General features: G+C 73.6%; 47 protein-coding genes, 1 tRNA gene and 1 pseudogene (1 of these 49 running past the window's edge). 23 read left to right on the top strand and 26 right to left on the bottom strand.

Features of this window, described 5'->3' with window-relative positions; genetic code table 11:
• Positions 1–965, top strand: partial view of an MFS transporter gene (locus ACIP93_RS16075; RefSeq protein WP_401759198.1) — the 3' portion only. Its footprint begins 331 nt before the window's first position; 965 of the gene's 1,296 nt are visible here — the last part of the coding sequence; its start codon lies beyond the left edge, outside the window; it ends in the stop codon at positions 963–965.
• A gap of 120 nt (positions 966–1,085) precedes the next feature.
• Here the strand turns inward: ACIP93_RS16075 and ACIP93_RS16070 are convergent, their stop codons facing one another.
• The gene (locus ACIP93_RS16070; protein WP_401759195.1) at positions 1,086–2,426 is read right to left on the bottom strand and encodes a hypothetical protein; all 1,341 of its coding nucleotides are present in this window, start codon (positions 2,424–2,426) and stop codon (positions 1,086–1,088) included.
• Here ACIP93_RS16070 and ACIP93_RS16065 point away from each other — a divergent pair.
• A pseudogene (locus tag ACIP93_RS16065) lies at positions 2,420–3,499 on the top strand (M20 family metallopeptidase); the annotation flags it as partial. The gene ACIP93_RS16070 and the pseudogene ACIP93_RS16065 overlap by 7 nt on opposite strands.
• A 592-nt stretch (positions 3,500–4,091) precedes the next feature.
• Here ACIP93_RS16065 and ACIP93_RS16060 read toward each other — a convergent pair.
• From ACIP93_RS16060 to ACIP93_RS16050, 3 genes are read right to left on the bottom strand one after another with little or no spacing between them, the layout of a single operon-like run.
• Positions 4,092–4,883 carry an ABC transporter ATP-binding protein gene (locus ACIP93_RS16060; RefSeq protein ID WP_345218508.1) on the bottom strand — a complete coding sequence of 264 codons (792 nt, stop codon included), beginning with the start codon at positions 4,881–4,883 and terminating at the stop codon, positions 4,092–4,094.
• A gap of 5 nt (positions 4,884–4,888) precedes the next feature.
• On the bottom strand, positions 4,889–6,079 hold the full coding sequence (locus tag ACIP93_RS16055) for a FecCD family ABC transporter permease (protein WP_401759193.1): 1,191 nt from the start codon (positions 6,077–6,079) through the stop codon (positions 4,889–4,891).
• Positions 6,076–7,164 carry a FecCD family ABC transporter permease gene (locus tag ACIP93_RS16050; RefSeq protein WP_401759190.1) on the bottom strand — a complete coding sequence of 363 codons (1,089 nt, stop codon included), beginning with the start codon at positions 7,162–7,164 and terminating at the stop codon, positions 6,076–6,078. The genes ACIP93_RS16055 and ACIP93_RS16050 overlap by 4 nt, the downstream gene beginning before the upstream one ends.
• 152 nt (positions 7,165–7,316) lie before the next feature.
• Between ACIP93_RS16050 and ACIP93_RS16045 the strand changes: the two genes are divergently transcribed.
• The 6 genes from ACIP93_RS16045 (at position 7,317) to ACIP93_RS16020 (ending at position 15,358) form a co-directional block, all read left to right on the top strand.
• On the top strand, positions 7,317–8,321 hold the full coding sequence (locus tag ACIP93_RS16045) for an ABC transporter substrate-binding protein (protein WP_401759187.1): 1,005 nt from the start codon (positions 7,317–7,319) through the stop codon (positions 8,319–8,321).
• A gap of 278 nt (positions 8,322–8,599) precedes the next feature.
• On the top strand, positions 8,600–10,255 hold the full coding sequence (locus tag ACIP93_RS16040; protein WP_401759184.1) for a (2,3-dihydroxybenzoyl)adenylate synthase: 1,656 nt from the start codon (positions 8,600–8,602) through the stop codon (positions 10,253–10,255).
• Positions 10,256–10,340: 85 nt separating this feature from the next.
• Complete coding sequence (locus tag ACIP93_RS16035; protein ID WP_345218500.1) at positions 10,341–10,982, top strand: isochorismatase family protein; 642 nt, start codon at positions 10,341–10,343, stop codon at positions 10,980–10,982.
• A 4-nt stretch (positions 10,983–10,986) separates the two neighbouring features.
• The gene (locus tag ACIP93_RS16030; protein WP_401759181.1) at positions 10,987–11,235 is read left to right on the top strand and encodes a phosphopantetheine-binding protein; all 249 of its coding nucleotides are present in this window, start codon (positions 10,987–10,989) and stop codon (positions 11,233–11,235) included.
• Positions 11,232–15,170 (top strand): amino acid adenylation domain-containing protein, encoded by a 3,939-nt coding sequence (locus ACIP93_RS16025; protein ID WP_401759179.1) that lies wholly within the window; start codon positions 11,232–11,234, stop codon positions 15,168–15,170. Before ACIP93_RS16030 ends, ACIP93_RS16025 begins: the two co-directional genes overlap by 4 nt.
• Entirely contained in the window at positions 15,167–15,358 is a 192-nt protein-coding gene (locus ACIP93_RS16020) for an MbtH family NRPS accessory protein (protein WP_345218494.1), read from the top strand. Before ACIP93_RS16025 ends, ACIP93_RS16020 begins: the two co-directional genes overlap by 4 nt.
• A gap of 55 nt (positions 15,359–15,413) precedes the next feature.
• Here the strand turns inward: ACIP93_RS16020 and fes are convergent, their stop codons facing one another.
• From fes to ACIP93_RS16005, 3 genes are all read right to left on the bottom strand, one after another.
• The gene (gene fes, locus ACIP93_RS16015; protein WP_401759175.1) at positions 15,414–16,664 is read right to left on the bottom strand and encodes an enterochelin esterase; all 1,251 of its coding nucleotides are present in this window, start codon (positions 16,662–16,664) and stop codon (positions 15,414–15,416) included.
• A 176-nt stretch (positions 16,665–16,840) separates the two neighbouring features.
• Positions 16,841–16,928, bottom strand: a tRNA-Leu gene (locus ACIP93_RS16010).
• Between the two features lie 97 nt (positions 16,929–17,025).
• Positions 17,026–17,490, bottom strand: a complete 465-nt coding sequence (locus tag ACIP93_RS16005) for a hypothetical protein (protein WP_401759173.1) — start codon at positions 17,488–17,490, stop codon at positions 17,026–17,028.
• Positions 17,491–17,654: 164 nt separating this feature from the next.
• On the opposite strand from ACIP93_RS16005, the gene ACIP93_RS16000 reads away from it, so the two are divergent.
• Positions 17,655–18,983, top strand: a complete 1,329-nt coding sequence (locus ACIP93_RS16000) for a DUF2254 domain-containing protein (RefSeq protein WP_401759170.1) — start codon at positions 17,655–17,657, stop codon at positions 18,981–18,983.
• A 57-nt stretch (positions 18,984–19,040) separates the two neighbouring features.
• On the opposite strand, the gene ACIP93_RS15995 is transcribed toward ACIP93_RS16000, so the two are convergent.
• The 6 genes from ACIP93_RS15995 to ACIP93_RS15970 form a co-directional block, all read right to left on the bottom strand.
• The gene (locus ACIP93_RS15995; RefSeq protein ID WP_401759167.1) at positions 19,041–20,048 is read right to left on the bottom strand and encodes a sugar phosphate isomerase/epimerase family protein; all 1,008 of its coding nucleotides are present in this window, start codon (positions 20,046–20,048) and stop codon (positions 19,041–19,043) included.
• A gap of 81 nt (positions 20,049–20,129) precedes the next feature.
• Positions 20,130–21,302, bottom strand: coding sequence for a Gfo/Idh/MocA family protein (locus tag ACIP93_RS15990; protein WP_401759164.1), 1,173 nt, complete (start codon positions 21,300–21,302; stop codon positions 20,130–20,132).
• Between the two features lie 87 nt (positions 21,303–21,389).
• Entirely contained in the window at positions 21,390–22,487 is a 1,098-nt protein-coding gene (locus ACIP93_RS15985; RefSeq protein WP_401759161.1) for a substrate-binding domain-containing protein, read from the bottom strand.
• A 56-nt stretch (positions 22,488–22,543) separates the two neighbouring features.
• Positions 22,544–23,560 carry an ABC transporter permease gene (locus tag ACIP93_RS15980; RefSeq protein WP_401759158.1) on the bottom strand — a complete coding sequence of 339 codons (1,017 nt, stop codon included), beginning with the start codon at positions 23,558–23,560 and terminating at the stop codon, positions 22,544–22,546.
• Positions 23,557–25,104 (bottom strand): sugar ABC transporter ATP-binding protein, encoded by a 1,548-nt coding sequence (locus tag ACIP93_RS15975; RefSeq protein ID WP_401759155.1) that lies wholly within the window; start codon positions 25,102–25,104, stop codon positions 23,557–23,559. Before ACIP93_RS15975 ends, ACIP93_RS15980 begins: the two co-directional genes overlap by 4 nt.
• A gap of 328 nt (positions 25,105–25,432) precedes the next feature.
• Positions 25,433–26,620, bottom strand: coding sequence for an ROK family protein (locus tag ACIP93_RS15970; protein ID WP_401759153.1), 1,188 nt, complete (start codon positions 26,618–26,620; stop codon positions 25,433–25,435).
• A gap of 272 nt (positions 26,621–26,892) precedes the next feature.
• Between ACIP93_RS15970 and ACIP93_RS15965 the strand changes: the two genes are divergently transcribed.
• Positions 26,893–27,348 carry a hypothetical protein gene (locus tag ACIP93_RS15965; protein ID WP_401759150.1) on the top strand — a complete coding sequence of 152 codons (456 nt, stop codon included), beginning with the start codon at positions 26,893–26,895 and terminating at the stop codon, positions 27,346–27,348.
• Here the strand turns inward: ACIP93_RS15965 and ACIP93_RS15960 are convergent.
• Entirely contained in the window at positions 27,345–28,301 is a 957-nt protein-coding gene (locus ACIP93_RS15960; RefSeq protein ID WP_401759147.1) for a beta-ketoacyl-ACP synthase III, read from the bottom strand. The two genes, ACIP93_RS15965 and ACIP93_RS15960, sit on opposite strands and share 4 nt — an antisense overlap.
• A gap of 212 nt (positions 28,302–28,513) precedes the next feature.
• Here ACIP93_RS15960 and fdhD point away from each other — a divergent pair, with 212 nt between their 5' ends.
• Positions 28,514–29,350: a formate dehydrogenase accessory sulfurtransferase FdhD gene (gene fdhD, locus ACIP93_RS15955; protein WP_345218472.1), complete on the top strand. Its 837-nt coding sequence runs from the start codon at positions 28,514–28,516 to the stop codon at positions 29,348–29,350.
• Between the two features lie 74 nt (positions 29,351–29,424).
• On the opposite strand, the gene ACIP93_RS15950 is transcribed toward fdhD, so the two are convergent.
• Together ACIP93_RS15950 and ACIP93_RS15945 are read right to left on the bottom strand one after the other, a co-directional pair.
• The gene (locus tag ACIP93_RS15950) at positions 29,425–29,829 is read right to left on the bottom strand and encodes a (2Fe-2S) ferredoxin domain-containing protein (protein ID WP_401759145.1); all 405 of its coding nucleotides are present in this window, start codon (positions 29,827–29,829) and stop codon (positions 29,425–29,427) included.
• Positions 29,826–30,866 carry a bile acid:sodium symporter family protein gene (locus tag ACIP93_RS15945; RefSeq protein WP_345218469.1) on the bottom strand — a complete coding sequence of 347 codons (1,041 nt, stop codon included), beginning with the start codon at positions 30,864–30,866 and terminating at the stop codon, positions 29,826–29,828. Before ACIP93_RS15945 ends, ACIP93_RS15950 begins: the two co-directional genes overlap by 4 nt.
• Positions 30,867–30,965: 99 nt before the next feature.
• Here ACIP93_RS15945 and ACIP93_RS15940 point away from each other — a divergent pair, with 99 nt between their 5' ends.
• The 3 genes from ACIP93_RS15940 to ACIP93_RS15930 all read left to right on the top strand — a co-directional run bounded on the left by ACIP93_RS15940 (position 30,966) and on the right by ACIP93_RS15930 (position 36,413).
• On the top strand, positions 30,966–31,838 hold the full coding sequence (locus ACIP93_RS15940) for a LysR substrate-binding domain-containing protein (RefSeq protein ID WP_380837733.1): 873 nt from the start codon (positions 30,966–30,968) through the stop codon (positions 31,836–31,838).
• A 436-nt stretch (positions 31,839–32,274) separates the two neighbouring features.
• Positions 32,275–34,098 carry an AMP-dependent synthetase/ligase gene (locus tag ACIP93_RS15935; protein WP_401759141.1) on the top strand — a complete coding sequence of 608 codons (1,824 nt, stop codon included), beginning with the start codon at positions 32,275–32,277 and terminating at the stop codon, positions 34,096–34,098.
• Positions 34,099–34,811: 713 nt separating this feature from the next.
• A complete protein-coding gene (locus tag ACIP93_RS15930) occupies positions 34,812–36,413 on the top strand; it encodes an ABC-F family ATP-binding cassette domain-containing protein (protein WP_401759138.1) in 1,602 nt (533 codons plus the stop codon).
• A gap of 123 nt (positions 36,414–36,536) precedes the next feature.
• On the opposite strand, the gene ACIP93_RS15925 is transcribed toward ACIP93_RS15930, so the two are convergent.
• Complete coding sequence (locus ACIP93_RS15925; RefSeq protein WP_401759135.1) at positions 36,537–37,304, bottom strand: class I SAM-dependent methyltransferase; 768 nt, start codon at positions 37,302–37,304, stop codon at positions 36,537–36,539.
• A 144-nt stretch (positions 37,305–37,448) separates the two neighbouring features.
• Between ACIP93_RS15925 and ACIP93_RS15920 the strand changes: the two genes are divergently transcribed.
• From ACIP93_RS15920 to ACIP93_RS15905, 4 genes are all read left to right on the top strand, one after another.
• Positions 37,449–38,279 (top strand): aldo/keto reductase, encoded by an 831-nt coding sequence (locus tag ACIP93_RS15920; RefSeq protein ID WP_345218457.1) that lies wholly within the window; start codon positions 37,449–37,451, stop codon positions 38,277–38,279.
• Positions 38,280–38,520: 241 nt separating this feature from the next.
• A complete protein-coding gene (locus ACIP93_RS15915; protein ID WP_345218455.1) occupies positions 38,521–39,015 on the top strand; it encodes an RICIN domain-containing protein in 495 nt (164 codons plus the stop codon).
• A 118-nt stretch (positions 39,016–39,133) separates the two neighbouring features.
• Complete coding sequence (locus ACIP93_RS15910) at positions 39,134–40,000, top strand: trypsin-like serine peptidase (protein WP_401759131.1); 867 nt, start codon at positions 39,134–39,136, stop codon at positions 39,998–40,000.
• Between the two features lie 167 nt (positions 40,001–40,167).
• A complete protein-coding gene (locus ACIP93_RS15905; RefSeq protein ID WP_345218451.1) occupies positions 40,168–41,031 on the top strand; it encodes a serine protease in 864 nt (287 codons plus the stop codon).
• Between the two features lie 25 nt (positions 41,032–41,056).
• On the opposite strand, the gene ACIP93_RS15900 is transcribed toward ACIP93_RS15905, so the two are convergent.
• On the bottom strand, positions 41,057–41,995 hold the full coding sequence (locus ACIP93_RS15900) for a cupin domain-containing protein (RefSeq protein ID WP_401759129.1): 939 nt from the start codon (positions 41,993–41,995) through the stop codon (positions 41,057–41,059).
• A 100-nt stretch (positions 41,996–42,095) separates the two neighbouring features.
• Here ACIP93_RS15900 and ACIP93_RS15895 point away from each other — a divergent pair, with 100 nt between their 5' ends.
• Both ACIP93_RS15895 and ACIP93_RS15890 read left to right on the top strand, forming a co-directional pair.
• On the top strand, positions 42,096–42,932 hold the full coding sequence (locus tag ACIP93_RS15895; protein WP_401759126.1) for an NmrA family transcriptional regulator: 837 nt from the start codon (positions 42,096–42,098) through the stop codon (positions 42,930–42,932).
• A 176-nt stretch (positions 42,933–43,108) separates the two neighbouring features.
• Positions 43,109–44,077 carry a LysR family transcriptional regulator gene (locus tag ACIP93_RS15890; protein ID WP_345218445.1) on the top strand — a complete coding sequence of 323 codons (969 nt, stop codon included), beginning with the start codon at positions 43,109–43,111 and terminating at the stop codon, positions 44,075–44,077.
• Here the strand turns inward: ACIP93_RS15890 and ACIP93_RS15885 are convergent.
• Positions 44,074–44,379 carry a 4a-hydroxytetrahydrobiopterin dehydratase gene (locus ACIP93_RS15885; RefSeq protein ID WP_401759123.1) on the bottom strand — a complete coding sequence of 102 codons (306 nt, stop codon included), beginning with the start codon at positions 44,377–44,379 and terminating at the stop codon, positions 44,074–44,076. The genes ACIP93_RS15890 and ACIP93_RS15885 overlap by 4 nt on opposite strands.
• Positions 44,380–44,486: 107 nt before the next feature.
• Between ACIP93_RS15885 and ACIP93_RS15880 the strand changes: the two genes are divergently transcribed.
• Positions 44,487–45,293, top strand: coding sequence for a helix-turn-helix domain-containing protein (locus tag ACIP93_RS15880; protein WP_401759120.1), 807 nt, complete (start codon positions 44,487–44,489; stop codon positions 45,291–45,293).
• Positions 45,294–45,347: 54 nt separating this feature from the next.
• Here the strand turns inward: ACIP93_RS15880 and ACIP93_RS15875 are convergent, their stop codons facing one another.
• The 5 genes from ACIP93_RS15875 to ACIP93_RS15855 form a co-directional block, all read right to left on the bottom strand.
• A complete protein-coding gene (locus tag ACIP93_RS15875; RefSeq protein ID WP_401759117.1) occupies positions 45,348–47,138 on the bottom strand; it encodes a hypothetical protein in 1,791 nt (596 codons plus the stop codon).
• Between the two features lie 266 nt (positions 47,139–47,404).
• Positions 47,405–48,466 (bottom strand): MoxR family ATPase, encoded by a 1,062-nt coding sequence (locus ACIP93_RS15870; protein ID WP_345218439.1) that lies wholly within the window; start codon positions 48,464–48,466, stop codon positions 47,405–47,407.
• A 104-nt stretch (positions 48,467–48,570) separates the two neighbouring features.
• The gene (locus ACIP93_RS15865; RefSeq protein WP_345218437.1) at positions 48,571–49,944 is read right to left on the bottom strand and encodes an amino acid permease; all 1,374 of its coding nucleotides are present in this window, start codon (positions 49,942–49,944) and stop codon (positions 48,571–48,573) included.
• Positions 49,945–50,025: 81 nt separating this feature from the next.
• On the bottom strand, positions 50,026–52,173 hold the full coding sequence (locus ACIP93_RS15860; RefSeq protein WP_401759743.1) for a phage holin family protein: 2,148 nt from the start codon (positions 52,171–52,173) through the stop codon (positions 50,026–50,028).
• Between the two features lie 138 nt (positions 52,174–52,311).
• On the bottom strand, positions 52,312–52,692 hold the full coding sequence (locus tag ACIP93_RS15855; protein ID WP_401759741.1) for a hypothetical protein: 381 nt from the start codon (positions 52,690–52,692) through the stop codon (positions 52,312–52,314).
• 363 nt (positions 52,693–53,055) lie between these two features.
• Between ACIP93_RS15855 and ACIP93_RS15850 the strand changes: the two genes are divergently transcribed.
• Positions 53,056–53,829, top strand: a complete 774-nt coding sequence (locus ACIP93_RS15850; RefSeq protein ID WP_401759112.1) for an MBL fold metallo-hydrolase — start codon at positions 53,056–53,058, stop codon at positions 53,827–53,829.
• A gap of 101 nt (positions 53,830–53,930) precedes the next feature.
• Positions 53,931–54,485, top strand: coding sequence for a DedA family protein (locus ACIP93_RS15845; protein WP_401759738.1), 555 nt, complete (start codon positions 53,931–53,933; stop codon positions 54,483–54,485).
• 26 nt (positions 54,486–54,511) lie between these two features.
• Here the strand turns inward: ACIP93_RS15845 and ACIP93_RS15840 are convergent, their stop codons facing one another.
• Together ACIP93_RS15840 and ACIP93_RS15835 are read right to left on the bottom strand one after the other, a co-directional pair.
• Positions 54,512–55,573 (bottom strand): MBL fold metallo-hydrolase, encoded by a 1,062-nt coding sequence (locus ACIP93_RS15840; protein WP_401759109.1) that lies wholly within the window; start codon positions 55,571–55,573, stop codon positions 54,512–54,514.
• A gap of 52 nt (positions 55,574–55,625) precedes the next feature.
• Complete coding sequence (locus ACIP93_RS15835; RefSeq protein WP_401759106.1) at positions 55,626–56,903, bottom strand: aminotransferase class I/II-fold pyridoxal phosphate-dependent enzyme; 1,278 nt, start codon at positions 56,901–56,903, stop codon at positions 55,626–55,628.
• Positions 56,904–57,101 lie beyond the last annotated feature (198 nt).

The following is a 57,101-nucleotide window of genomic DNA, read 5'->3' as shown; positions in this document are numbered from 1 at the left end:
TGACGCCGACGTACGCGTCGGTGGGGGTGCTCGCGCCGGTGGTCCTGGTGGTGGCGCGGCTGCTCCAGGGCCTGTCCGTGGGCGGGGAGTTCGCCGCTTCGACGACGTTCCTGGTGGAGTCGGCGGGGCCCGGCAGGCGCGGGCTGTTCTCCAGTTTCCAGTATGTGTCCACGACCGCGGGGCAGCTCGCCGCGTCCGGGATCGCCGCGCTGCTGGTGTCGAACCTGAGCGACGGGCAGATGAACGGGTGGGGCTGGCGGGTGCCGTTCCTGCTCGGCGCGGTGCTGAGCCTGGTGGGGTTCTGGATTCGTCGCGGGGCGCACGAGACGCACGCACCGGTGGAGCGCACCGAGCGGCCGGGCCTGTTCGACGCGCTGCGCAAGTACCCGCGTCAGTCGCTGCTGATCTGCGGCATCACCGCGGGCGGCACCATCTCGTACTACACGTGGACGTCCTACCTGCCGACGTACGCGGAGCTCAACGGAGGTTTCGACAAGTCGGACGCGCTGCTCGCGGGGACGATCTCGCTGGCGTTCTTCGCCGTCCTCCAGCCGTTGGGCGGGCTGCTCTCGGACCGGATCGGGCGGCGTCCGCTGCTGGTGTTCTCGGGTCTTGGGTTCGCGCTGCTGATCGTGCCGCTGCTGCGGGTCGTCGACGGGGGCGTGTCGTTCGGCACGCTGGTGCTGGTGAGCTGCGCCGGGATGGTGCTGCTGACGGGGTTCACCTCGATCTCGGCGGCGGTCAACGCGGAGATCTTCCCGGCGAAGGTGCGCGCCTCGGGCATCGGGTTCCCGTACTCGCTGACGGTGGCGCTGTTCGGCGGGACCGCGCCGTACATGGGGACCATGTTCAAGGACATCGGCAGGCCGGGGCTGTTCCCGTGGTACGTCGCCGCGCTGTGCCTGGTCTCGTCGGTGGTGTTCTTCCGGCTGCCGGAGAACGCGCACAAGGACCTGCAGAAGTAGGCCGCCCGGGGCTTCCCGGCGCGACGGCGGCACGGTGACGGCGAGACGGCGGCACGGCGATGGCACGACGGCGCGGGAGACGCGCCCGGCGCACCAGCCGCGCCGGGCGGACGCGAGGCGTTACTCGTCGCCGCGCAGGAAGCCCAGCTCGCGCAGGGCCTGGTCGGCAGCCTTGACCAGGGCGGCGGCCCCGCAGTTGACCGCGTGCGCGCGGCCCTTCTCCAGTTCGGCGCGGGAGCGGGTGGCGATGCCCCACTCGACGCGGGCCGCCGCGTGCTCGTACTTGCACGGCGAGGAGCTGAGCAGGTCCACCGCACGCCGCAGCAGTTCCGCCTTCCGGTGCCCCCGGGCCAGCTCCGCCTGGCAGCGCATGGCTTCGCCGATCGCGGTGTTCGTGCCGAACCGCTCGGCCTTCTCCCGCGCGTACGCCGCCAGCTCGGCCGCCCGGTCCGGGTCGGTGGGCGCGACGGCACGGGCCAGGTCCAGGGCCCACGGGGCGAACACCGTGTTGTGCCTGCCGCGGGCCTGCAACGCCGCGCCGGCCGCCTCCAGTTCGGCGATGGCCTCCTTGGTGCGGCCCTGGGTCAGCAGCAGCCTGCCGCGCACGGACGCGGCGTCGGGGATCAGAATGGTCGTGGGGTACGGAGCCTCGAACTTGGACGCCTCGGCGACCTTCTGGGCCTCTCCGCACAGGCCGCGGGCCAGCAGCGTGTCGATGAGCATGCAGACCGCGTCCCAGTGCATGGGCAGGCCGTGCCCGATGCGCTCAGCGAGCCGCACGCCCTCCCTCAGGTCCTTCTCGGCGCGCACCAGGTTGCCGCGCCTGCGCTGGAGGTAACCGGTCAGGACGTACGCGAAGGCGAGGTGGCCGCCGCTCCAGCCCGCCTCGGTGAACGCCCGGCGGGCCTCTCCGAACAGGGCCTCGGCGCGGTCGAGCTGGTCGGCGAAGGCGTAACTGAGGCCCAGCAGTGCGGGCGCCTCGAAGCCCCAGGTGAGGTCCGTCCAGCTCAGGCCGTCGGGGAGGCTGCCGTTGACCAGGGCGCGGTCGCCGATCTCCACGACGGTCTGCCAGTCCTCGCCGATGGCGGTCGCGTCGAACGCGCGCAGCATCAGCAGGGCCTGCTCGGTGGTGTCCCTGCCCGTGACCCGGGCGGCCGCCTCCTTGAGCCGGAGGGATCTGGCGGGGCCGTCGCGCTCGGTGGCGTACACGCCCTCCCAGAGGAACTGCACGGTCTGCAGGCGCATCCGCAGCGGTCCCGGCGGTGCGGCGGCCGCCGCCTCGGCCACCATCTGGCCCGCCTCGGCGATCTGGTCGTTGTGCGTGAGCGCCTGGGACAGCAGGAACACCGCGTCGGCCTGCTGCTCGTCGGTCAGCCCCGGCTGGCCGAGGGCCGCCTTCAGGTGCTCGGCGGCGTCGCGGGGTGAGCTGAGGGCGATGACCTTGCCCAGTTCGTACTGCACTGAGCCGCCGCATCCACGCCCACCCGGAGACCGCCTTCGAGGAGCACCGGGCGGCCGAGTGGTGCACGGAACTCCTCCGCGCCCACGGCCTCACGGTGACAGCCCCCGCCTACGGTCTGCCGACCGCCTTCGCCGCGACGGTCGGTTCGGGCCCGGTGACGGTGGCGCTGGCCTGCGAGTACGACGCGCTGCCGGGCATGGGTCACGCCTGTGGCCACAACCTGATCGCGGCGGCCGGGGTGGGGGCCGCGCTGGCCCTCGCCCCGTTCGTGGACGAACTCGGGCTGACCGTACGCGTCCTGGGCACGCCCGCCGAGGAGAGCGGCGGCGGCAAGGTGCTCCTGCTGGACGCGGGGGCGTTCGACGGGGTCGACGCGGCGATGATGATCCACCCGTGTCCGTTCGACGTGGCGGACTTCCACTCGTACGCCATGGGCTCGCTGGAGGTGACGTACGCGGGCAAGTCGGCGCACGCCGCGATGAACCCCCAGGACGGCCGCAACGCGGCGGACGCCCTCACCGTCGCCCAGGTCGCCCTCGGCCTGCTCCGCCAGCACCTTCCGGCGGACTGGAAGGTCCACGGCATCACGACGTCGGCGGGCTCGGCCCTCAACGCAATTCCGGACCACGCGCACGCCGCGTACGCGCTCCGCACCCCCTCGGCTCCCGAGCTGCGCGCGCTCCGCGCCCGGGTCGAGGACTGCTTCCGTGCGGGGGCCCTGGCGGCGGGCTGCGAGCTGACCCTCGCCCAGCCCTCCCCCGACTACCTCGACTTCCGCTCCGACCCGGAACTGGTCGCCCTCTGGACGGCGAACGCCCGTGCCCTGGGCCGCCCGGAACCGGAGGTCCGCGGGCCCTTCGCCTCCACCGACATGGGCAACGTCTCCCACGCGGTGCCCTCGATCCACCCCGTCCTGGACATCGGCGCCTCGTCCTGCGGCCCCCACCAACCGGAATTCACCGCGGCCGCGGCGACCGCGGCCGCCGAACGCACCATGCTGGAGGGCGCCCTCTCCCTCGCCTGGACCGCCACGGACCTGTCCATCCGCAGGCGCCCTGCGCCACCCCGCTAGGGCCACGAGGAACTGCGCGCCCCTCAACGCTCCCGCACGGCTCCCACCGGGGGCAGCGCCCCTGCAGGGGCGCGGGGAACTGCGCGCCCAGCCACGACGCATCCGCACGGGAACCGGTGGTGGCCGCGCGGCGAGCGCTTTAGGGAAAGGGGCGGGTCCGGGGCCTCTCCTGCGTGAGCAGAACGGGGCTGAGGCATCCGGTGCCGGGGCTGAGCTCTCGGCCTTGGCGGGGTCGCGCGTCCGGCACAGGCGCTCGGACAGGGGCGGCACCCGGGTGGGCCGGGAGCGGGAGGGGCCGCCCCCTTGCCCGCCCGTTCCGCCCCCTTGGGGCGGCCCCGTCGCCCAAGGCGGCGAGGGAGGCAGGGCGGCTGCGACGCCCGAGGGGACGGGGGTGGCAGGGCGGCTGCGGAGCCCGAGGGGGGGAGGGCGGCTGCGAAAGCACAAGGGGATGGGGGCGGAAGGGGGCTGCGGCTGCGGAGCTTGAGACCCCGGGGAGAAGGATGGGCGCCGCCTGGGGAGGGAAGGGGAGGTGCGGCCCAAGGGGACCAGGGCGAGGGGCGGGCCCGTGGGCGGTGTGTCGCCGCGCGCCGGCTCAGCCGACCGCGCTCAGCGCCCCCGCCCTCGGCACCACCACCGGCGCCCCGTCCCCCGGCGCCTCCAGCACGTCCGCCTCCACCCCGTACAGCTCCTTCACCAGCTCCGCGGTGACCACCTCCCGGGCGGGCCCGTGCGCGACCACCCGGCCCCCGTTCATGGCCACCACCACGTCCGCGTACCGCGCCGCACTCGCCAGGTCGTGCAGCACCATCACCACGGTCCGCCCCGCCGCCGCGACCTCCCGCACCAGCGACAGCACTTCCACCGCGTGCCCGAGGTCCAGCGCGCTGGTCGGCTCGTCGAGCAGCACGATCGGGGTCTCCTGCGCCAGCACCATCGCCAGCCAGCACCGCTGCCGCTGCCCGCCGGAGAGCTGGTCGAGCCGCCGCTCGGCCAGCGACAGGGTGCCCGTCGCCTCCAGGGCCGCCCGCACGGCCGCCTCGTCCTCGCGGGACCACTGCCGGAAGAGGCCCTGGTGCGGGTGGCGCCCGTACCGTACGAGCCCTGCCACCGTGACCGCCTCCGGCGCCTGCGGCGACTGTGCGAGCAGCGCGATCCGGTGGGCCGCCTTGCGCTGGGTGAGTGCCCAGACGTCCTCCCCGCCGGCCCGTACCGTCCCGGACTCGGGTTTGTGCAGCCGGGCGACGGTGCGCAGCAGTGTCGACTTGCCGCATCCGTTGGGTCCCACGATCGCGACGACCCGGCCGCTGGGGACGGTGAGGTCGACGCCGTCGACGACGGGGTGGCCCGGGTATCCGGCGGTGAGCGCCTCTACGGTCAGTTCCACGGGGTTCAGGCCTTTCCGGTCTGCGAAGGACGGTCTGACTTCTTGCCGAACAGGACCCACAGCAGGAAGGGCCCGCCGAGGACGCTGGTGACGACTCCGACCGGAATCTCCACCGGCGCGACGACCCGCCCGAGCGCGTCCGCGCCCGCGACGAGTGCCGCGCCGACGAGTGCGGAGCCCAGGACCGGCACCCGGGTGGGGCCGCTGAGGCGCGCGGCGAGCACGGGGGCGGCGAGGGCCACGAAGGCGATGGGGCCGCCGATGCCGACGGCGATGCCGGAGAGCACCACGGCCAGGGCCAGGGTGACGGCCCGTACCCGTGAGACGTTCACGCCGAGCGTGGCCGCCATGTCGTCGTCGAACCGCAGCAGTTGCAGCCTGCTGCCCGCGACCAGCGCCAGCGGGACGAGAAGCAGCAGCAGGTAGACCAGGGACGTGCCGACCCCCCAGTCCCGGCCGTTCAACGAGCCGACCGTCCACAGGAAGACGCCGCCGGCGGTGTTGTCGTTCTCCCGCGACATGACGAGGTCGGTCACCGCGCCGATCACCGTCGAGACGCCGATGCCGACCACGAGGACGCGGTACCCGGCGTGCCCGGCCCCGCCCGCGCAGGCGACGACGACCATCGCGGCGGCGGCCGCGCCGAGCGGTCCCAGCCACCAGTCGCCGATCATGCCGGTGGAGGAGCCGACGACGGTGGCGACGACGGCCGCCGTGGCACCGTCGTTGACGCCGATGACATCGGGGGTGGCCAGGCGGTTTCCGGCCAGGGTCTGGGTGAGGCAGCCCGCGATGCCGAGGGCCGCGCCGACCATCAGGCCGACCGCGATGCGGGGCAGCCGGAAGTCCCGTACGAGCATGACGGTGGCGCTGTCGCCGGTGCCCAGGAGCCCGGAGAGGCTGTCGCCCAGGCTCATGCCGGTGGAGCTGGCGAACGCGGCGAGGGTGACGATGCCCCCGATGAGCACCGCGAGTCCGACGGCCGCGAGGGCGCTGCGGTGGGGGAAGAGCCAGGAGAACGCGCCGTACCGCAGCGGGGTGGAGTCGGGCGGGGTGAGGCTGGTGTCGTACGACACCGCGCGCACGCCCCCGTTCGGCCGGTCCGTGGAGGCACCCGGGCGCTCGCCCCTGTTCGGCTTCTCCGTGGAGGCACCCGCGCGCTCGCCCCCGTTCGGCTTCTCCGTGAAGGCGCTCATGCGCTCGCCCCCGCCGTCGACATGTGGCGCGACCGCGCGATCCAGATCAGCAACGGCCCGCCGATGAACGCCAGCAGGACGCTCACCGGGGTCTCCCAGGGCCGGATCACGACCCGGGCCAGCAGGTCGGCGACGATCATCACGCACGCCCCGACCAGACCCGACAGCAGCAACTGCCCGCCCATCCGGGGCCCGGTGACCAGCCGTGCCGCGTACGGCGCGAGCAGCCCGAGGAACGCGATCGGGCCGGCCAGCGCCACCGCCGACCCGGCGAGCAGCGTCACCGCGACGGCGACCGTCAGCCGGATCCGCCCCGGGTGGTGCCCGAGCGAGCGCGCGCTGTCGTCGCCCAGCGCGAGCGCGGACAGCGGCCGTACGCACAGGAACGCCACGGCGAGCCCGACCGCGACGAGCGGCAGCAGCGGCACCGTGTCCTTGGTCTCGATGCCCGCGAGGGAGCCGATGGTCCAGTAGCGGTACGTGTCGAACGTCGACTGGGTGCCGAGCAGGACGTACGAGGTGGCTCCGTGGAAGGTCGCCCCGAGCGCGGACCCGGCGAGCACGAGCCGCAGCGGTGAGCCGGCGGCCCGGCCGGAGGCGGCGAGGAGCAGGACGACGGCGCTCGCCGCCATGCCGCCGACGAGGGCCCACAGCAGGACCGCGTACGCCGAGGTGATGTGGAAGTACGTGAGTCCGATCACAACGCCGAGCGCCGCACCGGAGTTGACGCCGAGCAGGCCGGTCTCGGCGAGGGGGTTGCGGGTGACGGACTGCAGGAGGCATCCCGCCGCGCCGAGCGAGACGCCGACGAGCAGTCCGGCGAGCGTGCGGGGCAGGCGTACGTCCATGACGGCCAGCCTGATCTGCGCGTCCGCGCGGGCGGCGGGGTCGCCGGTGAGGAACCCCCAGGCCTTGGCGACCGGGTTGGAGCCCGAGCCGATCAGGAGGGACAGCACGCACAGTCCCGCCAGGAGCAGCAGGAGGGCGACGGCCGCCAGGAGCGTGGGCCGATGGAGTCTCGCCGAACCCGGTGTCGGGGGTTCGGTTCCGGACTCCCGGACCCGCCCCTCTTGCGCAACCAACATGAAGTTAGCCTAACCTAACCACGACACGGAACCCCTGGTCGGGTGCCTGATGAACTCCCTGTTGCGGCAGGGACAGTTCACCATGCCCCGACACATGCCGAGTCACCCCGTATGTCCGGTTTCCGATCCGGGCAACACTTCGCCTCACCAGCATGGAGATCACGGACATGTCCTCGACCCTCACCCCGCGCGCCCGGCTGACCGCGGTGGCGGCCCTCACCCTGGCCTCCGCTCTCACCCTCTCCGCCTGCGGTTCGGACGACTCCGGCTCCGGCGACAAGGGTTCCGGCCAGGCCAAGAACGCCGCGAAGACCGTTGCCGTCACGGACGCCGCGGGCGCCGAGGTGAAGGTGCCCGAGGCCCCCAAGAAGGTCGTCGCGCTCAGCGAGATGGACCTGGACTCCGCGCTGGCGCTCGGTGTGAAGCCGGTCGGCCTGACCGCGGGCCGCGGCCAGAAGGGCGCGCCCGGCTACCTGGCCGACCAGGCGCAGGGCATCCCGGTCGTCGGCGCGGTCACCGGCCCGGACATCGAGAAGGTCCTCGCCGCGAAGCCCGACGTCATCCTGGCCGGGCAGCTCGCCGACAAGCAGGTGCTCAAGCAGCTCCAGGCGATCGCCCCGACCGTCATCACCATCGACAAGAAGAAGGACTGGCGGAAGTCCCTCGAACTGACCGGCAAGGTCCTCGGCAAGTCCAACGAGGCCGCCGCCTTCGTCAAGGGGTACGAGGCCAAGATCGGCGAGGTGAAGACGGCGCTGGGCGCGAACGCGGGCAAGAGCGTGTCGGTGGCCCGTTACTCGGCCAAGGGCACCGCGGTCATGCAGCAGGGCGTGTTCATCTCCGACATCCTGAAGGACCTGGGCTTCAAGCGCCCGGGCATCCAGAACGAGAAGGGCCAGGGCCACTCGACGCCGCTCAGCGACGAGGACCTGAAGCAGATCGACGCCGACTGGCTGTTCATCGGCACGCTGATGCAGAAGGGCCCGGACGCGAAGCTCTTCGGCGAGCTGAAGGAGAAGCCCGCGTACAAGGAGCTGGGCGCGGTCAAGGACAAGCACGTCACCGAGATCGACGGCTCCAAGTGGACCAGCCTCGGCGGCGCGCAGGCCGCGATGTCCGTCCTCGACGACATCAAGACGGCCATGGCCGCCAAGTAACCGCCTCCGCCCCCACTCCCTCCGCCGACCCCGCTCGCCGCCGCCGAGAACGCACTCCGCTCCCGGCGGCGGGCCGGCGCCCCGCCCACCCTCCGCGGGCAGGCGCCCCGCTCGCCGTTGCGGGCGGGCGTTCCGCGGGGCGGAACGGGTGGGCACAGCGGAACCCCCTGCGCCGGGCAGGCGTCCCACCCCCGGCCCGCCCCGGCACCGCCCCACCTCGGCGGGGCCGGGGCCCCGAGCCCCGTACCCCCGACGTCCCCATCTGCCAAGGACCCCTCGTGCCCGACACCGCACCCGACGCCCTCACCCCCGCACGGCCCGAGCGCGACGCCCCCACCTGGCCCGAAGAGACCGCCGCCCGCTACCGCGCCGCCGGCCACTGGCGGGGCGAGACCTTCGCCGGCTGGCTCGCCGAGCGCGCCGGGGCCCACCCCGCCCGCACCGCCGTCACCGACGGCGACCGCCACTGGACCTACGCCGAGCTGCACACCCGCGCCACGGAACTCGCCGCCGGCCTCGCCGCCCGCGGCATCACCCGGGGTGACCGCGTCGTGGTCCAACTCCCCAACGTAGCCGAGTTCTTCGAGGTCGTCTTCGCCCTCTTCCGGCTCGGCGCGCTCCCCGTCTTCGCCCTCCCGGCCCACCGCGAGACGGAGATCCACTACTTCTGCGAGTTCACGGAAGCCGTCGCGTACGTCATCCCCGACCGCCACGCCGGCTACGACCACCGCGCCCTCGCCACCAAGGTCCGGGACGCGCTCCCCACCCTCCGCGAGGTCTTCGTCGTCGGCGACCCGGGCGAGCACACCGCGCTCACCGAAGTGCCCCTCCCGGCAGCGGAGTTGACGGCCCCCGAGCCCGCCCCCTCCGACCTGGCCTTCCTCCAGCTCTCCGGCGGCAGCACCGGCGTCCCCAAGCTGATCCCCCGCACCCACGACGACTACATCTACTCGCTGCGGGGCTCCAACGAGCTCTGCGGCGTGACGGCGGACTCCGTCTACCTCGTCGTCCTCCCCGCGGCCCACAACTTCCCGCTCTCCTCCCCCGGTTCGCTGGGCGTCCTGTACGCGGGCGGCCGCGTCGTGCTGTGCCCGCAGCCCGACCCGGAGACCGCGTTCCCGATCATCGAGCGCGAGAAGGTGACGATCACCGGCATCGTCCCGCCGCTCGCCCTCGTCTGGACCGAGGCGGGCCCCACCACCCCCCACGACCTCTCCAGCCTGGACGTCCTCCTGGTCGGCGGCGCGAAGTTCAGCGAGTCGGCCGCCCGCCGCGTGACGCCCGCGCTCGGCTGCACGCTCCAGCAGGTCTTCGGCATGGCCGAGGGACTCGTCAACTACACGCGCCTGGACGACGATCCGGAGACGATCGTCACCACCCAGGGCCGCCCGATCTCCGCCGACGACGAGATCCGCATCGTCGACGACAACGACGAGGACGTCCCCGAGGGCGAGAACGGCCACCTGCTCACCCGCGGCCCGTACACCATCCGCGGCTACTGGCGGGCCCCGGAGCACAACGCCCGCTCCTTCACCGCCGACGGCTTCTACCGCACGGGTGACATCGTCCGCCGCACCCCGACCGGCCACCTCGTCGTCGAGGGCCGGGCGAAGGACCAGATCAACCGGGGCGGCGAGAAGATCGCCCCCGAGGAGATCGAGAACATCATCCTCGGCCACCCCGCCGTGCACGACGTGTCACTGGTCGCCGTCCCCGACGAGTACCTGGGCGAGCGCACGCTCGCGTACGTGATCCTGCGCGCCGGCGCCGAGCCGCTGAAGTCGATGGCGATCAAGAAGTTCGTACGGGAGAAGGGCCTGGCCGCGTACAAGGTCCCCGACCTCGTCGAGTTCGTCACCGCGTTCCCGCAGACCGGCATCGGCAAGATCAGCAAGAAGGACCAGCGCTCGATCGCCACCACGCCGCAGAACTGACCCTCCGCCGTACGGCTCGGGACCACGCGCACACCGCGCACCACCGCTCCGGGTCCCGAGCACCCGCACTACCGAAAGGCCCCCCATGGCTCTGCCCGCCGTCGCCCCCTACGCGATGCCCACCGCCGACGAACTGCCCGACAACCGCGTCGCGTGGAGCGTCGACCCGCAGCGGGCCGTGCTGCTCGTCCACGACCTCCAGAACCACTTCCTGACCGCGTACACCCCCGACACCTCGCCGGTCAACGAACTCCTGGCCAACGTGGCCGGGCTGACGAAGGCGGCGCGTGCCGCGGGCATCCCGGTCATGTACTCCGCGCAGCCCGGCGGCCAGTCCCCCGCCGAGCGGGGCCTCCAGCAGGACTTCTGGGGTCCGGGCCTGCCGGACGACGCGCACGCGAAGGCCGTCGCGGCCGAGGTCGCCCCCGAGCCCCGCGACACGGTCATCACCAAGTGGAAGTACAGCGCGTACGTCCGCACCGACCTGGCGGAGCGCATGCGCGTCGCGGGCCGCGACCAGCTCGTGGTCGTCGGCGTGTACGCGCACATCGGCGTCCTGATGACGGCGGCCGACGCGTGGATGCGCGACGTCCAGGCGTTCGTGGTCGCGGACGCGGTCGCGGACTTCTCCCGCGAGGACCACGACATGGCGTTGCGCTACGCGGCCGGCCGGTGCGCCGTGGTCACCTCCACCGACGCCGTACTGACCGAACTGAAGGGATACTGAGCCGATGCCGGACACCGCACCCACCCCCCTGACCGTCGACCTGATACGCGCCGACGTGGCCGACGTCCTGGGCGAGGACCCCGAGGACATACCCGTCGACGAGAACCTGGTCGACTACGGCCTGGACTCGATGCGGATCATGACGCTGGTCGAGCGCTGGCGGCGCGAGCACGGCGTCACCGCGTCCTTCGTGGACCTGGCGGAGCAGCCGGCGATCGAGGCCTGGGCCCCGCTCCTGGGGGCGGTCTCATGACGAGGGCGCCCGCCGCCCCGGCCCCCGCGACGACCGGCCTGGAGCTGACCGCCGCCCAGTCCGGCATGTGGTTCGCCCAGGCCCTGGACCCCGGGAGCCCGGCGCAGAACACCGCCGAGTGCCTGGAGATCCACGGTCCCGTCGACCCGGACGTCTTCGCCCGGACGCTGCGTCAGGTGGCTTCCGAGGCCGACTCCTTGCGGGTGCGGATCGTGGAAGGCGCCGACGGGCCGCGCCAGTCGGAGATCCCGGACCTCGGACTCCCGCTGCACGTGGCCGACCTGCGCGCCTGCGCGAACCCCGACTCCGCCGCGTACGCCTGGATGCACGCCGATCTCGGCGAGCCCTTCGACCTGGCGGCGGGCCCGCTCTTCGCGCACGCCCTCTTCCGCGTCGGCGACGACCGGTGGCTCTGGTACCAGCGGGTCCACCACATCGTGATGGACGGCTTCGGCTACTCCCTCCTCGCCCGCCGCACCGCCGAGGTCTACACCGCCCTCGCGTCCGGCCGGACCCCGCCCGACAGCCCGTTCGGCCGGCTCGCGGACCTGGTGGACGAGGACGCGGGCTACCGCGCCTCCGAGACGTACGACAAGGACCGCCGCCACTGGGACGGCGCCTTCGCGGACCGCCCGGAGGCCCCCACCCTCGCCGGGCGCACGGCGCTGCCCTCGCGCACCTTCCACCGCCGTACCGCGCACCTCTCGCCGCTCGCCACCGACCAACTGCGCGAGCTGGCCTCCTCCATCAAGGCGACCTGGCCCGAAGTCCTCATCGCCGCACAGGCGTTGTACGTCTCGCGGGCCACCCACACCGAGGAGGTCGTGCTCGGCCTGCCGATGATGGGCCGCATGGGCTCGGTCGCGCTGCGGGTGCCCGGCATGGTGATGAACGTGCTGCCGCTGCGCCTCGCCGTCACCCCGTCCGCGACCTTCGCGGAGCTGACCCGGCAGGTCGTCCTCGGCATCCGCGCCGCCCGCAGGCACCAGCGCTACCGGTACGAGGACATCCGCCGCGACCTGGGCCTGCTCGGCGAGGGCCGCGCCCTGGTCGGCCCACTGGTCAACGTCATGCCCTTCGACTACGGGCTGACCTTCGCGGGCGCCCGCACCGAGGCGCACAACCTCTCCGCCGGCCCGGTCGAGGACCTCACGGTCAACGTCTACGACCGCACCGACGGCTCCGGGCTGCGCATCGACTACGACGGCAACCCGGCCCTGTACGCCCCCGACGAGCTGGCCCTGCACCAGTCCCGCTTCCTGGAGCTGCTGGAGCGCGTCGCCGCGACCGGACCGCACACCCCGCTCGCCGCGCACACCATCGCCCGGGAGGGCGAACTGGCCCTGGTGCTGGACGAGTTCAACGCCACCGAGCACCCGGTGCCCGCCTCCACCCTGATCGGCCCGATCGAGGAGCAGGCCGCCCGGACTCCGGACGCGCCCGCCCTCGTCTTCGGCGACGAGCTGCTGACGTACGCCCAGTTGAACACCCGGGCGAACCGACTCGCCGCCCATCTGACGGAGACGGGGGTACGCCCCGGGGCGCTGGCCGCGGTCGCCGTGCCCCGCTCCCTGGACCTGGTGGTCTCGCTCCTGGCCGTGCTGAAGGCGGGCGGGGCCTACCTGCCGCTCGACCCGGACTATCCGGCGGACCGGCTGGCGTACATGCTGGCGGATGCGGAGCCCGCCTGTGTGATCGCCGACCGCGCGGACCGCGTCCCGGCCTCCTCCGGCACCCCGGTCGTCGTGCTCGACGGCCTCGACACCGCCTCGTACGGCACGGACGACCCCGCCCCCGGCCTCACCCCGCGGGACCCCGCGTACGTGATCTACACCTCGGGCTCGACGGGCCGCCCCAAGGGTGTCGTCGTCAGCCACGCGGCGATCGACAACCGGCTGCGGTGGATGCAGCACGCGTACGGAATCGGCCCCGGCGACCGGGTGCTGCAGAAGACGCCGTCCGGTTTCGACGTGTCCGTGTGGGAGTTCTTCTGGGCGCTGCGGGTCGGCGCGACGCTGGTCGTCGCCGAGCCGGGCGGCCACAAGGACCCGGCCTACCTGGCCCGGACGATCCGCGAACAGGCGGTCACCGTCTGCCACTTCGTGCCCTCGATGCTCCAGGTCTTCCTGACGGAGCCCGCCGCCGCGGCCTGCACCGGCCTGCGTCACGTGTTCTGCAGCGGCGAGGCGCTGCCCCGCGAGACGGTCCGCGAGTTCGGGCGCGTCCTCGGCGACGGTGTGCCGCTGCACAACCTCTACGGCCCGACCGAGGCCGCGGTCGACGTCACCTACCACCCCTGTGACACCCGGGGAACCGGTACGGTCCCGATCGGCCGCCCGGTCTGGAACACCCGCCTGTACGTCCTGGACGCGGCCCTTCAGCCGTGCCCGCCCGGCGTCAGCGGCGAACTCTTCCTCGCGGGCGTCCAGTTGGCGGACGGCTACCTGGGCCGGCCCGCCCTCACCGCGTCCCGCTTCGTCGCCGACCCGTACGGCGCGCCGGGCGCCCGGATGTACCGCACGGGCGACCTCGCCCGCTGGACGGCCTCCGGCGAGATCGAGTACCTGGGCCGCACCGACCACCAGGTGAAGCTGCGCGGCCAGCGCATCGAACTGGGGGAGATCGAGGCCGAGCTGGCCAAGGACGAGACGGTCGGCGCGTCCGGCGTCCTGGTCCGCGAGGACCGCCCCGGCGACCAGCGCCTGGTCGGTTACGTCACCCCGGCCGCCGGAGCCGCACGCCCCGACCCCGAGGCCCTGCGCGCCCGCCTGGCCCGCGGCCTCCCGGAGCACATGGTGCCGGGCGCGATCCTCGTCCTGGACGACTTCCCGCTCAGCCCCAACGGCAAGCTGGACCGCAAGGCGCTGCCCGCACCGGAGTTCAGCGGCACGGCCGACGGCGGCCGCGTTCCCGCCAACCACCGCGAGGAGACCCTGACGCGCCTCTTCGCGGAGGTGCTGGGCATGCCCCGGGTCGGCGTGGACGACGCGTTCTTCGACCTCGGCGGCACCTCGCTGCTCGCCGCCCGCCTGGTCGCCCGCGTCCGGGACGCCCTGGGTGCGGAACTCACCATCGGCACCCTCTTCCAGGCCCGGACCCCCGCCTCGCTCGCCGCCCAACTGGACGCGGGCAGCACCGAGTCGGACCACGCCCTGGACACGCTGCTCCCGCTGCGCGCCTCCGGCGACCGCCCCCCTCTCTTCGCCTTCCACCCGGCGGGCGGCATCAGCTGGTGCTACTCGGGCCTGCTGTCGCGGCTCGACGCCCAGCAGCCGGTGTACGGGCTCCAGGCGCGCGGCCTGCACGGCGACGGCGAGCAGCTCCCGGCCACCATGGAGGAGATGGCCGCCGACTACATCGAGCAGATCCGCACGGTGCGCCCGCACGGCCCGTACCGGCTGATCGGCTGGTCGGTGGGCGGTGTGCTGGCGCACACCGTCGCGGTACGCCTCCAGGAGGCGGGCGAGAGCGTGGAGCTGCTCGCCCTGCTGGACGCCTATCCGTCCGACCAGTGGCAGGACGCGGCGATCCCGGCGGAGGCGGACGCGCTGACCGCGCTGCTGCGCATGGCCGGTTACGACCGCACGGACGAGCTGACCCGCGAGGACGTCCTGGCGACCCTGCACCGGGAGGGCAGCGCGCTGGCCGGGCTGCCGGACGCCACCCTGTCCGCCGTGGTCGACATCGTGGTCAACAACGCACGCCTTATGCGGGCCCACCGGCACCGCCCCTTCGCGGGCGACGCGCTCTTCTTCACGGCCGCCGCGCCGCGCGAGGAGACCTGGCTGACGCCGGACGCGTGGGCCCCGTACCTCACCGGTCGGCTCCGCAACGACGACATCGACTGTCTGCACCCGGAGCTGACGCAGCCGGGCCCGCTGGACGAGGTCTGCGCGGTGCTCGCCGCCCGCCTGAAGGAGCTGGACCACGCATGACGCACTCCCCCTTCGACGCACCCGAGCAGGACGCGGCCGACGCGCCGACCCACCTGGTGCTGCGCAACGCGGACGGCGACCACTGCCTGTGGCCGGTGTTCCGGGCGGCGCCGGACGGCTGGACGCCGGTGTTCGGCCCCGCCCCGTACGGCCAGTGCACGGCGCACCTCCAGGAACCACCCGCCTGACCTGCACGAACGCGTGCGGGGCCGCCACCCCCGGTGACGGCCCCGCACGCTCGCGCTACTTCAGCAACTCCACCAGCCCGTCGGCGAGTTCGGTGCGCCAGCACAGGTAGTCGTGCCCGCCGTTGTACTCCCGGTACGAGGCGTCCTCGTACCCCTTCTTCACCAGCACGTCCCGGAGCCTGCGCGCGGCGGGCAGCGCCACCCACTCCTGCTCGCCCACGGACAGCCAGAACCGCACGGGCAGCCGCTCGGCCGCCTCGATCCGCCCGGTCAGCCACTCCGAGCTCTCCGCATCGGGCCCGTCCGGCCACCAGAACGACCCCGACTGCGCCAGCACCAGCCCGAACCGCCCGGGCGCGCATACGGCGGCATAGGCGGCGGTGAGCCCCCCGAGGCTCTGCCCGGCGACGACCGTCCGCGCGGGATCACGGGTCACCGGCCACCGCTCCCCCGCCCAGACCATCAGCTCCCGCTCCAGGAACCCCACGAACCCCTCGTTGCACGCGAGCTCCTCCCACCGCGCGTCGGAGTCGATCGACTCCGGCAGCAGGGCGAGCAGCGGCGGAATCCGTCCGTCCGCGATCAGGTTGTCGAGCAGCGCCGCGACATCGAGTCCCGGCTGCCACATCTCGCCGTCCATGAGCACCAGCACCGGCAGATCGGTCCCGCCGCCCGGCGGCTCGTACACGTGCACCCGCCGCTCGTTCCCGAGGATCCCACTGCGCACGAGGTGCTCACGGACGACACCGCGCGCGACCCCCTCCCGCCGCTCCCAGTCGCCGCCCCGCGGGGCCCGTGGCAGCTCCACGTACGCGACGGGCTCGCCGCCCCAACGCCGTGGGAGTGTGCGCGCGTTGAAGGCGTCCCCCCGCTGCGGCCGGCCCCGCAGCCACGCCCAGTACGCCGCCCCCTCCGGCCCGCCCCCCTCGTCCACGCAGAACCCGTACGTGGCCCGCCAGTCGTCCCGCATCCGCACCGACCAGTGCCAGACGTCGGTCCCGGGCACGTGCTCCATGAGGTTGCGCCCCATGTCCCGCGGATCGACGATCTTGTTCGGCATGCACAGGACAGCCCGGGTCTCCTCCGTCCCCCGCCACACGAAGGTGACGACCCGGTACGCGGGGTCCCCGGCCGGATCGGCCTCGACCACGGGGGCGCCCCCCGCCGCCCGCACGGCCCCCCAGAAATCGCCGCCCCCGACGGCCTGCGCCACCCATGCGCTCTCCGCCCGCTCCACGGGCTCCGGCCGGGCGATCCGGGGCGGCCTGCGCGCGGTCCCGACGGACGGCGGGGCGGTCAGCGGCATGGGGTCCTCCAACGGGCACTTCAACGACGACCAACGGCTTCATCAAGTAAGGCTCACCTTACGTGGAGCCGTCGCGCGAGCCCCGTTCGCATCGTTTCCCGGTCCGGGACAACGAGAAGTGCGGGCCGAGAAGAATCTCGACCCGCACGGTGCGGCAGACCCCAGGGTCCGCCGGTTGGTGTCCGAGGGGGGACTTGAACCCCCACGCCCGATAAAGGGCACTAGCACCTCAAGCTAGCGCGTCTGCCATTCCGCCACCCGGACAAGGTATCTGTCGAGCGGGGCCGTTTTGAGCCGGCCCGTTCCGACGTGGAAAACAATACCAGGGGTTCGGGGTGGGTTTCACCTGCGTTTGGCGTGGTCAGTGACCTGCGGCGGACTTGTTGGCGGCGATCCAGTCGTCGTTGTGCTGCCAGGCGTACAGGGTGTCGCCGTCCGTGTACGCGTAGTACAGGTCACAGCGGTGAGTGGCCTGCCGGGCGGTGGTGTCCTCCGGGAACCACGAGGCGCCGAGCTCAGGACTCTTCGGCTTCCCGTCGGCCGGGAGCGGCTTGCAGGAGGGCGGGAGGGGCGGGGTGGGGAGGGTGGCCCTGAGGAGGCGCTCGCCGCCGGTGGTCCTCATCGCGTACGAGATGTCCGTGGCCGTGTCGGGCAGCCAGCGCGGGACCGAGGGGCGGGCCTCCTTGGCGGCGGCGCCCGTGGCGTAGGAGGCGGACTCCTCGTGGCGGCCGTCGTACCAGTCGACGGCGGCGGGGGCCACGACGAGGCCGAGGAAGGCGGCTCCCGCGACGGTGGCGGCGGTGGTGACGACGGCGGCGGTCTTCAAGACGGCTCCAGGGAGAGGAGGGGTGTGCGGTGGTCTGTGGTGATTCCATCCTCCCGGCGGGTTCGGCCGACCGGGTCAGACCTCAGGACCGTTGTGCGTACGACCGCGGACGCATACGGAGAGGTCAGCACCTAGGGGGCGGGGTGCGGCCCTAGCCTCGCCGGGTGAGCACTCAGGAGCCGGGCGTCCGGCGCCCACCCCGTCGCCGCAGGCCGCCGGCGCTGTCGCCGTTGCGGGAGCACCTGCGGGACACCTTCTGGTTCGCCCCGGCCGCCGGGCTCGTGGGGGTGCTGCTCCTGTGGTGGGCGGCCGCCGAGCTGGACGCGGCGATCGTGGCGGCGTTCCAGGAGCACCGGGAGTACGAGGCCCTCGGCGAGCTCATCGGGTTGGCCGACGACGCCAAGACGATCATCACGACCGTCAGCTCGGCGATGATGACCTTCATCGGTGTGGTCTTCAGCATCTCGCTGGTGGCCGTGCAGATGGCCAGCGGGCAGTTGAGTCCGCGGGTGGTGCGGATCTTCGTGCGGAGCCGGATCACGAAGCTGACCCTCGCGGTCTTCCTGGCGACGTTCGTGCTGTCGCTGCTGGTGCTGGCGGCCTACGACGGCGAGTCGGACCCGCGGAAGGTCACCGCCGTGCCGCTGGTGCAGAGCGTGCTGACGATGGCGATGGTGGCGCTGAGCCTGGTGCTGTTCATCGCGTACGTGAACTCCACCCTGCGGCTCATGCGGGTCAGCCATGTGATGGACCGGATCAGCCGGGAGTCGCTCGCGCTGCTCAAGGCGCAGGAGCGGGACCGGGAGGAGGAGGTCGTGCTGGGGCCCGAGACCGCGCGGCTCACCTATGAGGGGCGGGCCGGGGCGCTGCGGGACGTCTACATCGCCCGGCTGGTGCGGGTGGCGCGGCGGCGGGGGGCAGTACTGCGGCTGATTCCGCGGATCGGGGACTTCGTGCTGCCCGGGACGCCCGTGATCGCGGTGCACGGCGGGGCGGAGGTGACGCGGAAGGCGGTGCGGCGGACCGTGTCCGTGGGGGTGGAGCGGACGTTCCACCAGGACCTCGGGTTCGGGCTGCGGCAGCTCGCGGACATCGCGCTGCGGGCGCTGTCGCCCGCGGTGAACGACCCGACGACCGCCGTGCAGGCGCTCGACCGGATCGTGCAGTTCCTGGCGGTGGCCGTGAACCTGCCGCTCGGGGCGCTGCGGCACCGGGACGGACAGGGGCGGGTGCGGTTGGTGCAGGACGTGCCGTCGTGGACGGACCTGGTGGATCTGGGGCTGACCGAGATCCGGGGGGTCGTGGCGGGCAATCCGCAGGTGTCCCGGCGGATGATGGCCGGGATCGACGATCTCTTGTCGCTGGCGCCCCCGGGGCGGCGCGAGGTGCTGGAGCGGCACCGTGCGCTCCTGGTGGAGGTCGTGGAGCGTACGGTGCCGGACGCGGCGGACCGGGAGTTCGCGCTGACGGCGGACCGGCAGGGGATCGGGTAGTGCCCGTCGCGGGGCGGCGCCTGTCGGGAGGCGGCGGGCGGTGAGGGGCAGCGGCCGTTACGGCTTCCCGCCGCCGAAAGCCGCGTCGAAGGAGGCGGTCGGCGGGGGGAAGTCGAAGCGTTTGAGGTGGGCGAGCGCTTCCGGGGCCCCGGCCAGGCGGTCCATGCCCGCGTCCTCCCACTCCACGGAGATCGGGCCCGCGTAGGAGGGGGAGCGCAGGGTGCGGAAGACGTCCTCCCAGGGGACGTTTCCGTGGCCGGCGGAGACGAAGTCCCAGCCGCGGCGGGGGTCGCCCCACGGGAGGTGGGAGCCGAGGCGGCCGTTGCGGCCGTCGAGGCGGGTACGGGCCTCCTTGCAGTCGACGTGGTAGATCCGGTCGCGGAAGTCGAGCAGGAAGCCGACCGGGTCGAGGTCCTGCCAGACGAAGTGCGAGGGGTCGAAGTTCAGGCCGAAGGCAGGGCGGTGGCCGATGGCGTCCAGGGTGCGGTGGGTGGACCAGTAGTCGTAGGCGATCTCGCCGGGGTGGACCTCGTGGGCGAAGCGCACGCCCTCCGCGTCGAAGACGTCCAGGACCGGGTTCCAGCGGTCGGCGAAGTCCGTGTAGCCGCGTTCGATCATCGCCTCCGGCACGGGCGGGAACATCGCGACCAGATGCCAGATGGCGGACCCGGTGAAGCCGACGACCGTACGGACTCCGAAGGCGGCGGCCGCGCGTGCGGTGTCGGCCATCTCGCGGGCGGCCCTGCGGCGCACGCCTTCGGGTTCGCCGTCGCCCCAGACGCGGGGCGGCAGGATGGCCCGGTGGCGTTCGTCGATGATGGCGTCGCAGACGGCCTGGCCGACCAGGTGGTTGGAGATCGCCCAGCACTGGAGGCCGTACTCGGCGAGGAGGGTGCGGCGGGAGTCGAGGTAGCCGGGGTCGGCGAGGGCCTTGTCCACCTCGAAGTGGTCGCCCCAGCAGGCGAGTTCGAGGCCGTCGTAGCCGAAGTCGCGGGCGTGGGCGCAGACCTGTTCCAGGGGGAGGTCGGCCCACTGGCCGGTGAAGAGGGTGAAGGGGCGGGGCATCGGCGGTTGCCTCCTCGGGCGGTACGGATGGTCCTCGGGGCGAGGCGGGGCGGGTGGCTCACGGGGCGGGACGGCCGGCCCTCAGGGCGACACCGGCGTGTAGGCGGCGTTCTTCTCCGCGCTCTCCGCCACCGCGGCGAGCACCCGCTGGACCTGGAGCCCCTCCGCGAAGGACGGGGAGACGGGGACGCCGGTGGCGATGGCTTCGAGCAGGTCGCGGGCCTGGTGGACGAAGGTGTGCTCGTAGCCGAGCGCATGGCCGGGGGGCCACCATGCCTTGAGGTAGGGGTGGCCGGGTTCGGTGACCAGGATGCGGCGGAAGCCCGCGGTGTGGGCCGGTTCGGTGTGGTCGTGGAAGGCGAGTTCGTTGAGGCGTTCCAGGTCGAAGGCCAACGAGCCCTTCTCGCCGTTGAGTTCGATGCGCAGGGAGTTCTTCCGGCCGGCCGCCATGCGGGTCGCCTCGAAGGAGGCGAGGGCCCCGGAGGCCAGCCGGCCGGTGAAGAGGGCCGCGTCGTCGACGGTCACCTCGGCGCTGCGCGCGCCGGTGTCCGGGTCGGGGCGGCGGCGTACGAACGTCTCGGTGAGGGCGGAGACGCCGGTCAGCTCCTCCCCCGCCAGATACTGGGCGAGGTCCACGAGGTGGGCGCCCAGGTCGCCGAGGGCGCCGGAGCCCGCCCGGTCGCGGCGCAGCCGCCAGGTCATGGGGGCGGCGGGGTCGACGAGCCAGTCCTGGCGGTAGGCGGCCCGGATGTGACGCAGTACGCCGAGGCGGCCCTCCGCGACGAGAGTGCGGGCGTACGTGAGGGCCGGGACGCGGCGGTAGTTGAAGCCGACCATGGCGACCTGGCCGCGCCCTGCCGCCTGTCGGGCGGCTTCGACCATGGCGCGGGCCTCTTCGACCGTGTTGGCGAGGGGTTTCTCGCACAGGACGTGCTTGCCCGCCGCCAGGGCGGCGACCGCGATCTCGGCGTGGCTGTCGCCCGGGGTGCAGATGTCGACGACCTGCACGTCGTCCCGGGCGATCAGGTCCCGCCAGTCGGTCTCGGTGGCCGCCCAGCCGTGCCGGTCGGCCATGGCGCGTACGGCATCGCGGTCCCGGCCGCACACGGCGGCCAGGACCGGACGGGCGGGCAGGTCGAAGACGCGCCCCGCGGTGCGCCAGCCCTGGGAGTGGGCGGTGCCCATGAACGCGTAGCCGACCATGCCGATGCCGGGGGCCGGGGCGCGGAGGGGGGTGGGTGCGGATCGTTCCATCCGGTCTCTCCTGTTCCGTCACGGGTGGCGGGCGGACCGCCCGCGCGCGGGCCCACCGCGCGCGGGTCGCCCTGGGCTGCGCGGGGCCTACTTGAAGCCGGTCGGGAGGTAGTCGTCGACGTTGTCACGGGTCACGACGGCGGAGTACAGGGTGAGGGAGGCGGGGATCTCCAGTTCGGCGATGCCGCCGATGCCCTTGCCCTGGCCGAGTGCGCGGGCCAGGTCGATGGCGGAGGCGGACATGGTCGGCGGGTAGAGGACGGTGGCCTTCAGGACCGAGTCGTCGGCCTTGATGGCGTCCATGGCGGACCTGGCTCCCGCGCCGCCGACCATCAGGAAGTCCTTGCGCCCGGCCTGGGCGACGGCCCGGAGCGCGCCGACGCCCTGGTCGTCGTCGTGGTTCCAGAGCGCGTCGAACTGCGGCTGCGCCTGGAGGAGTTGGGCCATCTTGGCCTGTCCGGACTCCACCGTGAACTCGGCTGCCTGACGGGCGACCTTGGTGATGCCGGGGTAGTTCCTGAGGGCGTCGTCGAAGCCCTGGGTGCGGAGCCGGGTGAGCTCCAGGCTGTCGACGCCGGCGAGTTCGACGACCTTGGCGCCGGGCTTGTTCTTGAGCTTCTCGCCGATGTAGCGGCCCGCGCTGAGGCCCATGCCGTAGTTGTCGCCCCCGACGTAGCAGCGGGAGGCCTGCGGGGAGGCGAAGGCGCGGTCCAGGTTGATGACCGGGATGCCGGCCTTCATGGCGGCGAGGCCGGTCTGGGTGAGGGCCCTGCCGTCGGCGGGGAGGATGACCAGGACGTCGACCTTCTTGTTGATCAGGGTCTGGATCTGGCCGATCTGGACGGCGGTGTCGTTGGACCCTTCGGTCATGTCGAGGGTGACGTCGGTGTACTTCTCGGCGCGGTTGCGGGCGTTCTCGTTGATGGCGTTCAGCCAGCCGTGGTCGGCCTGGGGCCCGGCGAAGCCGATGGTGACCTTCTTGCCGGGCCGGGTGTCGGCGGTGGGCCGGCTGTCGGCGGCGGGGGTGTCCTTCGTGGTGGGTTCGTTGCTGGTGCAGGCGGCGAGGAGGGCGGTCGCGGAGACGGCCGCGCCGCCGAAGAGGAGGCCGCGGCGGGTGCTGCCCGGCCGGGCGGCGGGGTCGGGGCGGGCGGAGTCGGAGTGGGCCGGGGCGGAGTTCTTCGGCATGGCTGGGACGACCCTTCGGGCTGAGTGGTCAACGGGGCCGGCGGGAGCGGCGGTCGTCAGTCGTCGTGTGCGGTGCGGCGCTGGACGAGTACGGCGACGACGATGATCGCCCCCTTGGCGATCTGCTGGACGTCGCTCTGGAGGTTGTTCAGGGCGAAGATGTTGGTGATCGTGGTGAAGACGAGCACGCCGAGCACGGAGCCGACGACGGTGCCGCGCCCTCCGGTGAGCAGGGTGCCGCCGATGATCGCGGCGGCGATGGCGTCGAGTTCGTACAGATTCCCGTTGGTGTTCTGGCCGGAGCCGGACAGGACGATCAGCAGGAAGGCCGCGATGCCGCAGCACAGACCGGAGAGCAGATAGAGGTGGAGGCGCTGGCGGCGTACGTCGATGCCCGCGAGCCGGGCCGCCTCGGCGTTGCCGCCGACGGCGACGGTGCGGCGGCCGAAGGTGGTGCGGTTGAGGAGCAGCCACCCGACGACGGTGACGACCACGAAGACGAGGACCAGCGGCGGGATGCCGAGGACGTACGCGTCGGGCAGGCCGAGGTCGAGCACGGCGTCCACGGTGACCAGTTGGGTGCGGCCCTCGGTGATCTGGAGGGCCAGGCCGCGGGCGGCGGCCAGCATGGCGAGGGTGGCGATGAACGGCACCAGCCTGCCGTACGCGATGAGCACCCCGTTGACGAGGCCGCAGGCGGTGCCGACGAGCACGGCGGTGAAGAGGACGCCTGCGAAGCCGTACTCCTGGGTGGCCACGGTGGTGGCCCAGACGGACGCGAGGGCGACGATCGCGCCGACGGAGAGGTCGATGCCGCCGCTGGTGATGACGAAGGTCATGCCGACGGTGACGACGCCGATCACCGAGGCCTGGGTGAGGACGAGTTGGAGGTTTCCGGTGTCGAGGAACTGGTCCGGCTTGGTGATGCCGCCGACGGCGATCAGGGCGGCGAGGACGCCGAGGAGGGAGAGGTTGCGGACGTCGAGCCGTGAGCGCCCGCTGGATGCAAGGGGTTTGGCGGGCGCCGGCGGGGCGGTCGCCGTGTCGGACGTCGTCGGGCCGGGCCGGGTCATGGGGCGGGGCTCCCTTCCATCACGAGGTCGAGGACCCGGTGTTCGTCGAGTTCCCGGGCGGGTGCGGTGTGGACGAGGCGGCCTTCGCGCAGGACGAGCACCCGGTCGGCGAGGCCGAGGACTTCCGGGATCTCGCTGGAGACGAGGAGGACGGCGAGGCCCTCGTCGGCGAGGCGGCGGATCACCGCGTACAGCTCGGCCCGGGCGCCGACGTCGACGCCCCGGGTGGGTTCGTCGAGGAGCAGGACCTCGCAGCCGCGCAGCAGCCAGCGGGCGAGGACGGCCTTCTGCTGGTTGCCGCCGGAAAGGGTGCGGACGCGGGCGTCCGGGTCGTCCGGGCTCAACGACAGTTCGCGGGTGGCCCGTCGGGCGGCGGACCGTTCGGCGCTCCGGTCGAGCCAGCCCGCGCGGGAGAAACGGGAGAGGGTCGCCACGGAGACGTTGCGGGTGACGGACTCCGGCATCAGGAGGGCCTGCGCCTTGCGCTCCTCGGGGGCGAGCCCGATCCCGGCACGGACCGCCGCTCGCACGCTTCCGGTACGCAGCCGCTTCCCGTGCACCGCCACTTGGCCGGCGGCCGGCTTGCGGGCGCCGTAGATCGTCTCCAGGATCTCGGAGCGGCCGGAGCCGACGAGGCCCGCGAGGCCGACGATCTCCCCGGGGTGGACGGTGAGGTCGACGGGCTCGAACTCGCCCGTGCGGCACAGCCCTTGGACGTGCAGGGCCGGGGGCGTGGAGCGGTCGCCGGGTGCGGGACGGTCCGGGAAGGCGTAGGCCACGTCGCGGCCCGTCATCAGGGTGACGATGTCACGGGTGGGAGTGTCGCGTGCGGGCAGGCCGACGGCGACGGCGCGGCCGTCCTTGAGCACGGTGACGCGGTCGCCGATGCGGCGGATCTCCTCCAGGCGGTGCGAGATGTAGACGACGGCGACACCGTCTGCGGTGAGCGAGGCGACGATCCGGAAGAGGTTGTCCACCTCGTCGGGGTCCAGGGCGGCGGACGGCTCGTCCATCACGATGAGACGCACCTCGTGGGAGAGGGCGCGGGCCATGGAGACGATCTGCTGCTGGGCGGCGGAGAGGGTGCCGACCAGGCGGTCCGGGTCGATCTCGGGGTGGCCGAGGCGGGTGAGGAGGGCGGCGGCGGCCGTCCGGGCGGCACGGCGGCGCACGACGAACCCCGCGGTGGTGGGCTCGTGGCCGAGGTGGACGTTCTCGGCGACCGAGAGACCTTCGACGAGGTCGAGCTCCTGGTGGATCGTGGCGATGCCCAGGCGCATGGCGGCGGCCGGGGACGTGAGGGCGACGGGGGCGCCGGACCAGGTGATCGCGCCGCTGTCGGGACGGTGGGCACCGGCGAGGATCTTGATGAGGGTGGACTTTCCGGCGCCGTTCTGGCCGAGGAGGCAGTGGACTTCGGCGGGGAGGACTTCGAGGTCGACGCGGTCGAGGGCGCGGACGCCGGGGAAGGTCTTGGTGATGTGGGACATGGTGAGGAGGGGGGCGGGGGTGGGGGTGGGCGGGGGTGCGGGGTCGGGTGGCATGAGGTCCCCTCGGGGTGGTGGGGTACGGGGCTGGGCGGGGGTGCCGGGGCCCGCGGGGTGCAGGGGCTGGGCGGGGCTTGCTGAGGCGTACGGGGTGCAGGGGCTGGGCGAAGGCGTTCCGGAGTGGGCCGGGAGCGGGCGGGGCCGCCCCCTTGCCCGCCCGTTCCGCCCTCCCCGGGAGGCAGCCCCGCCGCCCGAGGGAGCGGGGGTGGAGCGGGAGCTGCGTCGGCCAAGGGGGCTGGAAGGTTGCGTCGGCCAAGGCGGCTGGGAGGGCGCGTCGGCCAAGGGGGCTGAGCGGGTCAAGGGGGCGCGGGCGGTCTCTTGGGAGCTAGAAGGCCGGGGAGAAGAGGTGGTCGGTGATGAGGAGGGTGGCGCCCGTGACGCCCGCCGTGGGGCCCAGTTCGCCGAGGACGATGGGGAGGTTGCCCGTGGCCAGGGGCAGGGACTGGCGGTAGACCTGGGTGCGGATGCTGGCCAGGAGGTGGTGGCCCAGGCCCGTGACGCCGCCGCCGATCACCACGAGACCCGGGTTGAAGAAGCTGACCAGACCGGCGATGACCTGGCCGACCCGGTTGCCGCCCTCGCGGACGAGGGCCAGGGAGGCCGGGTCGCCGGCGGCGGCCGCCGCGGCCACGTCGGCCGCGGTCAGCCGGCCGTGCGTGTCGAGACGGGAGGCGAGTTCGGGGGAGCGGCCCGACCGGGCGGCCGCCTCGGCGTCGCGGGCCAGGGCCGCGCCGCCGAAGTGGGCCTCCAGGCAGCCCTTGTTGCCGCAGGCGCACGCACGGCCGTCGGGCTCGACCTGGATGTGGCCGATGTCGCCCGCGCTGCCGGTGGCCCCCCGGTGGACCTGGCCGCCGACGACGATGCCGCAGCCGATGCCGGTGCCGATCTTGACGCAGAGGAAGTCGTCCACGGACCGGGCGACGCCCGCGTGCCGCTCCCCCATCGCCATCAGGTTCACGTCGTTGTCGACCAGCACCGGACAGCCCAGGTCCTGGCTGAGCGCCTCGCGCACCGGGAAGCCGTCCCAGCCGGGCATGATCGGCGGGGCCACCGGGACGCCCTCCGGGAAGCGCACCGGCCCGGGGACGCCGACTCCCGCGCCGTCGAAGCCCCCGGGTGCGAGACCCGACGACCGGAGCTTGGCGGCCAGGCCGAGGGCCTGCTCGAAGACCGCGACGGGCCCCTCCCGCACGTCCATCGGCTGGTTGAGGTGCCCGAGGACCTCCAGCTCGGCGTTGGTGACGGCCACGTCGATCGAGGTCGCGCCGATGTCGACGCCGAGGAAGCGGAGTTGCGGGGCGAGCCGGACGTTGTGCGAGCGCCGTCCCCCGCGTGAGGCGGCGAGACCGTCGGCGACCACGAGGCCCGTGTCAAGGAGCCGGTCGATCTCGACCGCGAGCTTGGAGCGGGAGAGCTCGACCTGATCGCCCAACTGGGCCCGGGAGCCGGGGCCTCCGTCGCGCAGCAGCCGGAGCAGGCGCGCCTGGTGCGCGTTCGCGGGTCGAGCCGTCATGCGCCTCACGTGCCCCTCCTGCCGCACGGGCCGCACGCGGCGGCCTGTTCTGGTCCCTCTCGGGTCGTCCGGGCGGAGTCGTCCGGGCGGGCTGTGGAGGGGAACGTAGCAGCGGGTGCAGGGGCTGGGAAGAAGTCATGCAGGATTTCGCGCTACTTTTCCCACCGCCAGGACAAAGTGCCGTCGGACGGTCCGCGAATGACGCCCATGCCGTCGGGCATCCGGCGACCATGGACATGACGCGGCATCACATCACGTTGGCGGCAAGCAAGTTGACGAGATTCACCGACGTCGGCTGGCTGGACTTCCTGCTGAACGCGGCCCTCTACCTCGGGTTCCTCGGCGTCGGCGTCTGGGTCACCTGGTGGTGGCAGGAGCGCAAGCGCGGTGTCCGCGGCGCGGCCGAGAAACATCGCCTGGCCGTCGGGCGGCGGATGCGGACCCGTCGAATTCTCGCCGCGCTCTCGATGGTGGGGGCCCTCGCACAGATCGGCGTCGGTATCGCCCTGACCACCCGGAGCGACCCGGACGACGACGGGCAGTTCCTCCTCGTGACCGGCGGGCTCGTCGTGCTCGCCTGGCTGTTCGCCCTGCCGCTGTGCCGGCCCCTCCCCCGCCCGGCCGACGACCGGTCGGTCAAGCACGCGCCGACCAGGGAGAAGCCGTACGACCAGGTCTCGTACGACCACCTGCCCGCGAAGGTCCCGGACCAAAGGCGGAACCGCTAGGGGCAGCGCACGACCTGGCCCGCGTACGACAGGTTGCCGCCGAAGCCGAACAGCAGCACCGGGTCGCCCGAGCGCAGCTCGCCACGCTCGACGAGCTTGGAGAACGCCATCGGGATGCTCGCGGCCGAGGTGTTGCCCGAGTCGACGACGTCACGGGCGACGACCGCGTTGACGGCGCCGATCCGCTGGGCGAGCGGCTCGATCAGGCGGAGGTTGGCCTGGTGGAGGACGACCCCGGCGAGTTCCTCGGGGGCGATCCCGGACCGCTCGCAGACCTTGCGGGCGATCGGCGGGAGCTGGGTGGTGGCCCACCGGTACACGGACTGGCCGACCTGTTCGAAGCGCGGGGGCGTCCCCTCGATCCGTACCGCGTGACCCATTTCCGGCACGGACCCCCACAGCACCGGGCCGATCGCGCCCGAGGCGGTGTCGTCGGCCTCCGGTGTCGCCTCGACGACCGCCGCGCCCGCGCCGTCGCCGACCAGGACGCAGGTCGAGCGGTCGGTCCAGTCCGCGATCTCGGTCATCTTGTCGGCGCCGATGACCAGAGCACGGGTCGCCGACCCGGCCCGTACCGCGTGGTCGGCGGTGGCCAGGGCGTGCGTGAAGCCCGAGCAGACGACGTTGAGATCCATCACGGCGGGCGAGCCCATGCCCAGGCGTGCGGCGACCCGGGCGGCCATGTTGGGCGAGCGGTCGATGGCGGTGGAGGTGGCCACCAGGACCAGGTCGATGTCCGCCGGGTCCAGGCCCGCGGAGGCGAGCGCCTTGGCGGCGGCGTGCGCGGCCAGCTCGTCGACCGGTTCGTCGGGGCCCGCGACGTGCCGGGTCCTGATCCCGACCCGGCTGCGGATCCACTCGTCGCTGGTGTCGACCAGCTCGGCCAGGTCGGCGTTGGTCAGTACTTTGGCCGGCTGGTAATGCCCGAGCGCGACGATCCGTGAACCGGTCATGTGCGCCTCCACCCCTCATTGCGGACAGTCGGAGCGACCCAGTCTTCTTTGTGACCCACCGGTACGAGGGCGTGTGATTCAACAGCATTCGCCACCCAGACTTTGGAGCTTCCCGCCGACCGCACGGACAATGGGCGACGCCATCAGCACACCGGGTCGCATCGGCGTCCGGTGGGCCGCTTCTCGTCACTCTCGGGGCAGGACTGATCACCATGGGCCGGGTCACCGCACGCCGTCGCGTCGTACGCATCAGGGGCGGGGCCGTCACCGCGCGGCCGGACACGCTCGTGGCGGAGGAGCCGCTGGAGATCCGGCTCGACGGCAAGCCCCTGGCGATCACCATGCGCACCCCCGGCGACGACTTCGCGCTGGCCGCGGGCTTCCTGGTCAGCGAGGGCGTGCTCGGCGACGGGGCGGAGGTCGCGAACATCGTCTACTGCGCGGGCGCCCGCGAGGACGGGTCCAACACGTACAACGTGGTCGATGTGCGGCTCGTTCCCGGGACGCCGGTCCCGGACATCACGCTGGAGCGCAACGTCTACACGACCTCCTCCTGCGGGCTGTGCGGGAAGGCGAGTCTGGACGCGGTGCGCACGCAGGCGCGCTTCCCGGTCCTGGACGAGCCGCCGGTACGGGTGACGCCGGAGCTGCTGGCTTCGCTGCCGGTGCGGCTGCGGGAGGCGCAGCAGGTGTTCGACAAGACGGGCGGGCTGCACGCGGCCGCGCTGTTCTCCGACACCGGGGAGCTGATCGACGTGCGCGAGGACGTGGGGCGGCACAACGCGGTCGACAAGCTGGTGGGACGCGCGCTGACGGAGGGCCGGCTGCCGTTGTCGCGGTCGATCCTGCTGGTGTCGGGGCGGGCGTCGTTCGAGCTGGCGCAGAAGGCGGTGATGGCAGGGATACCGTTCCTGGCCGCCGTCTCCGCGCCGTCGTCGCTGGCCGTGGACCTGGCGGCGGAGACGGGGCTGACGCTGGTGGGCTTCCTGCGGGGGTCGGACATGAACGTGTACGCGGGCGAGGAGCGGGTCGTGCTTCCGCGGACGTGACGTCCGCAGTCGTGATGTCGACAGTCGTGACGTCGGCAGTCGTGACGTCCGCGGCCGTGCGTCCGTGCAGGCGTTCAGCGCCTCTTCGCGGTACGGGTTTCCACCGGTGCCGGGATGAACTGGAGCTCCAGCGTCGCCGGGGGCTCGGCGATGCCGGGGCCGCCCGCCGCCACCCAGGCCAGGATCTCGTCCGTGCTGTCGTCGTCCAGCGCCCAGCCGACCCAGGCCGCCCGGCCTCCCCTGCGCCGCCCCTCGGTGGACGGCTGGACCACCACGACGTTGGCCTGTCCGCACGGGCCCAGGCAGTCGCTCGTACGGACGGCCAGGCGGCCGGCGGAGGCGGCCGCGGCCTCGCGCATCCTGCGGAGCTGGCCGGCGTGGTCGGTGCCGGGGTTCTTGCGGGCGTCGCCGCAGCAGCAGCCCCGGCACACGGTGAGGGCGCAGGGGCGGTTGCCGAAGGTGCGTATCGCTGAGGTCACTTGTCGATCTTGCCAGCCGGGGCCGGTGCGGCGACAGGGGGCACCCGCGTCGACGCGGGCACCGGGTCCTCGCTCCTGCGCCGGGCGATCACCGCGCACACCATCAACTGCATCTGGTGGAACAGCATCAACGGCAGCACCGCCAGGCTCGCGTGCGCCCCGAACAGGACGCTCGCCATCGGCAGCCCGGCCGCCAGGCTCTTCTTCGACCCGGCGAACTGGATCGCCACCCGGTCCGCCCGGCCGAAGCCCAGCTTCTTCGACCCGTACCAGGTGAGCGCCAGCATCACCGCGAGCAGCACGGCCTCGACCCCGAGCAGCGCGGCCAGGCGCAGCGGCGAGATCCGGTTCCAGATGCCCTGCGCCATGCCGAGGCTGAAGGCGGCGTACACGACGAGCAGGATGGACGAGCGGTCGAAGTAGCCGAGCACCTTCTTGTGCCGTACGACGAAACCGCCCACCCAGCGCCGCAGCAACTGCCCGGCCAGGAACGGGGCCAGCAGTTGGAGCCCGATCCGCAGCAGCGAGTCCGCGGAGAAGCCCGCCGCGCCGCCGCTCAGCAGGAGCGCCGCCAGCAGGGGCGTGACGAGGATGCCGACGATGCTGGAGAAGGAGCCCGCGCAGATCGCCGCGGGGACGTTTCCGCGGGCGATCGAGGTGAAGGTGATCGACGACTGGATGGTCGAGGGGACCAGGCACAGGAAGAGGAAGCCCTGGTAGAGCTCGGGTGTGAGCACGTGCGGGACCAGGAACCGGCCCGCGAGGCCGAGGAGCGGGAAGAGGACGAAGGTGGCGGCGAGCACGGTGACGTGCAGCCGCCAGTGCGCGAGGCCCTGGAGCATCTCGGCGGTCGACAGCCGCGCCCCGTACAGGAAGAACAGGATCGCGATCGCCGCCGTCGAGACGTGTCCGAGCACCTCGGACGCCGGGCCGGTGGCGGGCAGCAGGGTGCCGAGGCAGACCGCGCCGAGGAGCGCGAGGACGTATCCGTCGACCGGGAACCAGGACGGCAGCTTGAGGCGGCTCATGCGGGCCATCGTCTCTCCCGGCCGTCCGATCGGGAAACCTGCATACGACGCTCACTGTCATCACGGATCATGATGACGGCGAGGTGGCGGGGGCGGTACGTTCGGCATGTGTACGAGCCGACGCAGTTGCGCACCTTCCTCGCCGTGGCCCAGACCCTGTCGTTCACGCAGGCCGCGCGGCGCCTGGGGCTGCGGCAGTCGACGGTCAGCCAGCATGTGAAGCGGCTGGAGGAACAGGCCGGGCGGCGGCTGTTCGTACGGGACACGCACCGGGTGGCGCTCACCGAGGACGGCGAGGCGATGCTCGGGTTCGCCCGGACGATCCTGGCGGCGCACGAGCGGGCGGCGGCGTTCTTCACGGGCAGGCGGCTGCGCGGACGGCTGCGGTTCGGGGCGTCCGAGGACTTCGTGCTGACGCGGCTGCCGGAGATCCTGGAGGCCTTCCGGCGGGACCACCCGGAGGTGGATCTGGAGCTGACGGTGGAGCTGTCGGGGATCCTGCACCGGCAACTGGAGAGCGGGCGGCACGACCTCGTACTGGCGAAGCGGCGGGCGGACGACACGCACGGCGAGCTGGTGTGGCGGGACTCGCTGGCGTGGGTGGGGGCGCCGGGGCTGCGGGTGGAGGCGGACCGCCCTGTTCCGCTGATTCTGTTTCCGCCGCCGGCGATCACGCGGGCGCGGGCCCTGGAGGTGCTGGAGACGCAGGGGCGGGCGTGGCGGATCGCGTGCACGAGCGGAAGCCTGAGCGGGCTGGTGGCGGCGGCGCGGGCGGGGCTGGGGGTGATGGCGCACACGCGGGGGCTGGTGCCGCCGGGACTGGAGCCGGTGGCGTCGCGGAGCGGGCTGCCGGAGCTGGGCGGGGTGGAGTTCGTGCTGCTGCGCGGGAGGCGGCGGGGCGCCGCGGTGCAGGAGGCGGCGCAGGCGCTGGCCGAGGCGGTGCTGGCGGGGGCGGACCGGCTGCACCGGGGTGGGGGGTAGGGCGGGGATTCCGGGGGTGGGCTGCTGGGTGGGGGGTCTCGGGGGGCTCTGGGGGCGGAGTCCCTGTGGGCCAGAGGTCCTGTGGGCCGGAGCTCCTGCGGGGGCGGAAGTCCTGCGGGGGCGGAAGTCCTGCGGGGGCGGAAGTCCTGCGGGGCGGTCTCCGGGGCGTGCGGCCGTGCAGGTGCGCGCGCCCCGGGCGTACGCCCGTAGGCGCGCGGTGGCCTCCGCGTACAGATTCCGTGGAGATTTCCCGAGCCCGACTTACCCGGAAGTAAGGTCACGGTCCGAGCCCTCCGATGGGGTCGCCCGGGGGGCCTGTGACCTGTACCGATGTCCCGATCGCAGTTTCCGGCAGCGGCTCTCGCCCCCTCCCGCGGGGGGCGGCATTGGGGTACCGTCACCGGCGCTGTGCGGAGCGCCTCAAGGAGCCAGGACATTGCGCGAGTTCACTGTCCCACCCCTGGCCGCGCCCCCTCGGGCCGGCGGACTGGCGGACGCGGTGTTCCGCAACGCGGACGAGGACCCGCACCGGGTCGCGCTCGGCCGCAAGGACGCGGACGGTCACTGGCGGGACGTCACCGCGGCGCAGTTCCGCGACGAGGTGATGGCGCTGGCGAAGGGGCTGCTGGCCCAGGGCGTGCGGTTCGGCGACCGGGTCGCCATCGTCTCCCGTACGCGCTACGAGTGGACGCTCTTCGACTTCGCCCTGTGGGCGGTCGGGGCGCAGCCGGTGCCGGTGTATCCGACGGCCTCCACCGAGCAGGTCTTCTGGACGCTGCACGACTCCGAGGTGGTGGCGTGCGTGGTGGAGCACGAGGACCACGCGATGACCGTGGCCTCGGTGATCGACCGGCTGCCCCGGCTGTCCCGGCTGTGGCAGCTCGACGCGGGCGGGGTGGCGGAGGTGGTGGCCTCCGGGGCGCAGGTGGACGACGACGTGGTGCACCGGCACCGGCGGGCGGTCACCCCGGAGTCGGTGGCGACGGTCATCTACACCTCGGGCACCACCGGGCGTCCCAAGGGCTGCGTCCTGACGCACGCGAACTTCATGACCGAGGCGGACACCGTGATCGCGCGCTGGGAGCCGGTGTTCCGCTCCGCGCCCGGCGACGAGGCGTCGACGCTCCTGTTCCTCCCGCTGGCGCACGTCTTCGGGCGGATGGTGGAGGTGGCGGCGATCCGGGGAAGGGTGAAGATCGGGCACCAGCCGGTCATGGCGGCGGGCGAGTTGCTGCCGGATCTGGCGGCCTTCCGGCCCACGTTCGTCCTGGCGGTCCCCTACATCTTCGAGAAGGTCCACCATGCGGCCCGGCGCAGGGCGGAGGCCGCGGGCAAGGCCGCCGCCTTCGACAGGGCGGTCGAACTGGCGGTGCGGTACGCGGAGGCGCTGGAGCAGCGGGCGTTCGGGACCGGGCCCGGCCCTTCGGCCTCGTTGCGGATGCAGCACCAGCTCTACGACAAGCTCGTGTACGGGAAGGTGCGCGAGGCGCTGGGCGGGCGGGTGCGGCACGCGATGTCGGGCGGATCGGCGATGGAACGGCGGCTCGGCCTGTTCTTCGCGGGGGCGGGCGTCACCATCTACGAGGGGTACGGGCTGACGGAGTCCACGGCGGCCGCGACGGCGAACCCGCCGGAGCGGACGCGGTTCGGAACGGTGGGGCTGCCGCTGCCCGGTACCACCGTGCACATCGCGGACGACGGGGAGGTGTGGCTGCACGGCGGCCACGTCTTCGCGGGCTACCTGAACGACGCCGCCGCCAGCCGGGCCGTCCTGCACGACGGGTGGCTGTCCACCGGGGACATCGGCTCGCTGGACGCGGACGGCTACCTGACGATCACCGGGCGGAAGAAGGAGATCCTGGTGACCTCGGGCGGCAAGAGCGTGTCGCCGACGGGTCTTGAGGAGCGGGTGCGGGCGCATCCGCTGGTCGCGCAGTGCATCGTCGTCGGCAACGACCGGCCGTACATCGCGGCGCTGGTGACGCTGGACCTGGAGGCGGTCGAGCACTGGCTGGCGATGCACGGGCGGCCGCCGATGGAGCCCAAGGACCTGGTGCGGGACCCGGAGCTGGAGACGGAGGTGCGCAGAGCGGTGGTGGCGGCCAACACGCTGGTCTCGCAGGCGGAGTCGATCCGGACCTTCCGGATACTGGCGCACCAGTTCACGGAGGAGCGGGGGTTGCTGACGCCGTCGTTGAAGTTGAAGCGGAGGGCGATCGAGGAGGCGTACGGGGCGGAGGTCGCCGCCCTCTACCGATGAGGGGGCCACTCGACCGCCCCCTTCGGACCACGCTCCTCTTCCCCCCCCCGCTCCCTTGGGCTTCGCCCCGAGCCCCCTTGGACGACGGGCCGCCATTCCCTCCTCCCAGCCCCCTTGGGCGACGGGGCCGCCCTTCCCGCTTCCCCCGCCGCCTTGGGCGACGGGCCGCCATTCCCTCCCCCCAGCCCCCTTGGGCGACGGGGCCGCCCCAAGGGGGCGGAACGGGCGGGCAAGGGGGCGGCCCCTCCCGCTCCCGGCTCACCCGGGTGCCGCCCCTGGTTAAGCGCCCGTGCCGGGCAAGCTCCTCTGCAAGGGCCGCGACCCCAGCCCCGGCACCGGACGCCTCAGCCCCGCCCGGCTCGGGCAGAGAGGCCCCGGACCCGCCCCTCTCCCTAAAGCGCTCGCCGCGCGGCCAGGCGCACGGTTCCGTGCAGGAGCGTCGTGGCTGGGCGCGCAGTTCCCCGCGCCCCTGAAGGGGCACCACCCCCGGTGGGAAACGTGCGGGCGCGTCGTGGTTGCTCGCGGCAGTTCCCCACGCCCCTGAAGGGTGGGGAACGTGCAGGCGCGTCGCAGCCGGCCGCGCGGAAAAGTCGGTCGCCCGGGAGCGGGCGTTGCGTTTAGGCTCGGGAGCATGTCTACGCCCCGTGTTTCTTAGCTGAGGACCCCCTCCCACGCCACCCGTGTGTCCTCTCGCTTTTCCGGAGCGTAATTCCATGATCACCGTCCGCGGTGTCGACGTCCGCGTCGGCGCCCGACTCCTCCTGTCCGACGTCTCCTTCCACCTCTCCCCCGGCGACCGCGTCGGCCTCGTCGGCCGCAACGGCGCCGGCAAGACCAGCCTGCTCAACACCCTGGCCGCCCCGGCCCCGCCCGCCGTCGGCAGCGTCGAGCGCACCGGCTCCCTCGGGTACCTGGCCCAGGACTCGCGGGCCGCCGACCCCGCCGTGCCCGTCGGCGAGCGCATCCTGTCCGCGCGCGGGCTGGACCGCGCGGCCCGGGAGCTGCGGGCCGCCGAAGTCGCCATGGCCCAGGCCGGCGGTCCCGCGCAGGTGCGGCGGGCCATGGCCGCCTACACCCGCGCCGAGGCCGACTTCCAGGCCCGCGGCGGATACGCCGCCGAGGCCGAGGCCGCCCGGGTCGCGGCCGGGGTGGGGCTGCCCGGCGACGTCCTGGACCGGCCCGTCGGCGAGCTGTCCGGCGGCCAGAAACGGCGGGTGGAACTGGCCAGGATCCTGTTCGCCGACCACGACACCCTGCTGCTCGACGAGCCGACGAACCACCTGGACGCCGACTCCGTGGCCTGGCTACGGGCCTTCCTGCACTCCTACCGGGGCGGCGTCGTCATCATCAGCCATGACGTCGGGCTGCTGGCCGACACCGTCAACCGGGTCTTCCATCTCGACCCCGCGCGCGGTGCGCTCGACGTGCACAACACCCCCTGGCACACCTACCTCGCCGCCCGCGACGCCGAGGAGCGCCGACGGGCCCGCGAGCGGGCCGCCGCCGAGCGCAAGGCGGCCGCCCTGCACACCCAGGCCGACCGGATGCGGGCCCGCGTCTCCACGGCCGTCGCCGCCAAGAACATGGCCCGGCGCGCCGACAGGCTCCTCACCGGTCTGGCCCCCGTGCGGCGCACCGAGAAGGTCGCCCGCATCCGGCTGCCCGAACCCGTGCCGTGCGGGCGGACGCCGCTGGGGGCGATCAGCCTGACGAAGGCGTACGGCGGCCGGGAGGTCCTGCGCGGGGTCGACCTCGCCGTGGACCGGGGCAGCCGGCTCGTCGTGCTCGGGCTCAACGGGGCCGGCAAGACCACCCTGCTGAAGGTGCTCGCCGGGCAGGTGAGCCCGGACTCGGGGCGCGTCGTGCACGGGCACGGCCTGCGGCTCGGGTACTTCGCGCAGGAGCACGACACGCTGGCGGCGGCCCGTACCGTACGGGAGAACCTCGCGTCTGCGGCCCCGCACCTGGACGACGGCGAGGCCCGGCGGGTGCTCGGGGCGTTCCTGTTCACCGGGGACGACGCCGACAAGCCGGCCGGGGTGCTGTCGGGCGGTGAGAAGACGCGTCTGGCGCTCGCGGGGCTGGTGCACTCGGGGGCCAATGTGCTGCTGCTCGACGAGCCGACCAACAACCTCGACCCGGCGTCGCGCGGCGAGGTGCTGGGGGCGGTGGACGCGTACCCCGGCGCGATCGTGATGGTCACGCACGACGAGGGCGCGATCGAGGCGCTGCGGCCGGACCGGGTGCTGGTGCTCCCGGACGGGACCGAGGACCTGTGGGGCCAGGAGCACCTGGGCCTGGTGTCCCTGTCCTAGATCCCCTAGGTGTCCTGGACATCGGGCGCACCGGGCGTGCGCCTGTCGTGGGCGTGCCCCGTCCGGGCAGAGGTGAGGGGGTGAGGGGCGGCCTCCCGGGGGCCGCCCCTCACCCGCCGTTCCTCACGCGGGCTTGCGGGCCTCGATCAGGAAGCGTGCCGTGTGCGCCACGAAGGAGCCGTCGCGGCGGATCAGCGCGTCCATCTCCCGCAGCCGGTCCCGGTACTTCTCGACCGTGAAGCCGGGCACCATCCAGATCACCTTGCGCAGGAAGTAGACCACCGCCCCGATGTCGAAGAACTCCGTACGGAGCGACTCCGACCGCAGGTCGACGACCTCCAGGCCGGCTGCCTCCGCCTCCTCGCGCGCGGTCTCCGGTCGGCGCCCCAGGCGTGCCTCGGGCTGCGGGCCCAGGAAGAACTCGACGACCTCGAAGACGCTGGCGGGGCCGACGTGCTGGGAGAGGTACGTGCCCCCGGGGGCCAGTACCCGGGCGATCTCCTCCCACCACGCCTTCACCGGGTGGCGGCTGGTGACCAGGTCGAACGCGCCGTCCGCGAAGGGCAGCGGGGGCTCGTCCGGGTCAGCGACGACGACCGCGCCCAGGGGGTGCAGGAGGCGGGTGGCCTTGGCCACGTTCGGCGGCCAGGACTCGGTGGCGACCATCACCGGGGGCAGCTTCGGCGCCCCGGCGAGGACCTCGCCGCCGCCGGTCTGGATGTCCAGGGCGGCGGACGCGGTGGCCAGGCGCGCACTCATCTGCCTCTGGTATCCCCAGGAGGGCCGCTGCTCGGTGGCGCGGCCCTCCAGCCAGGAGAAGTCCCAGCCGTCGACGGGCACGGCGGCTGCCTCGGCAACCAGCTCGTCGAACGTACGATTTTCAGTGCTCATATGTGGATGATCGCTATATTGCTGGAGAAAAGCCATCGTGTGGCGACAATCGGCCGGACCGGGACGACCAGAGCGGGAATGCCCGCCCGGCGATGATCGTTGACCACGGAGAAGCCCCCCGACGACGTAAGGAAAAGTTTCCTCGTGAGCAAGGTCCCCTCCCTGACCCTCAACAACGGCGTCGAAATGCCGCAGCTCGGGTTCGGCGTCTGGCAGGTGCCGGACGACGAGGCCACGGCAGCGGTGAGCACGGCTCTGGAAGCCGGTTACCGGAGCATCGACACCGCCGCGATCTACGGCAACGAGGAGGGCACGGGCCGTGCGCTCGCCTCCTCCGGGATCGCCCGTGACGAGCTGTTCGTCACGACCAAGCTGTGGAACGACAAGCAGGGGTACGACTCCGCCCTGCGCGCCTTCGACGAGTCGCTCGGCAAGCTGGGCCTGGACTACGTCGACCTGTACCTGATCCACTGGCCGGTCGCCCAGCGGGGCGCCTTCGTGGACACCTTCAAGGCCTTCGAGAAGATCCTCGCCGACGGGCGCGCCAAGGCCATCGGCGTCTCGAACTTCCTGCCGGAGCACCTGAAGACGCTGCTCGCCGAGACCTCGGTCGTCCCGGCGGTCAACCAGATCGAACTGCACCCCCAGCTCCAGCAGGGCGAGTCGCGCGCCTTCCACCAGGAGCACGGCATCACGACCGAGGCCTGGTCGCCGCTCGGCCAGGGCAAGGGCCTCCTGGAGGTCCCGACCGTCGTCGCGGTCGCCCGCAAGCACGGCAAGACCCCGGCCCAGGCGGTCCTGCGCTGGCACCTCCAGCTGGGCAACGTGGTGATCCCGAAGTCCGTGACCCCCTCGCGGATCGCGGAGAACATCGACGTCTTCGACTTCGAGCTGGACGCCGACGACATGGCGGCCCTCGCCGCCCTGGACGAGGGCAAGCGCCTGGGCTCGGACCCGGCGGTCTTCGGCGCCTGAGCGCGCCGGGGGGCTGTCGACGCCCGAGTGCCGTCGCCCGGCCCCTCGCCCCCCGGGCCCCGTCGCGGGGCCCGTAAACGCAGGTCACCGCCTCCGGTCCGCTGATGCGGGCCGGGGGCGGTTCAGTTGCGCTCCGGGCATGCGGACCGCGCCGTCCGCACCCGTGCCGAGCCGCTGCGGGGACGGCGACCGCGCCGGGGGAGAACGGCGACCGTACGAGGGCCGTCGTACACTCCCAGGCATGGTTCGTCCCACCCCGACCGCGCTCAGCCCCTCGTCGGGCGCCTCCTCGCCGGCCGACTGCCTCCTGCGCAACGTCGGCAGCGGGCTGCTCCTGGAGGTGCGCGGCGGCGCGAAGGGCAGTGGCGCACCCGTTCAGCAGGGCAGGGACAGCGGGTCCGACGCCCAGCGGTGGACGCTGACCCCGGTGCACGAGGGCAGCGGGCTGCACCACGTGGTGAACGCGGCCAGCGGCAAGCGGCTCGACGTCGCGGGCGCCAAGCTGGAGAACGGCGTGCGGATCCAGCAGTGGTCGGCGAACAACTTCGGCGCGCAGGAGTGGATCGTCGAGCGGCACCCGGACGCGCCGGGGCGGGTGAGCCTGGTGAGCTGGATCAGCGGACTGCTGCTGGAGGTCGCGGAGCGCAGTACGGCCGACGGCGGGCGGGTGCAGCAGTGGGAGGACACCGACTCGCCGTTCCAGTGGTGGCAGGTGGAGCCCGTACCGGCCAACTGATGGGCGGAGTACGGCTGTTGGCGGCCCAGGCGATGGTTCCTTTCGGGCAGGGCCCTTGCCCGGCGCGGGCGGACCCTCCAAGAATGCCCCTGACATTCGTCGCTGGAGGGGAACGCGCATGAGAAAGCCTTGCCTCGGTGCACTGCTCGCCCTGGCTCTCCTGGGAGCCGGTGCGGCGCCCGCGGTCGCCGCCACGGACCGGGCCGCCAACAGCCCGACGGCCCGGCACCGGCCCGCGCCGGTCGACTTCGCCGGGACCGTCGCGCTCAGCAACTGTTCGGGCTCCGTGGTCCGCCTGCCGCAGTCCCGGCCGGACGATCCGGCGCTGGTCCTGTCCAACGGGCACTGCATCACCGAGCAGGACATGCCCGGCGCGGGCGAGGTCGTCCTGGACCTGCCGTCGAAGCGGACGTTCGCGCTGCTGAACGCCAAGGCGGAGAAGGTCGCCACGCTCACCGCGAGCAAGCTGGCGTACGCGACGATGACCGACACGGACATCGCGCTCTACCGGCTCACCGAGAGCTACGGGCAGATCCAGCGGAAGTACGGGATCAAGCCGCTCCGGCTGAGCACGCAGCACCCGCGCGAGGGCCGCGCGATCACGGTGGTCTCCGGGTACTGGAAGAAGACGTACGGCTGCGACGTCGACGGCTTCGCGTACCGGCTCAAGGAGGGCGAGTGGACCTGGAAGGACTCCGTCCGCTACACCTCCGGCTGCCGGACCATCGGCGGCACCTCCGGCTCCCCGGTGATCGACAACCGCACCGGCAAGGTGGTCGCGGTGAACAACACCGGCAACGAGGACGGTGAGCGCTGCACGGTCAACAACCCGTGCGAGGTCGACAGGCGAGGGAAGGTGACGGTGCGTCAGGGCATCAACTACGCCCAGCAGACGTACGGCATCGCCGCCTGCGTCGGGCGCGACAGCCAGGTGGACCTGGACCGGCGCGGCTGCCGTCTGCCGGAGCCCGCGCGTACGCGGTAGGGGCGGGGCGGTTCCGTTGCGGCACGACGAGACCTTCACCTCGCGTGCCGCAACACGCACAGCAGCCTCACAGAGGCCCTCTTGTCCGCCCTGCGGAATCCCCGAACAATGCCCATGACAAACCGGGCCGCTCGGTCCGGTCATACAGGCACGGAGGGGACCCCCACATGAAGAAGCCTCTCGTCGGCGCTTTTCTCGCCACCCTGCTCGTCGGGGCGGGCGTGGCACCCGCGTTCGCGGCCACCGGCCAGGACGCGGCGCCGGCCACGGCCGAGGCGTCAACAGGAGCCAAGGTCAAGGCGGTTGACTTCGCCGGAACGGTCGCGCTGAGCAACTGTTCCGGTTCGGTCGTGCGCACAGCCGCCTCGCAGCCGAACGACCCGGCCCTGGTGATGTCCAACGGCCACTGCCTGGAGACCGGTTTCCCGGCTCCCGGCCAGGTCGTCGTCAACAGGGCCTCGTCCCGCACCTTCTCGCTGCTCAACGGCGCGGCCCAGAAGGTCGGCACCCTGCGGGCCAGCAAGATCGCGTACGGCACGATGACCGACACGGACGTCTCGCTGTACCAGCTCACCAGCACGTACGCGCAGATACAGAACCAGTACGGGATCAAGGCGCTGGAGCTCAGCGCGGCCCGCCCGGCGCAGGGCACCGCCATCACGGTGGTCTCCGGGTACTGGAAGAAGACGTACGGCTGCAACATCGACGGCTTCGCGTACCGGCTGAAGGAGGGGTCCTGGACCTGGAAGGACTCGGTGCGTTACACCTCCGCCTGCCAGACCATCGGCGGCACCTCCGGCTCCCCGGTGCTCGACACCAACACGGGCAAGGTCGTCGCGGTGAACAACACCGGCAACGAGGACGGCGGACGCTGCACGGACAACAACCCGTGCGAGGTCGACGAGGCCGGGCGGGTGACGGTCCGCCGGGGCATCAACTACGGCCAGCAGACGTACAACATGGTTCCGTGCATCACCGCGGGCAGCAAGATCGACCTGAACCGGCCGGGCTGCGGGCTCCCCAAGCCGTAATCCCCGGTGCGCTCATGACGTGACGTCAGCTCGCAGCGGATCTCCGGTGCTGTTGCGGGCTGACGCCGCGCACCCGCTTGAAGGCGGCGCTCAACGCGAACGACCCGCTGTAGCCGACCTTCCTGGCCACCGCCTCCACCGTCGCGTCCGTGGTCCGCAGCAGGTCGGCGGCGAGACTGAGCCGCCATCCGGTGAGGTACGCCATCGGGGGCTCCCCCACCAACCCGGTGAACCGGCGGGCCAGTCCGGCCCGGGAGACGCCGGCCTCGCCCGCGAGGGAGGCGACGGTCCACGGCCGGGCGGGCTCGTTCTGCATGAGCCGCAGCGCCTGCCCGACGACGGGGTCCCCCATCGCCCGGTACCACGCGGGCGCCTCGGCCTCCGGCCGGGAGAACCAGGCCCGCAGCGAGGCGATCAGCAGCAGGTCCAGCAGCCGGTCCAGATACACGCTCTGCCCGGGCTCGTCCCGGCTGATCTCCTCCTCCAGCACCGGCAGCAGCGGGCAGCGCCACACCTCGGCGGGCAGGTACGCGAGCGGCGGCAGGGCGTCCAGCAGCCGCTGCCCGACCTCGCCGCCCAGTTGGTACGTCCCGATCAGCATCACGGACTCGCCGTCGGTCCGGTCGCCCCAGGTCCGCACCCCCAGTTGCATGGACTCCGCGAGCGGCGCCCCGAACCGTGTGCTGCACACCCCGCCGGGCCCGATCCGCGCCCGGACCGGGCTCGCGGGAGTGTCCGCGCAGGTGTACGGATCGGGGCCGCGCGCGATGGCCAGGTCACCGGGGCGCAGCAGCACGGCGTCACCGCTGTCCGGCATGACCCAGGCGGCCGAGCGCGTCATGCACATCAGGGTGAGCGGAGCCCGGTCCTCGATGCGGATCGACCAGGGCGGGTCGAGCACGGCCCGCAGGAGGAAGGCGCCGCGGGCCCGGGGCCCGTCGAGCAGGCCGGCGAGAGCGTCCATGTCCGCAACTCTAGCCATGGGGACGGAGGTTGGACGTACGCGTATGCGCATGAGCCTGTCGAGCATGTTCCGTCCAGCTCGGCGGCGCGAGGCTTGGGCCATGACGACGAACGAGAACGTGAACACGGTGTTGGTGACGGCGGCCTCCGGCAAGACGGGGCGCCGGGTCGCGGAGCGGCTGACGGCGCGCGGCCTCGACGTGCGGGCCGGGTCCCGCACCGGCGCGGTCCCCTTCGACTGGGAGGACGAGAAGACCTGGGGTCCGGCGCTGGCGGGCGCGGACGCGGCGTACGTGACGTACTACCCGGACCTGGCGGCGCCGGGCGCGGTGGCGGCGATGCACGGCTTCGGCCTGGCGGCCGGGGAGCAGGGCGTGCGGCGGCTGGTCGTCCTCTCGGGCCGGGGCGAGCCGGAGGCGGTCCGGGCGGAGAACGCGCTCCGGGAGGCCTGGGGCGACCCCTCGGGCCTGACGGTGGTCCGGGCCGCCTTCTTCGCGCAGAACTTCAGCGAGGGGGCGCTGGCCGAAGGGGTCGCGGCCGGCGAGATCGCCTTCCCCGCCGGGGACACGGCGGAGCCGTGGGTGGACGCGGAGGACCTGGCGGACGCGGTCGTGGAGACGCTGGTCGCGCCGGGGCACGGGGGCGAGGTGTACGAGCTGACCGGCCCGCGGCTGCTGACCTTCGCGGAGGTGGCGGCGGAGCTGTCCCGGGCGACGGGCCGGGAGGTGCGCTACGTGCCGGTCACCGTACCGGAGTACGCCTCCGCCCTCCAGGGCCACGGGCTTCCGGCCGGAGAGGCGCAGTGGCTGGCGGGGCTGTTCGGGGGGCTTCTGGACGGGCACAACGCGTCGACGACGGAGGGGGTGCGGAGGGTACTGGGCCGGGCCCCGCGCGACTTCCGCACCTTCACGGCCACCACCTGGCCGACCGCCCCCTGACCGCGACCGCGCCACCGGCCGCCCCTTCCGCCCCTGCCCCGGGGGCGGCGGGGGCGGTCCCGCCGCCCTCGCACGGCTCCGGGGCGGCGGCGGTCCGCGTCCCGGCCGGCAACGGAGTTCCACAGAAGTTCCGCACGTCTCTTGCCGGGGGTAACCCGGGCCCATAACTTGCCGGTATGGAGCTGGAGTTGCGTCACCTGCGGACCGTACGGGCCATTGCCGACGCCGGGTCCCTGACGAAGGCCGCGGCCGCGCTCGGGCTCGCGCAGCCCGCGCTGAGCACCCAGCTCCGGCGCATCGAACGGGCCCTGGGCGGGCCGCTGTTCGACCGCGACCACACGGGTTCCCGGCCGACCCCGCTCGGCGAACTGGTCCTGGAGCGGGCCCGCGTGCTCCTCCCGGCCGTGCGGGAACTCCAGGAGGACGCGGTCCGCTTCGCCAATACCTGGGCGAACCTGGACCGTTTCCGGATCGGCGCCACGCACGGCCCCCTGCTGGGCGGGCTGGTGGACCGGCTGGTCACGGCGCGGCCCGGGGTGCCCGTGACGACGCACACCACCTGGTCGGTGGCGGAGATCAGCGGCATGCTCATCGAGGGGCGGCTCGACTTCGCGCTGATCGGCACGTGCGGCGAGAGCCGTCCGCCCGCGCAGGACCGGCTGCACTGGGAGGTCGTGGGCGTCGATCCGGTCTTCGTGATGCTGCCCGAGAGCCATCCGCTGGTGGGACAGTCCGAGCTCGAACTGTCCCAGCTTTCCGGCGAGTGCTGGACGGACGTGCCCGGCGAGGGCTGTTTCGCGGACTGTTTCACGGCCGCGTGCTCCGGAGCGGGATTCGCACCGACGCAGGTGTACGAGACCGACACGGCGTCCTGTGTGCACCTGGTGCAGGTGGGGCGGGCGGTGGGGCTGTGCCGGGCCACCTTCCCGCCGACGCCGGGCGTCGTCACCCGTCCGCTGGCCGGGGCGCCCCTGGCCTGGCGGCACCTGCTGGGCTGGCACCCGGGCGCCCCCGCCGCGGAGGCGGCGAAGGCGGTGTCCGGGTACACGGGCGTGGCCTACCAGGAGGCGATATCCCGCAGCGCGAGCTACACGCGCTGGCTGGCCTCCTCGCGCAGACCGGGCTTCGGCGCGCCGCGGACCTAGTCCGCCCCGTGCCCCGCCGCGATCTCCTCCACCCGCCGGGCCAGGTGGAAGTCCTTCTCGGTCACGGCCTCCCCCGCGCTGTGGGTGTTCACCGACAGCGCCAGCGTGCGGTGGCCGAGCACCAGCTCCGCGTGGTGGTCCAGCTCGTCCTGGATCTGCGCCACATGGACGACCATCGCGGCCGCCGCGAGGTGCGAGCCCAGCCGGTACGTCCGGGCGATCCGGTCCTCCTCCAGCGCCCAGCCGGGAAGCTCCCGCAACCGGTCCTCGATCTCCTTCTGCGACAACGGCTCCGTGGCCATGGCCGGTCTCCCTTCGTTCCTCGGCTGCCCCGCTCACGGGGTACGGACCAGCTTCCCACCGTCCCGGCCCCGGAGGCAGGCGCCCGGCCTCGGTTACCTTCGTCTGCATGACAACCCTCAGCACCGACACCGGAGTCGGCGTCCTGCTGCGCCACTGGCGCGAGACGCGGCGGCTCAGCCAACTGGAGCTGGCGCTGCGGGCCGACTCCTCGGCCCGGCACATCAGCTTCATCGAGACGGGGCGCGCGCGGCCCAGCGCCGAGATGGTGCTGCGGCTCGCCGAGCACCTGAACGTGCCGGTGCGCGACCGCAACGACCTGCTGCTGGCGGCCGGTTACGCCCCGCAGTTCACGGAGACCCCGCTCGACGACCCCTCGATGGGCGCGCTGCGCGCCGGGATCGACCAACTGCTGCGGGGGTACGAGCCGTACCCGGCGGTGGTCGTGGACGGGACGTACAACGTCATCGCCGCCAACAGCGGCATCCAGGCGCTCCTCAGGGGCGTCGCCCCCCACCTCCTCGCGAGCCCGAACGCGATGCGCCTGGCCCTGCATCCGGAGGGCCTGGCCCCGCGCATCCGCAACCTGCCCCAGTGGCGCGGGCACCTGCTGCACCAGATGGAGCGGCAGATAGCCCTGCTCAGGTCGGCCCCGCTGCGCGAGCTGTACGACGAGGTCGCGGGGTATCCGCTGCCGCCGGCCCACGACGGGGCGGACCGGGAGGCGCAGGCGCCCGAGGCGCACTTCGCGCTGCCGCTGCGGATCGAGCACGAGGGGCGGGTGCTGTCCTTCGTGTCGTCGATCTCCACCTTCAACACGCCCATGGACGTGACGGTCGCCGAGCTGGCCATCGAGACGATGCTCCCGGCGGACCCGGACACCGTCGCCCACCTGCGGGAGCGGGCCGCTCCGTAGCGTCGGCCGCCGGAGCCGTCCGCGGCGGGGGCCTCGCAAGGGGACGCGCGCCGGCTACCTCACCCGGAAGACCGGGCCGCGCGCGGTGAACGGCAGCGACGCGCCCTGCGGGATCAGGAACGCGTGCTCGCGCCTGATCCGCAGGACGTCGGTCCACCCGTCCGTGATGACCAGCAGCGGCGCCGACGCCGGGAAGTCGTCGGCCCGCAGCAGCAGGTCGATGCCCGGCTGGAGCGCGGTCCCGCCGCGCCCGCGCACCTTCACCCGGCCCGCGATCCCGGTGGGCGGCAGATAGCCCGCGTCGTACGGCGCGGCGTCGCAGAACACGACGCGCGCGGCCGGTACGTCGCGGGCCTCGGCGTACGAGGCGATCGCGCCCAGGGCCTTGCCGAGCAGCGTGCGGTCCATCGACCCGGACGTGTCGAGGACGACGCCGAAGGTGCAGCGGGCGGTCTCCTCGGGCGGGAAGTACCGCCCGGCGCGCGGGATGCCGGGGGTGGAGGCCTGCCGCCGCGACGGCCGGGAGTACGTCCGCAGGGCCTGCGGCCGGGGCACGAACTCGTCGAACCAGCGCGCCAGCCGGGCGTCCCACGGCACGGGCGGGTGGCTGAGCGCCTTGATCTCCTCCACCAGCCCGGCGGGCAGCAGCCCCCGCTCTCCGTACGCGTGCAGGTCGAAGCCCCTGGTCAGGCCGCGCCGGTAGAACTCGTCGAGGTCGACGTAGTCGCGGACCTGCCCGATGGGGCGGTCCAGGATGTCGCCGCGGCCCTTCCCGCGCAGGGTGGCGAGCCTCCGCTGCCGCCGCAGGTCGGTGGCGATGCGGTCGTACACCTCCTCGGTCGACAGCCCCTTCAGCGCGGCGTCGTACAACAGCCCCTCGGGCATCTCGCCGACCCGCATCTCGACCAGCCACCCGTTGACGACGTAGTCCGCGGCGACGTTGAAGAGGTACGGGTCCCGCCCTCCGGCGCGCTCGCCGTGCCGCAGGGCGGCGTGCAGCATCTCGTGCGCGAGGACGAAGCGCCACTCCTCGTCCTCGAAGCGCCGCAGCGGGTTGACGTAGATCTCCCCGGCGGTGGCGTCGACGGCGGCGACGGAGATGTCGTGCGTACGGGCCAGCTCGGCGTCGGCGACGACCTCCAGGCCCGCCGCGATGCCGCCGAGCAGCGGGTAGGAGGACACGAACCAGTTGAGCGCGCGGTCCCAGGGGTGCTGGCTCCGCCGCGCCCCGGTCAGGGTGTCGCGGCGGCCGCCCGCGACGTCCATGGCGGCGGAGACGGTGCGGGTGAGGGCGTGCGCGAAGGCGAGCTGGTGGTCGGGGACGGGCTCCCCCCAGAAGTTCCACGGCAGGAGGACCTGGTCGGGCTCGCTGCCGTTGGTCCCGCCGTACCGGAAGCGCTCCGGGATGCCGTCGCGGTGCCAGCGGGCGGCGAGCTCCTCCTCGTCGCTGCCGGGGTAGGAGGCGGCCAGGCCGTCCGGGGCGCGGCCCACGGGCGAGCCGGTCAGGAACCGGTTCACGACGGTGCAGCGGGCGGCGAGCTGGGCGGGGGTGGGCCGGGGCCGGTCGCCCTTGTGGGCGGGGACGTGGCCGAAGCCCAGGTGGAGGAGGGCGTGGGCGAGGGCCCAGGCCCAGTCGCGGGGGTCGGCGCGGTGCTTGGGGTGGGCGTGCAGGGTGCCGTTGGAGTCGACGGAGACGAGGCCGTCGTACGACACCTGGGTGCACTTCTCGGCGCGGCAGACGGTGGCGGAGACGGCGGCGAGGGCCGGGTTGCGCTTGACGAGGGCGAGGCCGGCGGCGAAGGCCTCGGCGGCGGGATCGTTCTTCTGCTTCTTCCCGTTCGGCACGGGGCTCCTTGGGGGCGGCTGAGGCGCGGGGCGGTCAGGGGCGGGGGGGGGGGGGGGGGGGGGCGGCCCAGGGGGGGCGGGGGGTGGGCCAAACCCCCCCCCCCCCCCCCCGCCCCCCCCCCCCCCCCCCCCCCCCCCCCCCCCCCGCCGGCGCCGCCCCCGGGCGCGGCCCGCCCGGGGGCGGGCCGGGCCCCCGCCGGCGACGGCCAAGGGGCTGCGGGGGTTGCCCCTACCGCACCCCCCGCGCACGCCCCCGCCCCCGCCCCTCACCTGCGTGCCTCCACCAGCCGTGGCATGTCGCGGGCCGCCTCGACCAGGAACCACGGCGGAAGCACCGGCTGGCCCGAGTCGTCCTCCGCGATGACCGTCTGCGCGACCTCCACCGAGATCTCCGCCAACTGCACCAGCAGCGACTTCGCCCGGTAGGCGGTCTGCTGCATGCTCGGCGACACATGCGCCCGCTCCGCGGGCAGCTCCTTCGCCAGCCGTCCCCGGAAGGCCTCCGCCAGGTAGTACAGGAGGTCGCGGTCCTCCAGCCGGTTCGGCCACGACGCGTCCCCCTTGAGGATCGCGTCGAGCCCGTACGCATGACGGACGATCTTCGCGTACCCGCAGAAGGACACCGCGTGCGCCGGCGTCAGCGTCCCGTGGGCGACGACCTTCAGCGTCTCCTCGTCCAGGGACGGCCCGAAGGAGTGCAGCGCGTCGGAGAGCATGTGCCAGGAGCGCGGCGTGGAGAAGGGTTCCTCGGTCTTCGGCGCGGGCGACCACAGGTGGTCGGGGCGGTCGCCCAGGTAGTCGACCACCCACGGGTGGATCCCGTTCTCCCCCGCCCACACCAGCCAGTCCGTCGCCGAGGCCCGCAGGTGCACATGGGTGAGCCGGTTGACCAGCGCGGACGCGATCGGACGGGCCAGCGCGTTGTCGGAGGACCGGTTGCCCGCCCCGATGACGATCGACCCGGCGGGCAGCTCGTAGGAGCCGATCCGGCGGTCGAGGATGAGCGAGTAGAAGGCCTTCTGGACGTCGGGCGTCGCCGCGTTCAGCTCGTCCAGGAACAGGCAGTACGGCTCGTCCCGCGCGATCGCCTCCGGCGGGCAGAACACGGACCGCCCGTCCCGGATCTGCGGCACCCCGATGAGGTCCTCGGGCGCCAGCTGCGTACCGAGCAGGCTCACGCACTCCAGGCCCAGCGAGTCCGCGAACTTCCGCACCAGCGAGGACTTGCCGATGCCGGGCGCGCCCCACAGGAAGACGGGCCGGACGGTCGCCAGGCCGAGCAGCAGCTCGGGCATCCGGGCGGGAGTGACGGTGACGGCAGCCTGCACGCGACGGGTCCTTCACAGCAAAGGGGATACGGGGGTGAACGAATGTCCGGTACGCGCCATCATGGGCGTACCGGACATCGGTCCGCATCCGAATTAAGCGCCCGTCAGGCGGCAGCCGCCCGCTTCCTGCGCGCCGACATGACGGCGTACACGACCACGCCCACGAACAGGAAGAGGACTCCCTGGTAGACCGCCGCGTACCCGGATCCGGCGACCAGCCACATCGAGAAGCCCGTGGCCAGCGCGGCGAGTACGCCGTCCCGCACCAGCCGCCCGCGGTCGACCCGCCCGGACTGCCCGGAGATGAGGAAGTACAACTGGGCGGCGGTGGCGAGCAGGTACGGGACCGTCGCCGTGAACGTGGTGACCAGCACCAGGATCTCGAAGACACCGTCCGAGCCCGCCGTGTAGTTGTAGACGGTCAGCAGCGACGCCAGGACCACCGTCACGAGCACGCCGACGGTCGGCACCCCGCGCTTCTTCGTGGCGAAGACGGACGGGAAGAGCCCGTCCTTGGCGGCCGCGTACGGGGTCTGCGCGCTGAGCAGCGTCCATCCGTTGAGCGCGCCGAGGATGGAGATCACGGCGGCGCAGGCCACGACCGTGCCGCCCCAGGTGCCGCCGAACATGTGGTTGACGGCGTCCGAGAAGGGCGCGCCGGAGTCGACGAGCCGGTCGTGCGGGACGTTGCCGAAGACCGACAGCGTGCCGAGCAGGTAGACGAAGGCCGCGCCGAGGGTGCCGAGGACGGTGGCGCGGCCGACGTTGCGCCGCGGGTCGCGCACCTCGCCGGCGCTGACGGCGGCCGACTCGACGCCCAGGTAGGAGAAGAGCAGGATCGCGGCGGACGCGGAGACCGCGCCGACCGCGCCGGAACCGTCGGCCCGGAACGGGCCGAGGTTGTCGGCGGAGAAGGTGAAGAGGCCGCCCACCGCGACCAGCAGCAGCGGGGCGAACTTGAGCACCGTCGCCACGACCTGCACCGCGCCCACGTACCGCGTGCCGGCGAAGTTGGCGGCCGCCGGCAGCCATTGGACGACCAGCGCGGCCAGCATCATGGCGAACTTGGAGTCGCCGAGCGGGACGAGCACGTCGAGGTAGCCGACGGCCGCGACGGCGAGCGCCGCGTTCGACACCCAGGCGGTGATCCAGTAGCTCCAGGCGGAGAGGAAACCGGCGAAGTCGCCGAAGGCCTCGCGGGCGTAGACGTACGGACCGCCCGTCCGCGGGTGCTGGTGGGCGAGCTTGCCGAAGACCAGCGCGAGGCAGATCGCCCCGAGGGTCAGCAGGCCGAACGCGAGGAGGCTGATGGTGCCGAAGGGGGCCACGGACGCCGGCAGCAGGAAGATCCCGCCGCCGATGATGTTGCCCATGACCAGCGTCGTGGCGGCCGGCAGGCCGAAGCGCCGCGCGTGCTTGCTGTGTCCTTCGGGGTGCTCAGCCGGATCCGACTGCGGAGCGGTTCCGGTGTCGTGCATGGGGTGGTGCCTCTCGCCGTACGAAGTGCCCAGGGTCGCCGGGCGACGCCCATGGTCGGGTACGGGGAAGCATGCGCAAAATCACGCCTTTTCATCCTGTACGGCACGGCTTGCCACCGGAAAAACTTCTTCCGCTTCCGCTTCGGGCCGGGATTCCTGCGCGGTGCCGACGGGCACCTGGGGCCCCTGGCATTCGCGCAGCCAGCGGCGGAAGACCTGGTGGAGGGCTTCCGCGCCGACGAGCTCGGCCCCTTCGGGGGCGGGCTGCGACAGGGCGAGCGGCCACAGCAGGAAGGGGCGCGACTGTTCGCCGCCGAGGCCGCCGTGCGAGCCGATCTGCGCCTCGAAGGCGTGCACCCGGCCGGTCTCCGGGTCGTACGAGGAGTTGACCATGATGTCGGCGGCGTGCGGGAAGGCGTCGGTGCGCCGGATCGCGTCGGCCGCGCCCTCGCCGAAGGGCGTCAGCGGGCCCTCGCCGTCGCGCAGTTCGGCCAGCGGGACCTCCGCGCCGTGCCCGCCGAGCACCACCGCGCCGTGCTCCTCGCTCCGTACGAGCAGGAAGCCGACGCCCGGATGACCGGCCAGCATGCGCAGCAGGGCGGGGTGGCGGCGGTCGATCTCCTCGCGGGAGGCACGCCCCTCGATGTCGGGGAAGCTGATCAGGCCGAGGTTGCCGGAGGCGAGCACGACCGGGTCGGAGTCGTCCGACCCGGCGGGGCGGGAGAGCGCCGCCTCGTTGAGGTCGACCGGCCGGTGCAGCACCGTACGGACGGCGTCGCGGGCCTCGGCGCCGCTCCTGGTGCGCTGGGCGCGGCGCGGGACGGGCAGCCCGCAGCTCGCGCGCACGTAGTCGCGCAGGGTCAGGCCGAAGCGGGCCTCGAAGGTCTCGCCGGGGCTCTGGCCGTGGTCGGAGAGCAGCACGATCCGGTAGGCGCGCGGGGCGTGTTCGGCGACCCCGGCGATCAGTGCGAGCGAACGGTCGAGGCGGCGCAGGATCGCGTCGGCGTCCCGGCTGCGCGGCCCGGAGTGGTGGGCCACCTCGTCGTACGAGACGAGGTCGGCGTAGACGGCGGTGCGGCCGGAGAGGACGTCCCCTATGACGGCGGCGACCACGACGTCGCGCTGGACGACCGTGGCGAAGGCCCGGATGAAGGGGTAGAGGCCGCCGCGCCCGACGCGCGGGCTCTCCTTGCGCAGCCGCGAGCGGACGGAGGAGTGGATCTCGCGGCAGACCTCGGTGACGAAGGACATGGCGGTGCGGACGGCGTTGGCGGGGTCGGAGAAGTACGCGAAGTACCCGGCGCGGGAACGGTTGCTGGGGCCGCGGCGGGCGGCGATGGACAGGACCAGGGCGAGCTGGTCGGCGCCGCCGGAGAAGAGGTTGCCGCGGCTGGCGCCGTCGTAGGTGAGCAGGCCGCCGTCACCGGTGCGTTCGATCGCCCGGTGCTGGAGCTCGGCGGTGCTGGCCGGGCTGGAGCACACCATGGTGCGCCCGGTCTCCTTCTCGTACCAGCGGAAGGCGGGCACGTCGTGGTTGGTGCCGTGCAGGATGCCGAGCTGGCTGGCGCCGGTCTGGCTGGACCAGTCGGTGCGCCAGGCGGTGAGCCGGTGGCTGGGCAGGGCGCCCTCGACCAGGGCGGCGACGGTCGGCATCAGCCCTCGGTCGAGGGCCCGCTTGAGCGTGTCGTGGCCGAGGCCGTCGAGCTGGAGGAAGACGGTGCCGGGCATGCCGTGCCGCCCGGCGTCCCGCCCGCCGCCGCGGCGGCGCAGCGCCAGCCGGGAGAGCCTGCGCCGGTAGGCCTCGTCGTCGCGGACGGCGAGCGCGGTGGAGGTGGCCGAGGCGACGGCGGACATGACGGCGGCGACGACCACCGCGGTCTCCGGGTCGGCCTTCCCGTTGCCCTCGGGCAGCACGCTGAGCGCGGCCAGCAGCAGCGAGCCGTTGATGAAGAAGGCGAGCAGCCCCAGCACGAGCGCCGGCACGAGGAGCAGCGCGCGCACCACGAGGGGCCACACCAGCGCGGACAGCAGCCCGAACGCACCGGCCGCCCACACGGCCGTGAGGGCGACGTCGGTCAGGGACTGCGAGTCGTCGCCCTGGAGCTGGAACTCCGGGAGGATTCCGGCGAGCGCCAGCAGGGTGAGCGTGGACACCGCCCAGACGGTGGTCACGCGCAGCAGCGTGCCGCCCGCACGCCAGCCGATTCTTCGCCAACGCCGTTCGGCCACCACGCCGCGCCCACCCCTGTCGGTCGTCCTCGGCCCCCCGGTGCTGCTCGGGCCCCTGCTGTCCGGCCAGCCTGTCACAGCGGGCGGGCCGCGCCCGGTACGACCCCGTCACGGCGGGACGCACCGCCCGTGCGGGCGTCAGCAGCCGTCATAGCCGGCCGTGGGCATGGACAGCCTGCGGTGCACCCCGGCCTTCATGGCCGCGCTGTAGACGGGTTCGTCGAGCCCGGCGGTCTCCAGCCGGACGCCGCGCCGCTCGCACTCGGCGAAGAAGTCCGCGACGGAGCGCACGGCGCGGTCCAGGACGCGTTCGTTGGCGGTGACGAAGAAGTCGGCGTGCCCGGCGTCGATGTCGGCCCACAGGGCCCGGTGGTCGTGCGGCAGCGCGTGCACGACGAGTTGGCGGGTGAGGACGTACCCCTTGTCAGCGGCCCAGCGGGCGCACATGGCGTGCTGGCTGCGGGTGTCGACGAGGAAGGGGTCGCGGTCGAGCTCTTCGAGGGGGGTGAGACTGGCGATGACGGCGACCCGGACGTCCGCACGGGGCGGGGCGCCCGCCGCCGGGGCCGCTTCCGCCGGGACTGGGGCCGCTTCCGCCGGGGCCGGGGCCGCCGAGTCCGTGGTCGTGCCCGCCGAGTCCGTGGTCGTGCCCGTCGGGTTCGCGGCCGTGCCTAACCCGGCCGCGCCCGCCGTGCCCGCCGTGGCCGTGTCCGCCGCCGAGGAGTGCGTACGCGACTCGTCCATGACCCGTCCCCTTCGCCGCTGTCGCCGCCGACCCTACTCCGGTCCCCCGGGTGGCGAGGAGGAGCGCACGGGTGGCGCGGCGCGTCCGAAGGAGCGCCGTAGGGTGGTCCGCACGTCGCGGAGGGAGGGCGCATCACTGTGAGCAGCGCCGGAACGGTCATCACCTGGTGGGGCCATGCCACCTGCACGGTCGAGGACTCCGGGGTGCGCGTGCTCACCGACCCGCTGTTCGTACGCCGCTTCGCGCACCTGCGGCGGCGCAGGGGCGCGCTGCCGACCGCCGACGCCGCCCGCGCCGACGTGGTCCTCATCTCCCATCTGCACTCCGACCACCTGCATCTGCCCTCCCTGGCCCGGCTGCCCGCGGGCACGCTCGTGGTGGTGCCGCGCGGGGCGGTGCGCGCGGTCCCGGCGCTGCGCCGCCTGCGCACGGTGGAGGTGTCCGCGCGGGACAGCGTCCGCGTCGGGGCGCTCACCGTCCGCGCGGTGCACGCCGAGCACGACGGCCGCCGCCTCCCGGTCGGCCCGCACCGCTGCCCGGCGCTCGGGTACGTCGTCGAGGGCGCCTCCTCGACCTACTTCGCGGGGGACACGGGCCTGTACGACTCCCTGGCCGAGGCCGTGGGCCCCGTCGACACGGCGCTGCTCCCGGTCGGCGGCTGGGGCCCGAACCTGGGCCACGGCCACCTGGACGCGGGCCGCGCGGCGCAGGCCCTGGCGGCGCTGGCCCCCCGGCACGCCGTGCCGGTGCACTACGGGACGTACTGGCCGATCGGTCTCGACGCGGTGCGGCCGCACGAATTCCACGCGCCGGGAGCCGAGTTCGTCCGCAAGGCGGCGGTGCTCGCGCCCGAGGTGGCCGTGCACCGGCTGGAGCACGGCGAGAGCGTGCGGACGGCGGACGGCCGGTGAGCGGGGGCGGACGGGTGCCGGCGCGGTGGGTGCTGGACGTGGCGCAGGCGGTGGACGTGCAGGTGCCCGCCGAGGCGACCCAGCAGGCGCTCGGCTACCCGATGCTCTTCGCGCTGGTGGTGCTGGGCGCCCTGGTGCCGGTGGTCCCGACCGGCGCGCTGGTCAGCACGGCGGCGGTGGTGGCCCTGCACCAGAACGTCCCGGCGCTCTCGCTGGCGGTCGTCTTCCTGGTCGCGGCCTCCGCCGCCTTCGTCGGCGATCTGTCCCTGTACTGGCTCGGGGTGCGGGGCGTCCGCTCCGAGCACGGCTCGAAGTGGCTGGACGCGCTGCGCAAGCGGGCCCCGCAGCACCGCCTGGAGCAGGCCCGGAACAAACTGGAGAACCACCGCTCCCAGGTGCTCACCCTCTCCCGGCTGGTCCCGGCGGGCCGGATACCGGTGATGCTGGCCTGTCTGCTGGCGAAGATGCCGCTGCGCCGCTTCGCCCGCGGGGACGTGCCGGCCTGCCTGGCCTGGGCGGCTGCCTACCAGTTGATCGGGGTGCTGGGCGGCAGCCTCTTCGCCCGCCCCTGGCAGGGGGTGGCGGCGGCGATCGCGGTCACGCTGCTGATCAGCGGTGTGCCCTCGCTCTGGCGCAGGGTGCGCCGGTCCGCCTGAGGACCGCTTCCAGGGCCCGGCGGGGGTCAGTCCAGGACCTGCGAGGCGCCCACGCCCAGGTCCCAGAGGTCCTCGCGGGGCCGGCCCGAGGCCGCCCAGGCCGCGCGGACCCGGGTCAGGGGTTCCAGCACCGGTTCGGCGGACAGGACGAAGGTTCCCCAGTGCATGGGGGCCATCCGGCGGGCCCCCACGTCGCCGCACGCCCGCACCGCCTCCTCCGGGTCCATGTGCACGTCCTGGAGCCACCACCTGGGGTGGTACGCCCCGATGGGCAGCAGCGCCAGGTCGATCCCCGGATGGCGCTCGCCGATCTCCCGGAACCAGTGCCCGTACCCGGTGTCCCCCGCGAAGTACACCCGCTGCCCGGCGCCGTCCGACAGCACCCAGCCGCCCCACAGCGTCCGGCAGGTGTCGGTCAGCGACCGCTTGCTCCAGTGGTGCGCGGGCACGAAGTCCAGCCGTACGCCGCCGAGTTCCGCCCCCTCCCACCAGTCCAGCTCGGTGACCCGGGTGAACCCCCGCCGGCGACACCAGCGCGCCAGCCCGGCCGGTACGAACAGCGGGGTGTCGCGCGGCAGCCGCTTCAGGGTGGGCGCGTCGAGGTGGTCGTAGTGGTTGTGACTGATGACGACGGCGTCCACGGGCGGCAGGTCCGCCCAGCGCACGCCCACCGGCGTGACCCTGGGCGGCGTCCCGAGGATCTTCCGGGACCACACCGGGTCGGTGAGCACGGTGAGCCCGCCGACGCGCACCACCCAGCTGGCGTGCCCCGCCCAGGTGACGGCCACCGCGGGGGCGTCCACGGCCGGCAGCGGCCCGGGCTCGTACGGCAGCCGGGAGACGTCCCGCAGGCCGTCGCGCCCCGGCCGGATGGCCTTCTCGCGGGCCAGCCGGGCCAGTGCCCGTACGCCCGGGAGCGGGGCGGTGAGGCGGTCGGCGAAGGTGCGGGGCCAGGGGGCGGTGCGGATCTCGCCGACGGGGCGGGTGACGGGGGCGGGCGCGGCCGTCCGGGGGTGTTCCGCGAGGCCGCCGGGGGTGCGGCCGGCGGAGCGTTCCGGCGGGTCGGTGAGTTCGGTCTGTTCCGTCATCGAGAGGCTCCGTTCGGTGGCGTGCAGCGGTACCGCGGCCGGGGTCCGCGCGTCATGTGCGGCGGGCGCGGCCCAGTTCGGCGAGGGCCGCCGCCAGGTGGTTCAACGCTTGCTCGGGATGCGGCAGTTCAAGCGGGTCCCGTGCCCTCAGGGACTCGGTGCGCTGCGCGGGGGTTGCTCCCAGCAGCGGCGCGGTGGACAGCCGTACGCACAGGGCCCCCGGCGAGTCGCCGAAGCGGTGGCCGCCGGGGACGGGGGTGCCCAGGCGGGCGGTGAGGTACTCCTCCAGCTCCGTGGAGTCGGTGACGCCGCGCTCGGCGAGCCCCGCGCGCAGCGGCCCGAGGTCCGCGTAGAGGTGCCGCCCGGCGACCGGCGGCAGGGCGAGCGCCCCGGCGTCGAGGACCGCCCGGTGCAGCGCGCCCTGGACGCGGGCGTGCAGCGCGGCGGCGACGGCGGCCCGCTCGACGACCGGCCCGGGGTCGTCCAGGGCGTACGCGGCGGCCTCCGCGACCGGTGCGGGGACGGTCGCGCCGAGCGCGGCGAGCACGTCGAGGGCGCGGGCGCGCAGGGCCGCGCCCGCCGCGGTGGCGGGCACCCGGGCGACGGCGACGGGCCAGGTGGCGGGGGTGAACGCGCCCGCGAGGTCGGAGAGCACGACGACCTGGTCGGGGAACATCTCGGCGGGGCTGAAGAAGACCGTCTCGCGGGGCCGGTGCACGGTGTCGCGCCAGGTCTCGTCGCTGACCACGGTGAGCCCCTCGGCGACCGCGACCTCGCAGACGGCGCGCACCGTCCCGGGCGGGGCCAGGGTGGCCGTCGGGTCGTCGGGCACGGACAGCAGCAGGAGCCGGGGCCGACCGCCCTCGGCCCGTATCCGCGACACGGTCTCCAGCAGGGCGTACGGATCGGGTACGCCGCCGCACTCGGCCGGTGTCGGCACGTGGAACGAGGAGCGCACCCCGGCCAGCAGCCGCACCTGGGCGGCCCACCAGGCGGGGCAGGGCCGGGGCAGCAGCACCTCGCCCCCGGCGGCGGCCATCAGGGCGAACAGCAGCGGCGGCCCGCCGGGGGCGGCGAGCACCGCGTCGGCCTCGACGCCGATGCCGCGTCGCCGCCAGTGGCCGACGGCGGCGGCGCGCAGGGCCGCGCCGCCGCCGGGCGGCTCGCAGCCGGTGCGCCCCACGGCGGCGGCCAGCACGTCGGCGAGCTCCGGCAGGACGGGCAGCCCGGGGTCGGGAGCGGGCGGCCCGTGACGGACCCGCCCGCGCTCGGCGGCCTGGGCCCGCCCTTCCGCGGCGCGCGCGGGGTCCTCCGGAGCCGTCCGCTGCATGCCTGAAACCTCCGCCGGGTGCCGGGATCACGTCGCCAGGACTTCCGCCCTGACCCCTTTGCCCTTTATACGTAGCTCTGCGGCGGACCGCCTCCCGTACGGGAGGCGGTCCGCCGACGGCACGGCGGCAGACATGGTGCGGGGGGGGGGGGGGGGCTCGGGCCGCCGCGCCCCACCCCGGGGGTGGGGGGGGTCCTT

This window comes from Streptomyces sp. NPDC088745, assembly GCF_044751045.1.
GTDB classification, from domain to species: domain Bacteria; phylum Actinomycetota; class Actinomycetes; order Streptomycetales; family Streptomycetaceae; genus Streptomyces; species Streptomyces cremeus.
Note: the sequence above shows the minus strand (reverse complement) of the source record. Positions and strands in the feature narration are given on the sequence as shown.

Coding starts and splice junctions, on each gene's coding strand:
- ACIP93_RS16055 (WP_401759193.1), bottom strand. CDS start 6,079: ATGAGCGCCTTCACGGAGAAGCCGAACGGGGGCGAGCGCGCGGGTGCC.
- ACIP93_RS16050 (WP_401759190.1), bottom strand. CDS start 7,164: ATGTTGGTTGCGCAAGAGGGGCGGGTCCGGGAGTCCGGAACCGAACCC.
- ACIP93_RS16045 (WP_401759187.1), top strand. CDS start 7,317: ATGGAGATCACGGACATGTCCTCGACCCTCACCCCGCGCGCCCGGCTG.
- ACIP93_RS16035 (WP_345218500.1), top strand. CDS start 10,341: ATGGCTCTGCCCGCCGTCGCCCCCTACGCGATGCCCACCGCCGACGAA.
- ACIP93_RS16030 (WP_401759181.1), top strand. CDS start 10,987: ATGCCGGACACCGCACCCACCCCCCTGACCGTCGACCTGATACGCGCC.
- ACIP93_RS16025 (WP_401759179.1), top strand. CDS start 11,232: ATGACGAGGGCGCCCGCCGCCCCGGCCCCCGCGACGACCGGCCTGGAG.
- ACIP93_RS16020 (WP_345218494.1), top strand. CDS start 15,167: ATGACGCACTCCCCCTTCGACGCACCCGAGCAGGACGCGGCCGACGCG.
- fes (WP_401759175.1), bottom strand. CDS start 16,664: ATGCCGCTGACCGCCCCGCCGTCCGTCGGGACCGCGCGCAGGCCGCCC.
- ACIP93_RS15995 (WP_401759167.1), bottom strand. CDS start 20,048: ATGCCCCGCCCCTTCACCCTCTTCACCGGCCAGTGGGCCGACCTCCCC.
- ACIP93_RS15990 (WP_401759164.1), bottom strand. CDS start 21,302: ATGGAACGATCCGCACCCACCCCCCTCCGCGCCCCGGCCCCCGGCATC.
- ACIP93_RS15985 (WP_401759161.1), bottom strand. CDS start 22,487: ATGCCGAAGAACTCCGCCCCGGCCCACTCCGACTCCGCCCGCCCCGAC.
- ACIP93_RS15980 (WP_401759158.1), bottom strand. CDS start 23,560: ATGACCCGGCCCGGCCCGACGACGTCCGACACGGCGACCGCCCCGCCG.
- ACIP93_RS15975 (WP_401759155.1), bottom strand. CDS start 25,104: ATGCCACCCGACCCCGCACCCCCGCCCACCCCCACCCCCGCCCCCCTC.
- ACIP93_RS15970 (WP_401759153.1), bottom strand. CDS start 26,620: ATGACGGCTCGACCCGCGAACGCGCACCAGGCGCGCCTGCTCCGGCTG.
- ACIP93_RS15960 (WP_401759147.1), bottom strand. CDS start 28,301: ATGACCGGTTCACGGATCGTCGCGCTCGGGCATTACCAGCCGGCCAAA.
- fdhD (WP_345218472.1), top strand. CDS start 28,514: ATGGGCCGGGTCACCGCACGCCGTCGCGTCGTACGCATCAGGGGCGGG.
- ACIP93_RS15945 (WP_345218469.1), bottom strand. CDS start 30,866: ATGGCCCGCATGAGCCGCCTCAAGCTGCCGTCCTGGTTCCCGGTCGAC.
- ACIP93_RS15930 (WP_401759138.1), top strand. CDS start 34,812: ATGATCACCGTCCGCGGTGTCGACGTCCGCGTCGGCGCCCGACTCCTC.
- ACIP93_RS15925 (WP_401759135.1), bottom strand. CDS start 37,304: ATGAGCACTGAAAATCGTACGTTCGACGAGCTGGTTGCCGAGGCAGCC.
- ACIP93_RS15915 (WP_345218455.1), top strand. CDS start 38,521: ATGGTTCGTCCCACCCCGACCGCGCTCAGCCCCTCGTCGGGCGCCTCC.
- ACIP93_RS15910 (WP_401759131.1), top strand. CDS start 39,134: ATGAGAAAGCCTTGCCTCGGTGCACTGCTCGCCCTGGCTCTCCTGGGA.
- ACIP93_RS15905 (WP_345218451.1), top strand. CDS start 40,168: ATGAAGAAGCCTCTCGTCGGCGCTTTTCTCGCCACCCTGCTCGTCGGG.
- ACIP93_RS15900 (WP_401759129.1), bottom strand. CDS start 41,995: ATGGACGCTCTCGCCGGCCTGCTCGACGGGCCCCGGGCCCGCGGCGCC.
- ACIP93_RS15895 (WP_401759126.1), top strand. CDS start 42,096: ATGACGACGAACGAGAACGTGAACACGGTGTTGGTGACGGCGGCCTCC.
- ACIP93_RS15890 (WP_345218445.1), top strand. CDS start 43,109: ATGGAGCTGGAGTTGCGTCACCTGCGGACCGTACGGGCCATTGCCGAC.
- ACIP93_RS15885 (WP_401759123.1), bottom strand. CDS start 44,379: ATGGCCACGGAGCCGTTGTCGCAGAAGGAGATCGAGGACCGGTTGCGG.
- ACIP93_RS15880 (WP_401759120.1), top strand. CDS start 44,487: ATGACAACCCTCAGCACCGACACCGGAGTCGGCGTCCTGCTGCGCCAC.
- ACIP93_RS15865 (WP_345218437.1), bottom strand. CDS start 49,944: ATGCACGACACCGGAACCGCTCCGCAGTCGGATCCGGCTGAGCACCCC.
- ACIP93_RS15845 (WP_401759738.1), top strand. CDS start 53,931: ATGCTCTTCGCGCTGGTGGTGCTGGGCGCCCTGGTGCCGGTGGTCCCG.
- ACIP93_RS15840 (WP_401759109.1), bottom strand. CDS start 55,573: ATGACGGAACAGACCGAACTCACCGACCCGCCGGAACGCTCCGCCGGC.
- ACIP93_RS15835 (WP_401759106.1), bottom strand. CDS start 56,903: ATGCAGCGGACGGCTCCGGAGGACCCCGCGCGCGCCGCGGAAGGGCGG.